This window comes from Deltaproteobacteria bacterium HGW-Deltaproteobacteria-2 (assembly GCA_002840505.1).
Lineage (GTDB): Bacteria > Desulfobacterota > Syntrophia > Syntrophales > Smithellaceae > Smithella.
Genome location: PHBC01000003.1, coordinates 1 through 57,671, shown reverse-complemented (window position 1 = coordinate 57,671; position 57,671 = coordinate 1). Strand labels below are relative to the sequence as shown.

The following is a 57,671-nucleotide window of genomic DNA, read 5'->3' as shown; positions in this document are numbered from 1 at the left end:
CGTGGGCAATAACATTTTTCATGCCTATCATTTTAATGAAGGTCTGATCATGATGAAGCGGATTGAAATCACCGGAAGCTCCGGCATAACGGACCAGATGTGTTCTGGTAATGGGCTCGGATGTGTAAACAGGCATTTTGTATCCCACGTCAATGTCATCATAATTTAGAGCCATATTTATATTCCTATCTTTCCATTAATCTTGAGCGGGATTTGATTACCAATTCGCCCCGTTGATTTATAAATTCTGTTTCCAAAACAGTAGCCTCCACAATCATGTTTCTGCTTCCCTTTTTAAACATATCGATAACTTTCATTTTTCGGGTGATGACGTCGCCGGCGTAAATGATGCCAAAATATTCATATTCTTCTTCTCTGTGCAAAAGCCGGCTCAAATCAATACCCAAAATTTTAGCCGTTCCCATTAAACCGCCACCAGTCCAAAAAAAAGAGCAGATGGGAAAGGTCGGAGGAATCGGTATCCCTTGATATCCTGCTTTTTTTGCAGCCTCTTCATCATAGTAAATGGGATTGATTTGTTCCTTACTATCTTTTTGAGAAACAGCAATGGCAAACTCGATAATTTTATCTTTTTCTATTGTAAAAGTGTAAGCAGGGAATTCCATACCCAGCTTTGACCTGTCTGCCATAATTGCCTCCTGTAAAAATGAGTTAAATTTATATCATATTTATATCAGAATAACACGATTTAATTACAAAATTCTAATCTCAATTCTAAATCAAAGCGCTATTTTTGTTGGCTCCGATTCATCAGGATTATCGGCTTTCTCAACGAATGTATAACGAGTGATCTTTATTTTATAAGCCTCGTTTTTTAAAGAGAAAAATACTACGCCTCATTCATTACGGATTGAAATGTTGTATGAATTGGGGAAATAAGAAAAATAACAACGCGGTAGGTTATATTGATAATTAATCACTCTTTGTATTCTTTAAAATGAAGTGGCATGAAATTATTTTTAAACCGGAAATAGTGAAACGCCAATGAGTATATGAAGAAATACTGCAAAACTGAAAGATAAAATTCAGGCACAAATCATTATGCCTTGTTGTTATGTGTCCAATGCCAAGTGATTTTATCACCAGCAAGTTGAGATTTAATATAGCCGGAATTAATAAGGCTTTTTAAAGTATTATTAACTATATGCGTTTCCATATCCGTAATCTTCTGAACTTTTCTGCAAAGTATGTCAACGCTTTCATCAGAAGAATTCTTTTGAAAACTTTCTGTCGGGAAGGAACCGTAACGTTCAATGATGTCTTGTGCTAAAAGTTTGTAAATCAGATCCGTCCTTAAGTGTCCTTCAACCATGAAATTTTCCTCTGGCGTGTTTTTGCCCGTCTTGTTTTTGTATTGCTGTAAAAAATCTTCCCACCCATCATTAACTTCTTTATCATATTCAGCTACAAATTCAGCAATTTGTTCCGATGAAATTTTTGAAGTTTTTACAATTGCTCTGTTTGCATCATACTGATCCCAATCATCAGTCAAAATTTCAAGATCATACTCGTCAATATTTTCCCTTACCGTTGTACCGGGAAAAGGTGCAAGCAAATGATATCCGAAAGGTACATCTAAACTTTCGGCAAATTCTTTTGTATCCTTCAAACTTTGAGGAGATTCTCCCGGGAGCCCCGCTATAAAATATGCATGGGCGGGTAGTCCCACTTCCTTGCATATCTTTATGGCCCGCCTTGTTTCATCCAAAGTAATTTTCTTTTTGATGCGATCAAGTATTTCCTGGTTTCCCGATTCAATTCCCAAACCTACACTATCACATCCAGTGTCACGCATGATTTCCAGAGTTTCTTTATCCATTGTATCCACGCGTGAAAATGCACTCCAGCCAAATTTTAAACTCCGACGCTGAATTTCCTCGCAGACTTTTCTTGCCCTTTTCTTGTTTGCAGTAAAAAGATCATCTGCCACATTGATTCTGGTTATTCCATAAGATAAAATGTTTTCGATTTCATCGACTACCAGAGAAGGACTTCTATGGCGGACTTTCTTTCCCACCATTCTGCGACCCTGGCAAAAGATGCATTGATAAGGACAACCTCGACTTGTGATTATGCTGACAGGAAAACCCAGAGCCTGATACCGGGATAAAGACAATAGATGCCTTGCCGGAAGGGGCAACGTATCGAGATTGGAGATTAATTCTCGTGGTTCGGTAAAAATGACTTCATTGTCCTGACGAAAGGCAATGCCTTTGACATTACTCCATTTGTTCATGATCATTTTGATTAACATCAATTCCTTGATGGTTTCTTCCCCTTCTCCTATTACGATCATGTCTATTTCCGGATAGGACTGAAGAACATTAATTGCGTCAAAGGAAACATGGGGACCTCCCATTATCGTGATCACGGAAGGATTATGCCTTTTTGCAGTTCTAACAATTTCTGCTGCCGATTTAAAATTCAATGTAACCGACGTTGCACCCACTATATCAGGCTTAAATCTGTCCAGCCTTTCTCTTAGTTTGTCCGGTGTATATTGAGAAACGATGTAATCAAAAATTTCCACCTCTGCGCCAGCCGCTTCGAAGGCAGCCGAAACATAAGAAATACCCAAAGGTGGTGCCGGTGCTTCTTCCAAAGGATACGGTGGGGCAATGATGGCTACTTTCATTGATCGGACCTCTTTTTATTGCAAAATGTGACGTCAATATTATTGAATGGTATTGTTGTTAAAAAAAATAGTGGCTTGCGTGTAGTACACACAAGCCACCGGAAAAAACAATGTATTTTTGTTTTACGCTAGCATGTCTCTTCCATAGTCAAGAATACGTCTTGCTATAACAATCATCTGAATCTGCTGTGTGCCTTCATAGATATCATTGACCTTATTGTCTCTCATCCATTTTTCCAGCAAATATCTCTGAGAATATCCGATAGGTCCAAGAAGTTCAACGCATTTCTGAACAACCAGATTGCCTGCCTTTCCTCCTTTGGCCTTTGCCATGGAAGCCTCTAAATTATTCGGCCGGCCATTATCGGCCATCCATGCAGCCTTTTGTATTATGACGCGCATCATTTCCAACTGGGCTTCCATCCAGAGCATGTCTTTTTCAATAGCGCTTTGCTTAATCAGGGGTTTGTCGTACCGTATTTCTATCCCTTCTTTAGCCAGGGTTTCTTTGGTGAATTCATAGGCAGCTCTTGCGCAACCCAGTCCCAGAGCTCCAACCAATGGTCGTGAGGCATCAAAAGTTGCCATAACGCCCTTGAAACCGCCTTCGGGTCTTATCTCGGGATCACCCAATATGTTAGTTTTTGGTATTCTGCAATCCTGAAGGATCAGTACCGCAGTATCTGAAGCCCGGATACCGCATTTATGTTCCAGTTTACCTACGGTCAGGCCCGGTGTTCCTTTTTCTACTACAAAAGATTTTATTGCATTTCTGCCCTTACTCTTGTCCAGAGTCGCCCAGACTACTACTACTTCACAGCGATCACCATCCGTTACAAATATCTTTTCACCATTTAATACATATTCATCACCATCAAGTACGGCTGTCGTGCTGACGGCGCTGGCATCCGATCCGCAACCAGGCTCGGTAATAGCCATGGCGGCATACTTCTGTCCAAAACGCTCATATTGTTCATCGGTAGCGACGGCACCGATGGCTGCGTTTCCCAGGCCGGATCCGGGCAGGGCCAGCATTAATCCGACATCACCCCAGGCCAGTTCTTCCGCCCCAGTAATAGACATTGCATTTGAGCCAATCTTATCATCAGTTACTTTAATTTCCTTCTTTTCACCGCTTTTCTTCTTTCTGCCTGCTCCCATTCCACCTGCCTGCATGATAACGCGAAAAGGCTCCAGTTCCGTTGGTCTTTGATGCTCATGTTCATCATAATATCGTGCAATCGGTCTCATGATATCTTTGGCCATACCATGGATCAGATCTTTTACCTGTTTTTCCATTTCAGATTCTTTAAAGCTTATCATTTTGCTCCTCCTTCATTATAAGGCTTACGCCATTATCAGACCTTCTAACATTGAAAATGCCCTTGCATTCCTGAACCACAGCTCGATGTTATGTTCACGGATAAGACCATGGCCTCCCAACATCGACACTCCGTAGTCAGCAATCTTAAATACCTGTTCAGCGGAATATGTCTTTGTGAGATAGGAAATTCTTAGAAGCTCGTCCTTCATTGCTTCTCCCTGATCTGCTGTCCAGGCCGCCTTCCAGGTTAAAGATCTTATTCCTTCTATTTCTATGGCTGCATCGGCAAGCATGAATGCGATTGACTGACGTGTAGCGATAGGTTGTCCGAAAGCGACGCGTTCCTTTGTATACTTTATGCTGTAATCCAAAACTGCCTGTGCTACACCCACCATTGTGGCAGAAAGTCCGATACGGGAGAGACACAAAAGTCTTGTGTAATCAATTCCCTTCTCCCCGCCAAGGCAATTTTCAGCAGGAACCTTGCAATCTTTAAAGGCAACTCTGTAAAGGGGAAGAGCGTTGAGACCCATATTCTTTTCTTTTTCTACCAAGGAGACGCCCGCCGCGTTTTTATCGACGATAAAAGCGCCGGTGCCTTTGTCTGTCGAAGCAATCACGATCATGTATTCTGCTTGATCCGCCATTGGAACCAGGCATTTTTCTCCGTTTATTACATAATTATCGTTGCTCAGGACAGCTTTTGTCTTTACGTCAAACGGATCAAAGGAAATGGAGTGTTCCATGATAGCCATGGTTCCAACCTTGTATTTGTCGCCGCAAAAAGTTGGAAGATATTTTTTCTTCTGAGCATCTGTTCCCATTTCCAGAATAGGCAACACAAAGAGATTCGGCGCCATTGCCGCGAGAGACAATGAGAGATCGCCATAAGCAAGTGCCTCTGCCATAATGACATTATTAAGGCAAGACCTGTTAAAACCATAGCCACCATACTCTTCAGGTATGATATTGGCTGTAAGTCCCAAGCCCCATGTTTTTTCAAGAAATTCTGGTGGAACACGAAATTCCTCATCGCAATCCCTTGAAAGTGGTCTTAATTCATCGGCCGCGAAACTTTCCATGGATTCTTTAATCTGTCGTTGATCTTCATCCAAACTAAACGTTGACATTCCGTCCTCCTTTTTAAGCTTTTTTAATAACCAACCTTTTTAAAAAATATCTATATCAAAACCAAAAACTTTTTGATGCTGCGACAACTTTGTAACGTGGTCATTTAAAAAAAACAATCAAAAATTAAAACAAACAAAAACAGCGTGCGCAGAATTTCGTCTGTTCAAAATTTGTCACAAAATTGTTTACCGATTGGTAAGTACTAGAAAAAATAATGCGTGTCAATCTCTTTTTTAAATATTTCTATCTTTATGTTTAATATTGTGTTATGTGTTATATATAACTATATAAACAATAACTTATACAATAATAAGTTATGACTGTAAAATGTGCTGAATTAGCAAAATAAGATCTGTAAAACATTAAATATTATATTTACCACATGGTTTTATATAGATAGTGTTTAATTATGGAAAAATTAAAGAAAACAATCAGAAAACATTCTACCGCCAATGAAAAAACTGCCAGGGAAAGAATTTTACTGGCAGCCAGAGAAGTGTTCTCATCGTATTCGTTTAAAACTGCCAGTACGCGCATGATTGCCAAACAGGCTGGTGTAGAACATCCGATGATTCATTATTATTTCGGTTCCAAAGAAAAGTTATTCTATGCAATGGCCGAAGCTATTTATAATGAGACAATTCCGGCGCAGGAATCCTGGTATGAAGGCCTCGATACAATGTCGTTTAAGGAAGGGTTTTCGCTTTTCATCGACCGAATGCTTGATTACACAATGGACAAACCCGACGCTTTGCGTATAGCCGCACTTAATGCGGTTAACATTGGTAATATCGAAGAAATACCCGGTTACCGTTTTATCATTATGAGCATGGCTGCTATGAGACGTGGCATGGAAGAAAAACTTACCCTGCAGGGATCGAGCCGCGAAATAGAGATGTTCATTTATTGTTTCTACAGCCTTATGATATCATTGGTCGGAGCCAGATCATGCCAGGCCCAGATACTGAACATGAATCCTTTGGAGGAACAATATCGAACCTGGGTGAAAGACGCCAGCATGACACTCTTTTTCCCGTGGTTTAAGAAGATTCTTGTCGGCCAGTGATGGAAATTTCAAGCGAAAAATAATTATGTCGAAAATTTTTAACCTCAGTAAGTTAATCTTTTTTATCGTTGTAATAAGTATTGCGGTTGCGTGGGCGGCAGATGACGGCTGGAAGAAAATCGGAGAATCAGATGGTATTACAGGCTATGCCAGGCCAACTAGCAGAAGCAGTGTTAATGAGATAAAGGCCACAGGTTTCGTGGATGCGCCGATCGCGGTCGTCGAAGCTGTTATGCGTGATATTTCCGTAATGCCTCAATATGTATTTTTGTGTAAAGAATCTTTCATAGTCAATACCCCTGAAATGAGAAGTGAGGGGGATGTTATCTATTTCTATAGTTTGATCGATTTGCATTTCCCTGTGAGCGATCGTGATGCTGTGGCAAAAGCTTTATGGTCAGTGGATAAATCAACAGGTGCTATCTATTGCCACGCAGAAGGGATAAAAACCTCATATAATCATAAAAAAAATGTCGTACGGATGCCGTCATCTATCACTGATTGTATACTGGTACCAAAAGGCGCAGACAAAACTGAGGTTACCTATCATGTTCTTGGTGATCAAGGCGGAAGATTGCCTCATTTTCTTGTCAATATGCTCACCAAAGATTATGGCATAAGGACCATCGCCGGCCTCAGACAAATGGTGAAGAAGGACAAATTCAAGAATGTCAAAAATGTTGTCACAACCACAGAGAAACTCAAACGCTAATCCATATCCTGGAAAAATAAATTATCGAAAAAATATACAAAGACTAAAAATAAATCCGTCTATTCCTTTGCTCCGGCTTGTTTCAATATGGTTATAATTTCTCGCCAGCCTTTCTTTTTTGCTATCTTCAAAGCAGTATATTCGACTCCATCAATATTCGTTTTTACATTCATGTTAGCACCTTTTTCCAGAAGAAGTTTGACAACCTCTGTATGGCCGCCAATAGATGCCATCATCAAAGGTGTTGCGTCATTAATGTTTTGTACATTTACATCAGCACCTTTTTCCAAAAGAAGTTTGACAACTTCCGTAAGACCATTCTGCGATGCTATGAAAAAGGCGGTTGCGTTATCGGAATTGCGTACTTCTATTTTTGCTCCTTTATCTAAAAGAAGTTTGACAATCGCCGTATAAGCAGCTGGTGATGCAAACATAGTTTGATTAATCGTTATAAGGCCAGTTTTTGCATGGCCGGCTGAGGATGCCACCATTAGGGCAGTAAACCCCTGGGTATCTTTTAGATTTACATTGGCACCTCTATCCAAGAGAAGTTTGACTATTTCCGTACGGCCAGAAAACGACGCTACTATTAGAGCAGTAATTTCGTAAACACCACTTGCATTCACGTCAACACCTTTATCCAAAAAGAGTTTGACGATTTCCTTATCGCCTTTCTCCGTTGCCCACATCAATGCATTGTATCCGTAAATATCCTTTACATTTATGTCCGCGCCCTTATTCAATAGAATTTTAACGATTTCCATATGACCGCCAGAAGATGCCATTTTCAAGGCGGTTGATCCGTTGGTGCTTTTGGCATTTACATCAGCGCCTTTGTCCAAAAGAAATTTTACTACCTCTGTATGGCCTTTACTTGCAGCAATCATTAAAGCTGTTGTCCCTTCAGAAGTAGATTTTGTATTTACAGCGGCACCTTTCTCTAAAAGAACTTTGACGACCTCAATATGCCCATTTCCTGATGCCCGCATTAAAGACGTTTCGCCGCGAGTCACATCTCTTGTATTAACATCAGCTTTCTTATCTAAAAGGATTCTGACAGTATCGGCATATCCGTTGTCTGCTGCGTACATCAATGCATTATAGCCGGTGGTCGTTTCTCTAGCATCAATACTTGCACCTTTATCCAGAAGAAGTTTGACGACTTCCGTATGACCATAATCTGCCGCCCATATCAGTGAGCTGAATCCGTTTTCATTTGTTATATTTATATCGGCACCTTTATCCAAAAGGAGCTTTACTACCTTTGCATGGCCACCGGAAGATGCCCACGCCAGAGCAGTTAAATTGTTTTTAGCATCCCTAAAATTTATATCAACGTTCTCGTTCAAAAGAAGCTTAACAATTTCTGCATGGCCTTTTTGTGATGCCAATATCAGAGCATTGGCGCCGCTGATTTTTTCTGTTTTGTTCAGGTCGGCACCTTTATTCAAAAGTAGTTTAACAACCTCTGTGTGACCGCTTTGTGATGCCAAGATCAAGGCGGTTGCCCCATCCTTATTAGCTGACATATTTACATCGGCACCTTTATCCAAAAGAATTTTAACAACTTCGGTATAACCTTTTTGTGACGCCATCATAAGGGCGGTATAGCCGTTAGCGGTCTCTTTTATGTTTACGTTAGCTCCTTTTTCCAGAAGGCGTTTAACGATTTCCGCATAGCCTTTATCCGATGCCCATATTAACGTAGGGTAGCCGGTTAGGATTTCTATTTCATCAGCGTTAGCGCCTTTATCCAAAAGGAGTTTTACTATATCGGTGTGACCATTTTGCGATGCCACTACCAGAGCCGTAAATCCATTAGGAATATCTTTTATTCTTACATTAGCGCCCCTATTCAAGAGAAGTTTGACGACTTCTTTATGACCTTTTTCTGATGCCGCTATTAAAGCTGTTGTACCTTTTTCCATACCGAACTCATATTTTTTTACCACCAGGGCATTGATATCTGCGCCTTCCGCAAGTGCGCTTTGCACACCTTGCAGATTGCCTGTTTCCGCTGCTTGAATCAATTTATCATTTTTGTCTGATATGCCTGCCTCGGCAAAAATCACTGACATCAGAAGAATGCAAAAAACAAAAGACAGTATTCGTTTCATGGGATATTCCTTAATAATTTATTTGTCCGGTGCTTTTGTATAAATGAAGATTGTTCAATAAAAATATTTTGTTTTGTAAATTATTCAAAATCAGATGTCAAATTAAATATTGTACCCGACCTGCGGATTAAGGTGAAGATATTGTCTTTAAAACTTCTCATGTACGTTCGAAGTGACAAAGAGACAGTTGTGTGACCGGGCAATAGTTAAAGTAAACTTACCCTCTGTTCTTCTTGCGCCGGTAGATTGTTCTCTTGCCTGTATTCGTCCAATCTGTTAAATATTCTTTCATGGCAAATGAGTCTACGAACTGGTACTTCATGGAACAGAATTGGCGTGGGATGAGTGTCATGCGCGGTCCCTTTACGACCAGTCAGATACAAGCGTTTCTAAAGACTGGTGAAATTACCGGGAGTACGCTAATTCGTTATGGCAGCACGACTTTATGGCGGCCACTGCGTGACCGACAGACATTTGCTGCGATGGTCGGGGAAGTCGAAGTGAAGCGCGCAAGATCAGAGTTCTGTACAAAGTATGGGACAGGAATTATCATAGTTGCTCTTATTGCGGGTGTGGTTATTTATACACAGATACAATCGCCCCGTTACTTGTTCAAGTCAGGTAATTTTGTTGGAAACCCTCTCTCCTCTCAGAAGGTTCTTACCGCCGACAATCCTGTCGGACGCCGTGCGTCGCGGGAAGTACTTACCCGGGAGGCAATTATCATCCTTACCAATAATGCCCGTGTTCTCAATAGACTACCGGCTTTGAGAACGAATCTACTCCTCAATACCATTGCGGAATCAAGAGCAAAGGATATGCTCGAGAAACAGTATTTCGCCCATGTTTCTCCCACGGGCCAGCAAGCCTCCGATATAGCTCAGAGTGTAGGCTACCAGTATAAGATCATAGCGGAGAATATTGGAAACGGTGATTTCTACACAAATAAAAAGATCGTCGATGGCTGGATGCAGAGCCCCGGTCACAGGAGAAATATCCTCTCTTCGGAAGTGGAAGAGATCGGTGCCGCAGTATTGAAAGGAAAAATGAACGGCATGGAAACGTATATCTCCGTGCAGATATTTGGCCTTCAATCGCCGCCTGTTTCGCAGCGTACATGCGTTGCGCCCTCAGAGAGTCTTCTCAATGATATCGAACTCAAGAAAGCAGAGATTAATAGCCTGAATGACCAGATTGACAGTATAAAACAAGAACTCGATGCGGAGAATGAGTCCATCGCGACAGACCAAAGATATACTTATGGCGACTCGCGGAAAATCCATAATCTTAATGTCAAGATCAGCGCATACAATGAAAAAAGTCGCTGGTATAATCGATTAGTGGCAGATACGCAGGGTAAAGCAGCCGTACTTGAGTCTATGGTTAATAGGTATAACAAAATGCTGCAAATGTATAACGATTGCCGCGCATCGAATTGATCTTTATTTGCCAAAGAGAATCGGCGGATATTTAAATTCAATTTTTTAAAAAATTAATTCATGGAAAATAATCAAAAAATATTCTGGGGATGGTACATCGTAGGCGGCGCGTTTCTGGTAATGGGCATGAATTACGGTGCCCGTTACTGCTTCGGCGTTTTTCTTAAACCGATGGCGACGGAATTCGGTATGTCGCGTTCGGTAATATCACTGGCGGCGGCCATCAACATGCTTGTCTATTCATTTTGCGCCATATTTGTCGGCAGAATGCTGGATCGTATCGCGCCACGTTGGATAATAACAACAGGAGCTTTAATTGCCGCCTGCGGTTATATGATGACCAGCTTTGTAGAAACTCCTTTCGGTTTGTACCTTAGTTATGGATTAATGGTTGGATTGGGAGCCGCCGGAATGGGTGTTGTCGCCTGCAGTTCTTCCGTCAGTAAATGGTTTATCAAAAAGAGAGGCCTGGCTGTCGGAATTGCTTCCATGGGCATAAGTCTGGGAACCGTTATGCTGACGCCGCTTACCGGTTACATTGTCGATGCTTTTAACTGGCGTTTCGGGTTGATGGCTTTAAGCTTCATTATATTAATAATGGGCATTGTTATATCCCAAACACTTATGAGGAAAACAAATCCTGAAGCGTATTGCCTTTTGCCTGATGGAGATACGACAACGATGTGTGCTCCATTGTCCGAAACACAGATTGTCCACAAAGTATCCACTCTGACTCTTTTTAAAGATTCGCGTTTCTGGACGCTGGCGGTCTGTCAGGGTCTGGCTGTTATGATCAGTATGTCCGTTTTTGTGCATCAGGTAGCATACGCGACAGACAATGGCATTGACAAAATGGCCGCCGCCTCATCTCTGGCGGCGATAAGCTTGACCGGTTTTATCGGACAATTCCTTTTCGGCTGGATGACGGACAAAATAAAAGATCCCAAATATGTTTCTTTTGCGGGCATAGCGTTTATGCTGGTGGGAACAATACTGATGTTGAATATGCAGAGCGTCTTTGATCTCTATATTTGCGCTCTCGTCTACGGATTCGGTTACGGTTCACTTGCGCCGGTAATACCGCTTCTTATAGCCCATCGTTTCGGCAGGCATGTTTTGGGATCAATCTATGGTCTTTTAACTTTTTTTATCGGTGTTGGTGGAGCAATCGGACCGGTTTTAGGCGGTTTTATCTACGATAAATTCGGATCGTATCACTATCTCTGGATGATAAATATTTTTGTGCTGAGCTGCATCGCCCTTGCCATTCTCACGTTGAAAAAAGGAAAGCAATACAGCTGATTTAACTGTTGGCAAAGAAAATATGGATTAAGTTATTTTATTTTTATTTGGGGCAGATTCTCAATTATTCTGACCGTAGCCCTTTCAGCGTAGTCAAGCAGTTCACTCATTACAAAAGCCGCAATGCGGTCATCACGCAACTCGACCGCGCTATAAAAACGTTCATAGTAAGGCAGGATTCCCGTTACATTTTTTGGAACTGCATAGAATATTTTGAGATAAAACTGATACACGGGCTTAAACGAGTTGAACAAGAGACGCAGTACGTTATTACCGGCAAGTTCCATTAATAGATAATGAATTTTGTAATCAAGCTCCACCAGTTGTTCAGGATTATTCTTGTTTGCAATCATGCCGTTGACCATATCTCTTAGCTCTTCTCGGCTTGATTCATCCATTTTTATTACAGCGCGACCGGCGCAGTAGCCTTCGAATACTCGCCTGATTTCCATAAGCTCAATGAGAATTGATTTATCCACTTCATCATCGCTGGAGATAATGTCAACCAGAAGTTCCATAGACGCGTTTTTCTTAAAGTCGGCGATAAAGGTTCCGCTTTGCGGCATTGTCTGCAAAAAGCCGAGATAAACCAATCTGGATATAGCGTTACGGATAGTTATCCTGCTCACTTTATATTTTTCAGCCAATTCGCGTTCCGCAGGCAGACGATCACCGGTGCGTAAAGCTCCGGAAAGAATTTTTTGTTTGATATCCCGGACTATTTTATTGGAAAGTTTTTTATCCATGACTTCTCATATCATATCTTACGGGAAGATTTAATTAAAATATAAAAGTATAAAAAGAGGGTAGGGGATTTTTAAAAAGAGATAAAAACCGTTTTTAGTAAGGAATCAAACTTTTATCATATTGAAGACTTGCTTAAATTTGGTAAGACCAATATCGTATAATTAGCTATATTTCAAAAAAATATATTGACAATATGCCATATTTAACGATATTGGTATTACCAAATAAGCCGAAAATATTATTTGAGGTTTGTATTGATGCAAACATCGCAGGTTAAAATAGAGGGCGTTGATGACCGCATAACTCGCCTGAAGCGACAAGTGCAGGAATACGAAAGAGGCATATGCACGGAACGGGCGCTTCTTTGGACGGAATATTTCAAAGATAGAAAAAATCGGAAAAAACCAATCATAATACAAATGGCGGAAGCTCTACGGCATGTATTAATTAATAAGAGCGTTATCATATATCCGAACGAGCTCATCGTCGGGAATTATACCTCGAAGCGTGTTGGCGGAATTATCTATCCTGAGTCGCATGGTCTGGTGGTGTTGCTAGACTTGCTGAAGTTTACCGGTCGCGCCGTCAATCCTCTGTTCATTTCGCGTAAAGAGCAATTAAAACTTGCGATGATTATGCCGTTTTGGCAAAATCGGTTTATTATTGCCAAAGCTTTTCCCAATGTGTTTGAACGAATTCGATATTCTTTGGAACAATTGCGGGCAAAAGATTACTTTATCAATGAGGTGGGAGGCATAGCCCACTTTACCCCCAATCATGCCAAGCTCATGGCACTCGGCACCGATACGATCAAAAAAGAAATTGAAGATCTCAGAAAACGCAATACCTATCCGGAAAAAGATGCCTTCTATCAGGCGGCCTTAACATCAGCGGAGGCTCTTGCTCTCTTCGGTGAGCGATATGCCGATTGCGCGGAATCACTTGCCGTCGCCGAGACCGATAAAACGCGTCGCGCCGAACTTCTTAACATTGCAACGATCTGCCGCAATGTTCCGCGGCATGGTGCAAAAACTTTTCGCGAAGCTCTTCAGAGTCTTTTCTTTCTTCACATCGCCATCTTTCAGGAAAGCATGGGTGAAACCGTTTGTCCCGGTCGCGTGGACCAATTACTATATCCCTACTATCAGCGCGACCTTGCAGCAGGACGCATCACTCCGGAACAAACCCGCGAGTTGCTTGCCGCTTTCAGTATCAAGCTTTGCGAGACAATACCGGTATTTTCGCAGGCCCTCACCATATTATTCGGCGGTATGCCGAGCTGGCAGGTTGTTACCATAGGAGGAATGGATAGAGAAGGAAAAGACGCGACCAATGAATTGAGTTATATGTTGATTGATATCGCCAATGATTTACGCATGCGGCAGCCGAATTTCCATGCCCGCCTCCACGCCGAATCGCCTGCCGGGTTTAAAAAAATCATATACACCGCGTTGGCTGGCGGAAGTAATACCCCGTCTTTATTCAATGATGATGTGATCATTCCCACCATGACCGGGGTCGGTTATGATATTCACGATGCCCGCGATTATGTGGCCATCGGGTGTGTGGAACCGACCGCTCCGGGCAAGACGCTCGGTTCGACCGACGCGGCAATGGTGAATGTGCCGCTGGCGATGGAACTTGCGCTGAACCAGGGGAGGTGTTTTGGTTCGTTTTTGCGGATTGGCGCAAAGACACTTCCTGTCGAACGAATGAAAAATATCGATGACGTAACCGCCGCCTTTGTGACTCAATTGAATCACATGGTCGGCAGAATGATCAAAGATTTGCAATGCATCGAACGGGCGCATGCCCGTTATCGTCCAGTTCCGCTCACCAGTGTCTTTATTGACGGTTGCCTGACCTCAGGCGCGTGCGCCACTCAGGGAGCCGCTCTGTACAACTTTTCCGGCATACAGGGCGTGGGAGTATCGACCGCCGGTGATTCCCTGTGCGCTATCGAGAAGATTGTCTTTCAGGATAAAAAAATATCTCTGGCTCGTCTACGGGAAGTACTGACCGCTCGTAATGCTGATCCGTACTGGTTTACTTTAATGCGAAAGGCTCCGAAGTTCGGTAATAATAATGATCGCGCCGATTTCTGGACAGATTTTGTCGTAAGCGAGTACGCGAAAGCCATGCGCAATGCCGGGCAAAACACGCGCGGCGGTCAATATATCGCGGGTCTTTATTCCAATACCGCGCATATACATTTCGGCAAGCTGACCGGGCCGTTCCCCTGCGGCAGACAGCGTGGCGAATCCTTTGCCTCGGGCATGGCGCCGCAGAACGGCATGGATAGAAGCGGACCGACTGCGTTGATAAATTCCATGAACAAAATTGATTACAAGCAAATCGCCAACGGGATTAATTTTAACCTTAAACTTGATGCCAGTACTCTGCGTGATGAACAAGGCCGCGGTCTGATGAATTCACTTCTTGATGTTTATTTTAAGCGCGGCGGCATGCAGGTTCAGTTAAACGTGCTGGATGCTTCAGTGCTTCGTGAAGCGAAAGAAAATCCTGAGAAATATCCATTTCTGCTGGTGCGCATTTCCGGATATTCGGTTTACTTTGGCGATTTGTCGACGGATCTGCAGGATGAATTAATCGCGCGGACCATGAACGCGGTACATTGAAAAGAAAATTAATTTTTAGAAGGAGACTGACTCATGGATAATCTAACGCAAAAAACTGTTAAAACTCTGCTTGATCTGGGCGCTGATCTGGTAGGTATCGCGCCAGTGGAAAGGTTTGCCCATGCGCCGGATGGACACCGGCCCACCGATTTTATGCCGCAATGCAAATCGGTTATTTCAATCGGACTGCACATTTTACAGGGTACAGCGGATGTGTGGGGAGTCTATGAAGACAGATGCAAATCAATCACACCTTATCTTTTTTACGGATACGGATTAACGAATATCGAAAGCTCGCGCATTGTCAACCGTGTCGCAAAATTGCTGGAGTATCAGGGACACAAGAGCCTTTGTTTCTTGCCTACGTGGTTAACCAGTATGACTAAATACATGGACGAAAGCCTGGTTGAGGGAAAGTTGCGAGCTGAGTTTTCGCACCGTCACGCGGCAGTTGCCGCGGGGATTGCTGACTTCGGGTGGAACGGACTTGCCCTGACGCCGGAATTTGGCGCCATGCAGCGATTCAATTCTATTTTGACGTCGGCGGAACTTGAGCCGACATATCTTTACAATGGACCACAATTGTGCCGGAAGGAGCAATGCGGCGCCATTTGCGTGAAAACCTGTCCCACGCAGGCTCTATCCGCTGACGAAAAACAGACAGTGCAGATTGGCGAACGAACATTCGAATATGCAGCACATGATAATGTTCGCTGTATATATGCCATCCACGGAATGGTCAAGGGCTCCGGCGGAAGGAGCGATATCAAAATTCCCGATGGTCCCGGATCATTCATCAATTATGCCATAGCGCAATCGAGCGGGGAGATGCATTATTACGATAAATCCATGCTGGAAAACTGCTTCGGGATTATCTGCGGCGATTTCTGTGGCTGCTGTTTGCATAAATGTCCTTCGCGAAAGCTGGCGCAAAAAGATTTGGAACATTATGATTTTAAATCACGATTCAGTGTAATGAATAACATCTAATGAAAATCTAACATACTGGAGATATACGTGAAACCACACCACATACTTACAGTCATAGGCATTATAGGCGCAGCGGCATGGTTCACCGTCTGCGACAAATATTTTCACATTGATAACAACATCCTCGTTTACTACTGGCAGCCACTGAATGTTTTGTTCCATGGTCAGTCTGTTTGGACATTTCCCATATTTGCCTGCGCAACGACCAGCTTTTTCTTTGCCACCAGCCCGTTTTCTTCTTCATGGAAGGAAACACCGAGCTATATTTCTATTGCCGCCAATGGTGCTGTGTGCACACTGGTATATTTTGGTTCGGGAATGGCGGGTAATTCACATCCCATGATCTACTTCTGGATAGTCCTGGCGATTTGGGTTGCTCGTATTCTATTCCTCAGCGAACATCGGTCCACGGCCATCAAGGCCTGCCTGATAATGGGGTTTGTCGGCTGCTTTTGGGAGGGAGCGACATCCAAGCTTGGATATTTTGATTACTACTACACAAATATATTTAATGTTCCCCTGTGGCTCTTTGCCTGCTATCTGCATGCCGGAATTTTGATGCTGGATCTGCAAAGCTTCATAGCATCACTCAAGCGTTCTGGCAGATAAAAATATGGCGCAGACGGATTTGGAGCATTACGATTTCACCTCGCGGTTCAGTGTAATTACAAACGTGACTAAATAAGTATCGAATAAATTTCTTCTGTAATATTTTGCACAATAGCATTACGAATTCTTGATTTGTAAAAAATTTTCTTTTATTTTCGTTTGTCATCTAAATTCCAGCGTTCAGCCCTCATGGCCTTGTGAGGTGTAAGCAAATTCATTACGCGTTCTCTCTTTGCGTTGCTGCGCGTTTCTATTTTCTGCTTTTCCTCGTATTCTTCAATCGCCTTAATTGTACCTCTGTAACCGGTTTCGATGCCTTCTTTTAAATTTGAATGGTTCCAGTGATAATTGACGGCCCCATAATTCATATTAATTTTTATTAATCTTGTATACTCACGCTCTGAGATCTGTGTTAGATGATGAGAGAATATTTCTATATCATCATCAGAAATAGTATCAAATGGAAGCATAACAGCAGTTAATGCGGCTTCGATTAAATTTTTTGGTGGTTTGACCTCTTGATAGTCTGCTATTTTTACTACCCAGATTTCATCTAATTCTCTTTTATGATCATGTTCAAGCAGGGTGTCCAGCTCAACGGTGTTGATAACAGCGCCTTCGCAATATTTGTCCGGGGCACTGCCAATTGTTCGATTCTCTGTATATTCGAGAACGCTTGAACCGGCCATTAAGGCATCTGCGCTTATCGGATCATATTCTTTATGTCCCTTACGGTTTATGAATCTTTCCAGTTTAGCTTTTGTCATATTATAAGCGTTAAGATAAACAAGTTTGTCGCTTTTGAAGAGATTCTCCATATTGATATTCGCTTCGACAAAATCAGTGCTGTTAACCAATCCTGCGATTCCGTTTTTTTTAACTTTATAAATAATTTCACTCATCAATCTAACCATTGGATTAAGGGCGAGACCTTCAGAAATATAATAGTTTATCTCATCTCCGGTTTTTGGCGGATTCGATTGCATTTGCTGAAAATATTGCATGATTCGATCAAATAGAAAAAGATTCTGGTATGTGTCCGGGTTAAAGAGCTTTTCGGCGTATTTTTTCATATCTTCAAAATAATCCACACGAAATACTTTATAACAAATGGGGAAACTTTCATAAATATCATCCGGAATGAAGATTTTATCAAAAAAGAAATCTTCGACCTTTTTCATCTTGTCAGGTCCGGGCGAAAGACTGTTGTATAGACAGCCGACCCAACTGCCCACACACGCGCAGGAAAAGATGTCAAAGTCTATTCCTTTTTCTTCAAATGCTTTCAAAGCGCCAATTTCGATCCCCACTGCCGGTCCACCTCCGGAAAGGGCTAAGGCTTTCTTGCGTATCACAGATTTTCGCATTTATTTCTCCTTCTTCAAAGAAATTCAATTATTATGCTTTTCTCGATGTGTGAAAATAATATAAAAGGCAGCAATTTTATTTTTTATGCCAAAAGCAGAATTTCCTGCACGGTATTCTGCTTGATAAATGAGAAAATAATAAATCCTTCTTATTGAAAATCATCGCAGTTCTAATATCCTGGGACAAAGTTCGCTTCGTTTGCAGATGCCGATTCTTTGAAAAATTTCTTTCAAGTGATCTTTTACAGTATATTCAGAAATGAAAAGTATTTTGGCAATTTCGTTGTTGGAATGTCCGATTGCGGCTAAAAGAGCTATTTCTTGTTGTCTGGTAGTCAGTTCATATTTTTTTAGTTTCTCTTTCATGAATATCAAATGAGACATCCGTTCCAGCAAAATGATTTTTAACGAAGAACAATGGCAGGATGAAATTGTTTTGACATGATAACATCCGGTTGCGGTGCTGAAATATGCCGATTCACGACCGCTTATCTCGTTGAATAGATCTTGCAAAGACCGCTTGTCCAGAGCTCTTCTTGCTTCATCATTGATAAAGAGTGAATTTATATTTTGTTGCGGCCCTCGTATTATGATAACACCTATTCCCTCAATGGCAGAAAATGACTTGAATAGAATGTCATCCTGCCGTGCATTCAAGGCCAGACTGCGATTGGAAATATCGGTTACAACCGTTAGCCATAAAGCATCATCTCCCATCTTGACCGGTGATGAATTAAATAATCCCAATCGGGTTTCATTATTTTTTATTTTGACTTCCAGCTCAACGTTTTGAGCATATCCGTTTTCTTTTATTTCATTAGAAAGGAACAATCTTTGGTCCGCAGTTATATATTCAAGTCCAATGGATGTTTGTCCTATTATCTCTTGTTTCTTGAGTCCCATAGAATTAACGAAAGCTTCATTTACTTCAATGTAGGTTCCATCCTGAGCTTTGGTAATAGCCATAGGATTAGGGGCGTTCCAGAAAAATTTGTTGATGTGTTTATTAGAAGGAGTGGCTGTTTTATGTTCGTTCATGAGCATACCATTTTATAAACAGAAGAGACGTCGTTTTATTAAAAGCAAAAATAAAAAAATATTGCTGCTCAAGTATAATATTTTATAATTTTCTATCATAAGTTATTAAAAATGCAAATATTTGTTAATATCCCTCGTTCGAGGGATTGATAAGTTCTTGGAATATAAGTACTGTTATATCGAATTTAGTTCAAATAAATAAAACAATATTGCGTATTTCTTGCTTCGTTTTGATAAATGGTCCTGCTGTTGCTCATTTGATCGCCAAATTGATTAGATACAAATTATCAGTACGGTATTATAAATAATTTTTTCTGTGAGCAATTCCATGGATGATAAATCACTACGGGTATTAATTGTTGAAGATTCGGAAGATGATACCAAGCTTTTAATTCGTGCACTGAAGAAGGGCGGATATAATCCTTTGTATGAACGGGTACAAACCGCTTCTACAATGAAAGAAGCCCTCAAAGAGAAGCAATGGGACATCATCCTCTGCGACTATAGAATGCCGAACTTTAGCGGCCCCTCTGCCATTACCGTATTAAAGGAAGCAAATATCGACATTCCCTTCATTATTGTATCCGGAGCCGTTGGTGAAGATATCGCCGTAGAATGTATGCGTTTGGGTGCCCATGATTACGTCTTAAAGAATAATTTCCCTGGCCTGTGTCCGGCCATAGCCAGAGAATTATCGGATGCGGAAATTAGAAAAAAGCAAAGACGAATAGAAGAGAAATTAAGCCAGGAACAACAGCGCTTTAAGGCTCTTGTAGAGCATTCCTCCGATATTATTGTTGTCGTAAATCGCGAAGGCGTTATTACATATATAAATCCGGCAATAGAAAAAGTTTTAGGTTTTAAAGTTGAGGAAAGAATTGGTGCCAGCGGATTTGAACTCATCCATCCGGACGACTTAAAATTTTTAAATGATAAATTCATTACATTAGTCAGAAGTACAACCCCGATTGTTTTACAATCTGAAATGCGTCTCCGTCATAAAGATGGCAGCTGGCGAATACTGGAAGCTGTCGGAAGCAATCTTATCAATAATAATATTGTTGACGCAGTAATTGTTAATTATCGCGATATCACCGAGCGCAAGAAGGCGGAAGAAGCTCTTAAAGAAACAGATTTAAAATTTAGAACGATATTTGAATCTGCATCAGATGGAATCATCATATTAAATATCGGCAACCGTATGTTCTCGGATGTTAATGCAAAAATATGCAGTATGCTTGGATATACAAAAGAAGAACTTCTGAAAATGAGCGTTTCAGATATTCATCCGCCGGAATTCTTGCCGCATGTCATTAATCAGATGGAAAAACAAATAAGAAAAGAAATATTGATAGCGAAAGATATACCTATGATGAAAAAAGATAAATCTATGTTTTTCGCTGATATTAGTGCTTCAACTATTGATTTTTGCGGAGAAGAATACTTGGTTAGCAGGCTCAGGGATATTACAGAGCGCAAGCTTGCGGAAGATGAGTTGCGTGCAAGCGAACAAAGATACCAAGACCTCAGCATAATTGATGATCTCACAAAGCTCTACAATTCGAGGCATTTTTACGATCAACTTAAAAAAGAAATAGAGCGGTCGAACCGACACGGGCAACCGTTAACCCTTTTGCTGCTGGATCTCGACAGATTCAAGGAGTTCAACGACAGATACGGTCATATTGAGGGAGATAATGCATTATCACAACTCAGTCAGGTTATAAAAAGATGTCTGCGCGAAACTGATTCCGCCTATCGTTACGGCGGAGAGGAATTTACAATCATACTGCCCATGACCAAAGAAGATGAGGGATTCGCAACGGCGAAAAGAATACATAATGAATTAAAGAAAGAGGTATTTTCCCCGATTCCTGGTCAACAAGTTTATATAACTGTCAGTATAGGTCTTGCGCAATACAATTTTAAAGAAGAGATGAAAGCTTTTGTTCATAGAGTTGATCAGCTTATGTACCAGGCGAAAAAGTACGGACGAGATGGTATTTGCGTAAATAGTAATGTTCATAATAGTAATCAACTCGAACTACCGCCCGCTATTGAAACTTTGAAAGAAGGAAAACAATATTCCGCTACTTGATTCGGGCTTTCGAGATGGTGTCGAAAGAGCAAGGAATATCCTTGGATATCAAATCTTCCAATCTTCCAATCCTCTAATCATCTGCCTTTGAAGAAAACCCGGCTGTCGACGATGGAAACTCCTTTGCCTACCTCATGAACGATAACGGGATTCAGGTCGATTTCGGCGAGATCCGTCACCGTTGCCAAAAGCTGTGACATTCGGCAAATTACATCGGCAAAGGCTTCTATATCCGCTTTCATCTTGCCTCTTGCGCCTTGCAGTATCGGATAGGTCTTTAGATTTTTCAACATATCCATGGCTTCGTTTTTCGTTACCGGAGCAAGACGGATAGCTGTGTCCTTGAAGATTTCGAGAAAAATACCACCCAGACCGGCAATGACAATCGGTCCGAAAACCGGATCCTGGCGGCCGCCGACAAAACATTCCACACCTTCTTCCGCCATTTTCTGGATCAGAAAACCGTCAATTTTGGGTTGAGGTGTAATTTTTTTGAAAGCTTTTTTCATGTCGGAGATAGCCTGGGCAAGTTCCTTATGATTTTTAATTTTTAGTTTTACACCGCCCACATCTGATTTATGGGAAGCATCCCGTGAAAGAAGCTTCACGGCAACAGGGAAATCAAATTTGATTTTGCCGGTTTCTTTTGCGGATTTGACGGTAACGCCGGAAATGCATCGGATGCCCGCGGCTTCGGCAATTTGCAGAGCTTCGTCCGTCAGGGGAATCCGCTTTTCTGTCCGGCATGTATTTTTTATTTTTTCGATTGCGGCCGGATCAACAGAGACCTGAACATTTTCGCCTCTGGCGTCCCGCGCTGTTTTTTCTTCGTAATAAGTGGCCGACATATTGAGCGCTTTGGCCGCCATCAGGGGCGTTGTAAAGAGGGGATATCCCTGCGTCCTCGATATATTCAGCAATTCAGCTGCATCGGTAATCACTGTTACGGCGACAGGTTTTTGATATTGTTTCACAAGCCTGCCGACATTGCTTAAGAACTCGCGTGACGTTTCACCTTCGTAGCTGGACACATAAAGGTGATTGAACAGAACGCCGTCAACCTCCGGCAACTTCAGAGCTTCTTCCAGAATTTTGGTAAAGATGGTGTAGTCGAAGATTTCTCCAAGATCGAGGGGGTTCTGATGAGCAATTATCCGCGTGTGATAGATGGTTTTTATCGTTTCGATGAAGGCCGGGGGAAAATCAACCAGCGAAAATCCGAATTTGGCGCAGGCATCAACGGTCATGACAGCGTGTCCGCCGGAACGGGACAGCACGGCAACCCGCCTGCTTTTCATGAGCGGAAGCCGGATAATCTTTACTGCGCTGATAAAATCAATGTCGCCCTCCGCACGGATGATTGCTGCCTGTCGAAAACAACCGTCGACAACGGCATCGTCGGCGGAAAGGGCTGTTGTATGGGACTGAGCGATACTGGCGGTGAGTGCACTGCGGTTTGATTTTTGGACTATTATCGGTTTGTCCGATTTAAGCGCCAGATCAAAGAACGCTCTCCCGCGCTTGAATCCTTCCATATACATTGTGATAACATCGGTCTTTTCATCTTTGAGCAAATAGTCGAAAACATCCACCTCGTCTATCTGCAATTTGTTGCCGATAGCGGCGAATTTGCCGGGGATGATGGCATTGTCGCCTAATTCTCTAAGGTAGGAACCGCCGACACCGCCACTCTGGACAATCATGGCCACGCGTCCTCCGGATGGTGTTCCCGGGAAGAAACCGAAGGGCATCATCATTTTGATATCGAAATTTACCGTGCCTACACAGTTGGGACCGATGAAGCGAATATTATAACGGTCGGCGATCTCCAGTAATTTTTTCTCCATGGTTCGCTCACCTTTTGAATATTCGCTAAATCCGCCGGATTCGATGACAACCCGCTTAATGCCCTTTTTCCCGCAGGCCTCCATAAAATCCGGAACAGTCTTTGCCGGGGAAATAATAATGGCGACATCAGGAACTTCCGGAAGCTTATCAACGCTGTCAAAAACAGGCGCGCCGGCAATATCTCCTTCTTTACTGCCCACGCCATAGATGTTTCCTTCGTAGCCGTTTCTTCGATTATTCAATACGATTATATGTCCCAGATTCATTCTCTTTACTGAAGCACCTATAACCACCATGCTGCGCGGATAGAAAAACTTCTCCATTTTGCTGTGTTACTCCTTTTTAAACAAACCATTATCAATATTGACAACGATGTTCAGATTTTCAGTTTAATATTGAATGCATATTCTCTAATTTATATCGGAAATCAAACATCAGATTGTTAAAATTGCAAGTAGAATTATCCTGAATGCAAAGCGTACAGGGGGATCCAACGTGTAAAGCTAAGGGGGACTATTGTAGTGAACTCCAGAACTTACTTGAGGGTTTTATGCCCGTGATTTGCCAATTTTAGATTTAATCCGTTTTTGATACTCCATAATTTCATTTCTCAAAATATTAAGATCGGCGATACGATCTTCAAGCCTGCGCAATTGATTGCCCATTAATTCCAGCAATCGCCCGAGAACCTTATCATTAGATTTCTCAATTGTCCACATTGCTTCCAATTCCTGCATCTCCGACAGGGTCATTCCCATAATTTTTAGCCGTTTGATCAGTTTCAGGCGACGCAGATCATCGTCTGTATAAACTCTGCGGCCGGCCTCGATGCGTTTAATGGAATTAAGCAGACCAATCTCTTCATAATAGCGAATGGTGCGTTGACTCATTTCCAGTTTCCTGGCCAGTTCACCAATACTGATTTCATCGGAAACGGTTTTCATTCTGATGTCCTTTCATTATTTTGTAGGGCGCGTTTGCCAAACGCGCCGCTTGCCTTATACCGGATTGTTCGGAGGAACAATCCCTCTATTCGTCATACCGGCGCAGGCCGATATCCAGTGGTTTTGTCATCCCCGCGTCGGCGGGGATCCAGTTCCTTTGTCATGCCGGACTTGATCCGGCATCCAGTATCTTCGTCATACCGGCGCAGGCCGGTATCCAGAACTTACTGAAAATACTGGATTCCGGCCTTCGCCGGAATGACAGCTTAAGAATGATATTTCTTTTCAAACATTTCCTTCATTTTAAATTTCTGAATCTTGCCGCTGGCTGTCATCGGGTAGCTGTCTACGAACTCCCAATACTTCGGAATCTTATGCCGCGCGATTTTGCCTTTGCAAAACTCGATGAACTCTTCAGCGGATGCCGTTTGTCCCGCCTTGAGCTGGATTGCCGCCAGAACCTGCTCGCCATATTTCTTATCAGGAATGCCGATTACCTGAACATTCATCACTTTGGGGTGTTTATAGAGAAATTCCTCCAGCTCGCGGGGATAGATATTTTCACCGCCGCGAATAATCATATCCTTGATTCGCCCGGTTACCTTGAAATAGCCTTGTTCATCAAGCGTTCCCAGATCTCCCGTATGGAGCCAGCCTTCCTTGTCGACGGCCTCGGCCGTTGCCTCCGGCATTTTATAATAGCCCTTCATCACACAGGCGCTTCTTGTAACAATCTCGCCCTGCACATTTACGGGCGCGTCATGGCCCGTTTCCGGATCAACGATTTTGCCTTCAATATCTGGTAAAAGCCTGCCGACACTGGCCACGCGCAGCTTCACCGGATCGTCACGCCGTGTCATTGTCATTACGGGAGAAGATTCTGTCTGACCGAAGGCAATGACGATTTCGGAACAGTGCATTTTCGTGCGCACCTGATTCATCGACTCTTCAGGGCAGGGCGCTCCGGCCATAATGCCCGTGCGCAGAGAACTCATATCGTACTTTTCAAAATCGGGATGATTCAACATCGTCACAAACATTGTCGGCACGCCGTTGACGGCGGTGCAATGCTCCGACGCGATAAACTGAAGCGCTTTGAGTGCGTCAAAAAATTCCAGAATGACCATTGTTGAGCCGTGGTAAACGCAATTAAGAGTGCTCATCACACAGCCGAAGCAATGAAAAAACGGCACCTGAATCAACAGACTGTCTTTATTCGTCATGCCCATGACATCTCCGACCATCCGGGCGTTGTTGACGATATTGTGATGAGTCAGCATGACACCTTTCGGAAAACCCGTGGTGCCCGAAGTGTATTGCATATTGATCACGTCATCATCGGTAAGAGAATTCATCCGGTCATCAAGTTCCTTATCGGTTATTTTCTCTCCCATTTTGATTAGATCGGAAAATTTAAACATGCCGGGCGTGTTGTCTTTTTTGCCGATATAGATCACGTTTTTTAAAAGCGGCAGTTTTTCCGAAACCAGCGAGCCCGCTTTACAGGAATCCAGCTCGGGGGTGATCTTACGGACAGTATCGTAAAAACTGGTGTCCCGGTAGGAATCAATAAGAAACAAAGTCGTGGAATCCGACTGCTTCAAGATGTATTCCAGTTCATGGGTCTGATAATTCGTGTTCACAGAAACCAGTACGCCGCCCGTCATTCCCAGAGAACACTGCAGATAAGTCCATTCGGGAATATTGGTCGTCCAGACGGCGACATGATCGCCACGCTTAATGCCAATTGCCATGAGCCCTTTGGCGACATCTCGGCATGTCTGGTAAAATTCGCGGTAAGTCTGCCTGATTCCGAACTCCGGAGAAATCAAAGCGATGTTTTTCGGATAGCGTGTAGATGTATCCTTGATTAGTTCGCCGATCGTTTTATGGACAAAAGCTGACATTTTACACCTCCCTAAACCCACCTTACGTTAACTGGCATACTATAGCCGAAAAATCCTTCTGTCAAGTGATTTTGTGGATATCCAAACCGCCAATAATCTAATCTTCTAATCCTCTGCTTTTCTTAGGGGTGGGTGGAGATTTTTGTCATATCGAACCATGACACTTGTTACATATAGGTGATGAAACAGGAATACAGAATTGTTAAGAAAAACTGTTATTTCAAGACCTGATGCTTAGGTTTTTAGAAGTGCTAACATGAGTAGTGTAGGGGGGACGCCCTTAAGTTATTAAGTTACTACCCCAATAGCGATAATCATATTTTTTCGTTATTAAAGTGCATCTACATCTAATCACGTTATCCTTTTGAAAAATAATTGTTTTGCGTTTACGCGTTGTCCTGAAAATATTAGCTATTCATTGCAACGGTCAGGACGTTGGCAGTCATCAGTCGTTTAAAGAGTCCTTCGATCTAAGATAATTCAACTAGCAAATATTACTGCATTTCGTTTATAATAGTTTAGTTTCATTAATTCGATCTGTAAGCTTCAGTGCGCTATGTTTCATTAAATCTTGGGTCTCATTAAAAAAGGGAGTATCTACATGGATAAAAAACTTACCGATAAAATTTTCAAAAGAGCAAAAGAATTGGGAGTGGATATGGTCTCTGCATGCACCACGGCTCAGATGGAAAAATATCCCGGCGCAAAAGAGGAGATAAGCAAGATCGACCCCCAAGCCAAATCTTTACTGATCGTGGGCGTGCGCATGGTCAGCTCCTCGGTTGCGGCATCCCAGAGCAACATCAGAATCGCGCAGTTTTCCACAAAACTACTCTACGAGGAATTGGCCCGCGTGGGTTTCGCTTTAATGCGAGATCTGGATGATGCCGGTTTTTCGGCCAGCCCGATCCCGACCTATCTTCCTTTGCCCATGCAGAGAGAAACCGGTGGACTTATCGCAGAACTGAGTCTGCGTCATATTGCCTATGAGGCCGGACTCGGGTCGATCGGGAAGAACGGCCTTTTGATTACCAAAGAATTCGGGCCGCGCGTCAGATTCCTGGCCATCCTCACCAGCGCGGACCTGGATCCGGGCAAACCCGTGAAGGAAAATTATTGTTCCGAGTGCGACCTGTGCGTGGAGGCCTGCCCCACGGGCGCGCTCAGGCTTAAGGGCGAAGAGGCGGTCATGCGTTGCGCAGTGCACCACATGAAATACGGTCTACCCGGCCTTATCCGGTTCGGGATAAAGCTGATCAAGGCGCCCGGCGACGAAGAAAAAATCAACTTGATCAAAAGCCCGGATTTCTGGGAGTTCTGGCAGAACATGAACACAGGGGTATTCTATTATTGCTTCGACTGCCTCAATTCCTGCCCGGTGGGGAAATAAAACCAGCTAGTGTAGTGTTTCAATGAAAACTTGTCATATCGACCAACGGGAGATATCTTGTATATTCTTATGATCATTAAGATTTCTCGCGGAGTATGATCCCGCGTATGCGGGACTTCGAAATGACATGCTGTAAAGATATTTATGACTCACAACACTAAAGGCACGGAGGGCTTACCGTGTTTTTAAATATTATTAATGGAGGAGGAACTACCATGGAAAAGTATGCTTTGATTATTGGCGGTTTAATGTTTATCGGGGAAGGGATTTTAAAATTCTTTGATTTTACATTTTTAGGCATGAATATGCCCTGTGGAGGTTCTCTTATCGTTGTTGGTTTCGGCTTGAGTTTGTTTGCATATAAAAATATAAAAAATTGAATAGGATAATTTCGGGAACAGAATACTTAATTATTAACCGCAAAGCATGATTATGTAATTAACCCCGTGCGTGAACCTCAATGTAAACTTTGGGGTTCATACCCTCCGCTTTGCGGGATAATTCGTCCGACAAATTTCAGTGCACTACGCTTCTGGTATATCAAAGGATGATCATTATCCCGCTCCGCTTCGCTTCGGGGATAATTCGACTAACATTTCAAACTTCACTCCGATTCGTCGGAATTCGTTTTCAATGAGTCTCATTAAAAAGAAGATGCTTGATTGAATGCGGCAAATAGTTTATAATTGAATAAAAATGAAGAGGTTTGGATTATGGGTAAAACAATAACATTGCGAATAGATGATGATACCTATGATATCTTCAGGACCGCTGCTCAGGCACAGAGGCGAACAATATCAAACTTTATCGAATATGCAACTCTTTCCCATGTGACTGAAGAAGCATTTGTTGATGATCATGAAATGGCCGCGATATTGAAGGACAAGGTTCTGGTCTCATCATTAAGAAAGGCTAAGGAAGATATTAAGAAGGGGAAATATCGAATTGTTAAATAGATTTGAAATTGCGGAGACGGAAACATTTCAGCGTGTCATTTCTAAAAAAGATATCAGTAAAATTTATAATAAAGTCAAAACATACGTTTATCCCCAATTAAGAATCAATCCTTTCTTTGGCAAAAATATCAAGAAACTAAAAGGTGAATTTAAAGATGTTTACCGGTATCGAATTGGAGAATATCGTTTGTTTTATCAGGTTGATGAAAAACAAATATTGATTTTCATCATGGATATAATGAAGAGGAAAGAAGCTTATTAATAATATAAAGATGGTTGTTTCCTTAAGAGAGGAGTTTCATAAAGATCAGTAGTTTATGGAAAATACGCTTTTAATTTTATTTTTAATTTTGTTTCTCGGCCGGATAATCTGGCGTTATATTTTACAGCAACTCAACATCAGACATTTGCGAAATCACGGCAAGGAGATTCCTCCTGTTTTTCAGGGTATGATTGATGAAGCAACTCTGGCGAAAATGGTGGATTATACTTATGACAATTCGCGTCTGGAAACTAAAGAAAATTTAGTCGAAGACATTCTGGAACTGGCCATATTGTTTCTTTTACTGCCGGTGCTTGTCGGGAAACTCTTTGGGTTGCAGTGGCACTTAATCTGGCAGGCGCTGATTTTTTTCGGGGTACTGTCGGTCATCGGTGGTGTCGCGGGAATTCCATTCGACATTTACCACACGTTTGTTCTGGAAAAGAAATATGGTTTTTCCACGATTACCTGGAAGCTGTGGCTTACGGACCTTGTGAAATCTGTGATCATTTCCGCCGTCTTAATGGGAGTACTGCTTTCCGCCTTCATGGCTTTTATTCTTTACCTGCCGAAAAGCTGGTGGTTCTGGGCCTGGGTGTTTTTTACAGCGTTTGAAATTTTACTGATGTGGCTTTATCCGGTGGTCATCGCTCCGCTCTTTAATAAATATGAACCGATTAAGGATGAAGAGCTGAAAGAAAAAATCACATCGCTGCTGGCCAAAGTCGGATTAAAGGCCAAGGGAATTTTTCAGGTTGATGAAGGCAAACGTTCCAAGCATACCAACGCCTATTTTACCGGCATTGGCAAAACCAAGCGCATCGTTCTGTATGACACTTTGCTTGCTTCTCATTCGCACGAAGAAATACTGGCGGTGCTCGCGCATGAAATCGGCCACTGGAAAAAGAAGCATATCCTGAAGCAATTAATATTTATGATTGTTTTATCCCTTGTCGGGCTCTATTTTGTTTATCTGGTTGTGAACTGGCCGTCGCTGTATGGCGCGTTCGGATTAAAAAACAAGCCTGTTTACGCCGGATTGCTTTTGGTTTCTATTTATTTGAGTTGCATAGGATTTTTCTTTAGTCCCCTGGGCGCTATTATTTCACGACGGTATGAACGTGAAGCTGACAAAATGGCTCATGAGTTAACCGGAACATCAGAGCCCATGATTAACGCACTCAAACGATTAGCCAAAGACAATCTATCTAATCTGCATCCTCACCCTTTATATGTCTGGTTTTATTATTCCCATCCTCCGCTGATTGAGAGAATCGAATATTTAAAATCAATCGATAAAGAAATCGGCAATACTTAAACCGACAGACGTCACAAGTCCATGTCCAGGCAAGCAGCATTGATCGCGCGCATAGCGGCCAGAGGATTGGGCGCGTCACTTACAGCCCGGATAACTGCCGCATTATGCGGGCGTGCATGCAGTTGCTTGATACGCTCCAGATTCAGCCCGCCTATGGCTACGACGGGATGTCGGCTGATGACCAGCGCGGCTTTCAATGCCCCGGGACCGGTTACCGGATCGGGTTGCGCCTTGGAATTGGTGGAGAACAAAGGCCCGAACCCGATGTAATCTACAGGCGCGGTGTTCGCGGTGGCAACCTGCTCTATGTCATGCGTGGAAAGGCCCAGCAACATGGCCGGGCCGATGATCCGCCGGACTTCCGCAACCGGAAGATCATTCTGACCCAGATGCACTCCGTCGGCTTGCGAGATGCGTGCGATATCGGGCCGGTCATTCACGATGAAGAGCGTGCCGGTGCCTTTGGTGATCAGTCGCAGAGCTTGCGCCAGAGCAAGATGTTCACGATCGTCACTGCCCTTGTAGCGCAATTGCACTGCCGGAAGACCTGCCTCCACCGCCCACCGGCAGACCGTTTCATACCCGTCTCGCGGTTCAGTCAATACAAGATAAAGCCCGCGCCGCAGGTCTGCTCTGAGTGTTTGATCTTTTGCTGTAATCATAGGTGCGCCAGAATCATTTCAGCCGCCTTGCGGCCCGAGAGCAGCATGCCGCCGAAGACCGGACCCATGCGATAGCCGCCATAAACCGCATTGGCGGCCATGCCGCTGACATAAAGCCCGGGATAGACCTCGCGGGTGTTTTCTACAGTTTGCATCTCGCCCTGTTCGGCCTCCATGGATTTTTCACCCACGATGCCGCCGGTGCTCGTATTCAGTCTGACGCCCATTTTCCGGACGAGTACTTCGGCGACATTGGCGGGATGCCCCGTGCCGTCGATGACATATTTGGCGTGAAGGGTTATCGGGTCCACATGCCACTTCAGGATATCAACAGCGCTCCAATTGATGACCAGACCGGCCACGCGCTCGTTCTTGATCACCACATCCTCCATGGTAATGAGGTTGAAGATCTGCAGACCGGCCCGCACGGCCTTGTGGATGAGTGTTGCAGTGACATCCACGGCATCGAGCACATAATAGCCGGGCGTATATTCCGAACCTTTGAGGTCGAATTCGTCAAGCAGTTGCCGGCCGGCCTCCTGCACCACGATGGAATTGAACATCATGCCGCCTCCCCAAACGCCACCCCCTATCGAGAGCTTGCGTTCGAAAAGTGACACTTTCCGTCCTGCCCTGGCCAGATAGTATCCGGCCACCAAACCTGATGGTCCGCCGCCGACTATGGCGACATCAAGATCCAAACAGCTATCAAGCTTTTTAAAATAGGAATCCAGAATTGCCCGACTGATAATTACTTCGTTTAACATGAATACCTCCCAAAGATTTTATTGGGTGGCTGACTGGTATGGATACCCATAAAAAAATCCGTTTCCTCATGAGGGGAAACGGATGGATACACCTTTTTCTCTCCCTACGCCGGCATTACCCGGATCAGGTTCAAAGGGTATAATCTCAGACCTTGTCGGCCACCCCTGTTCGTTACCTATAGCGTGGGAACGTTTCTGTCAAGCAGAAGATGTGAGTATTAATAAAACATCCTTTTTTCAGCACGACCAAATACTGGTGGTGCTTGCCCATGAAATCGGCCACTGGAAAAAGAAACATATTTTACAACAATTAATATTTATGATTGTTTTATCCCTTGTCGGGCTCTATTTTGTTTGTCTGGTTGTGAATTGGCCGCCGCTGATTGAGAGAATTGAATATTTACAGAAAATGGATTGATACCAAGTTGCCTTCTTCAAAAACTTCCCCGACCCTTGAGGGAGGGGATTGAGGGGAGGGGGCGATTAAAAAAATACTTCACCCTCCTTTTAATTTCCTCCCCTCAAGGGAGGAAAGAGAATGATGGATTTATTAATTGTCTCATAATAGTCTAGACATTGGTCATTCCGGCATGGGTCTAGCCGGAATCCAGAATTATTAAAACTGGACCCCGGCCTCCGCCGGGGTGACGACTGTAGTGGCTACGTGCCCAATGTCGTTATTATTGTTGGACTGTTAATAACCTAAGGGGTGCACCGCCGGCTGGAGTTTATCCCGTGTATGCGGGGTCGATATTTTCGAAGATATGTTATATGCTTCTTACAGTTACAGCAACAAACTTCATTTCTTGACGGCTTTGGGATAAAATAATATTTTAACACATACCTATTTTAAAAATGGTGCCTTTCGGAATTATCAGGCGCATCGTAACATGAAGTATGGTTCGGGATAATGAAAAAGAAAGTATTCGTCATTACCATAATCATTTTAATTCTTGCCGTGCCTGCGGCAGTGCTTATCGGACTGTTTCCCCTTTTGCAGTCCCCCCGCGCCGTAAACAGGCTGGCGGCATATGCGCAGCCCATGACCGGTATTTATCTGCATGTCGATGACATTTATCTTGATCGTCATCTCGGCGGCCATATCAGCGGCCTGCAGATCAAGGAAATGAAGGAAAAAGGTTTTACGATTTCTCTGCCCAGGGCGGATATCAAAGGCAGTGTCAGCCGCTGGTGGAAAATCAATATAGAGAAGATGGTTCTTACCGATCCGAAATTTATATTCTATCTGAAAAAAGAAAAATCGGAAACCAACCCGTTGGAAACCCTCAAAAAGCTGCCTCGGGTCCATCTTCTGGAAGTGAAAAACGGCCGGCTGGATTTGAAAGCGGATGCGACAATCTATTCTCTGTCCGGCATGAATATGAGCATAAATGATTTTAATCCTGATGGCGCCGGTCATCTTAACGGTAAGAGCGGTTTTATCATTACTTCCGGAAGCACTGCCGTCGAAGGCTCACTGGAAACGGCACTTGACCTTGCCCGATTTTCGCCAGCGCCTCATGCTTCCGGTTCGTTTCGGATTATTTTGGATAAGAGTTTATATAGTGACATAAAACTCGATAACGGAGCGTTCACATCCGGTCTCAAACTGGACGGTGATATGATCTCTCTGGACGGCGCCAGCGCAACAGTCAGTAATATTACTCAGGGAGTAGGCAAAGGGCGGCTTGCGATTAAAAATATCGAGGCTCACTTCAATGCATCATACGATCAGAAGACATCCGGTTTTTCTCTTACGTCGCTGGAAATATCAGGCGCGGACATCGGATTGCTGAAAGGCGGAATTTCGGTAACCGCCAATCCACTGGTTTGGAACGCTTCTTTGCATGCCTCGTCCCTGGACATCGCGCGGATTAGCGTCCTTATAAAACCACTGCTGCCCGATAATTATCGCGACTGGAAATTTAAGGGTAAAAGCGGATTTGAAATAGAAAGCTGGGGCAGACAGGAAGAGGATGCTCTGATATGGAAGGCAAAAGCAATTGTTGACCTTCGCCAAGGGGGTTTCGCTTCTGCCGATAGTTCCAAAGCCGCAGAAAAGATGAACAGCAGAACGGAACTTAAGTTTGATGCGCCGGGCGGAGGCCGCAAAGGCAGTTTCAATTTCAACACGGATTGCGCGGTCGGTGAGTTTCTCTGGGGAGCTTATTATCAGGACTTCAAGGGCAAAAAAGCTAAGATTTCCGCGCAGGGCGCATTTGCTCAAAAACCTTTTTCGCTTTCTTTGTCGGGGACAGGCGATCTCTTTCAGACCGGCAATTATAAATTTTCCGCTGATGTGTCGCCCGACAGAAATCTCATTTCTCTCAACGCAAAAAGCATTTTGCTCAAGCGTCTGTTTAGCGTTGCCGCGCAAAATTATATCAGTCAGAATTATTCCAATTTTAAGGATTTGAAGATCGAAGGCGACGCGGATTTAAAACTCACGGCTCTGATATCCGACCGGCAAAAAATGATTGAGGGTGATCTGGCCCTGCGCGGCGTCGATGTGCGTTCGCCCGCAAACTCGCTGACACTGACCGGGCTGAACGTTTCACTGCCCTACGATCTTGCTTTTACCGGTACTCCTGCCGCATCTTCTTCCGGCGGCAAGACCGGCGCCGTTGCTTTTGATCTGTTGGAAAAGGATAATATCCGGATCAGCAAATTTGCTATGCCGGTTGTATTCTCCGGCAACAGGTTTATCCTGCCTGATCCGATAAACGCCAAAATATTCGATGGTGAAATCAGCCTTGCGGGTTTCAGGGTGGAAAATCTTTTGCGACCGGAAATGCGCGCGGAAACGGGCATGGTCATCAGACATGTTAATATTGAGCAAATAATAGAACAGGAAGAGCCGGTGCTTTTATCCGGAATGATTGACGGGAAATTACCTTCCATAATTTTTCAGAATGGAAAGTGGACTGCCAGCGGTGCGCTTGTCGCGCAGTCCTTCGGCGGACAAATCAAAATAGAAAACATTTTTGCCGGCCGGTTATTTTCCGCGTCACAGTTTTTTGGAGCCGATGCCGGTTTTGATCATATCGATCTGGAAAAGCTCACGTCGAGCCTCAAGGTGGGACGGATGACAGGTCTTATCAAAGGATCGTTAAAGAATTTTTCGATGGAATATGATCAGCCGTCCAGTTTTGATCTTGTGATCGAAACGGATACAAGCAGAAGTGTGCCGAAACTGATCAGCGTTGATGCGATTAATGATCTTTCTATCGTCAGCACCGGTTCAGGAGCGATTTCCGCCATCTTAAACAGCGGCATCAACCAGTTTTTCAAAGATTATCCTTACAGCCAAATCGGCATGAGGTGCACTCTCAAGGATGATATTTTCAAACTGCGGGGACTTATTCACGACTCGGGTAAAGAATATCTTGTAAGAAAGGCGTTGTTCAGGGGAGTAGATATTGTCAATCAGAATCCCGATAGTTATATCAGTTTCAAGGATATGGCCGAAAGAATGAGCAGAATAACCAAATCACAAAAAGAAACAAAGAACGTGCCGTAAAAAATAAATTGTGTTAAAATAAAAAACACTTATTGAAACAGGAGGATTTATGAAAAAAACATTCAAAGCAATCAGTTATATTGCAGCTTTTGTAATTGTTGCCTGCGTTACCGTAAACATCTATTTCCCGGCGGCTGAAGTTCAGAAAGCAGCGGACAAGATCGTTGATGATATCCGTACCAATACCCCGGAATCGCCTGTGGAAAAGCCGGGCCCCACAAGTTCTCTGGATTTCATGTTCGGCGCGAGACCGGCATACGCCGAAGTGAATATTGATGTGTCAACCCCCGCTATCCGCGGCATCAAGGAATCGATTAAGAGCCGGTACGCGCAGTTGAAGACATTCTATGACAAGGGTGCGCTAGGCGAAAACAACAAGGGGTTGATCGAGGCCAAAGATACGGCAGGATTAAATCTACAGGAAAGAAGCCTGGTCAATAAACTAATCGATCAGGAAAACAAAGATCGCGCGGCGCTTTACAGCGAAATCGCCAGCGCGAACAAGCTCGGCTCGGACTCGGTGCCACAGATAAAGAAAATATTCGCCAACAGTTGGAGAGAAAAATCTCAGTCCGGCTGGTGGGTGCAAAACGACGGCGGCAATTGGGAGAAGAAAAAATAGCAAATGTCGGTATAATGAAGAAAAGGGCGCGGTGAATAACGCGCCCTTTTTTATTTAAATCGTAACTGGATTCCCGCCGGAGTAAAATCCCGCGTATGCGGGACGGGAATGACAAAAGAAATAGAAGAATTGCCACATTTTATGCGGCAATTCTCTTCCTGTCAGTATATGTATTTTATTTTGATGAAATTTATTGCGGACAAGGGGATTTGAATTCTGCCATTTTGAGTGTTTCTCCCAAAATGACAAAAACCAATTGCGCTTTAGGCAACCCAGAGTTCAGCCAGAGCATATTTTTATGAGCTTGCACCATCTGCTTTCTTGCCGGCGGCTTCCTTTTCAGCTATCTGGCGCAATAATTTCTTGTTCACTTTCTGGACTTCAGTAAGGGGTATTGATTCAACTATCTTCACAACTTTCGGTACTGCATATTTTGCCACTGAATTCTTCAGATAATTTATTATCTTTTCTTCGGTAATGTCCCTTTCGCATCCGTTCTGCGGCTCGACAAACACACATACACGCTCACTACCCTGTCTTTCGGGATCGGGAATGCCGATTGTCGCAGCCCTTCCTACGCCGGGACACCCCTGTAAGATGTCGTCAATCTCTCTGGAATATACCTTGAATCCTGAAACAATTATCATGTCCTTGGTTCTATCAACGATATAGAAATAACCGTTTTCATCAACCTTGACGACATCGCCTGTATGAACGTACCCCTCTTCATCGAGACCGCTTCCCGGCGTGGGCCAGTATCCCAGCATCCTCTGCGGACCGCGCAGATACATTTCACCTGTCTTGCCTTTAACAATTTCATCCCAGGACAGGATCGCTCCTGTATCGATATCGACAATCTTTATTTCCGTATCGGGCATCGGAACGCCTATGGTTCCTCTTTTTTCAACGACCTTTTTCGGTTTTGTTGCTTTATTCGCGGTCAGCCTCGATAAAAGGCCCATGCCTTTGCTCATCATGAAGCCGGTATTTCTACTGCCTAAAAGACGTAAAAAATTATTGATCATAGGGACAACACCCGGTATCTGAAGAAGCTTGCTGTTTATTTTTACAAGAGTTCTACCGCCCAAAATCCGCAGCAGAAATGATGTATTCAGATGGGTAACGGGCGACATTTCGGAAAGACCGTAACCTTCCATGATTCCGCCTCCGCCGCCCTTCTTTTCAAATTCTTCCTGAACTGTCTTGGGCAAGGGTGCCGAACCGGAAATGCCCAGAATGTTAACATCCTTTAATTCTCCCTGTGTTAATTTCAGGAATTGAGTCGGCACGCCTATCTGTAAAAACGGATGATACTCCTTGATCATTCTGACCATGCTTGCTGTATCACGCGCATCGGGAATCAATATCTGATTATAGCCCTCGTAGGTCATAGTATGCATGGTACAGTGACCATAGGAATGGAAGAAAGGTAGTCCCATTAAAACGGTCAGAGCACCTTTGACCAGCTTTTGCGCTCCGCCCATGGCATTGGCGTTTTGCATAGTGTTGGCGTACACGTTGCGATGCGTCAGCATGCATCCTTTGGGAAGACCTGTTGTCCCACCGGTGAAAAGGATCAATTCCAGATCTTTTGCCACATCAAAGGTGATTTCGGGAGGACTGGGGGGAGTCTTTGAAATCAATTCAGTCCACCACTGCGCGCCTTTTAATGTAAGCGGTTCATAGCTTTTGGGTTTATTAAGCGAATAATCGTCTAATTTTGAAACGATAATATTCTTTATCTCAACATGCTGTACTATATTTTTAACGACGTCCAGATATTCATCCAGACAAATCAGAGAATAGGGTGAACCTTCTTTGAATTTATGTTGCAAATGATCGGCCGGTTCCAGAGAGCTGCTGGGGATATGTACCAGACCGGCTCTGGAAATAGCATAATCCGCGATAACAAACTGGATTGAAGTCGGTAAAAGAGTTGCAACCCTGTCGCCTTTTTTCAGTCCCATGTTAAACAAGACCGTAGCCAGACGATCAACATGATTCTTCACTTCCGGATAACTCATAAAATAGTCTATCTGAACAAGACCCTGTTTCTTGAATCTCCTGGCTGTCTCATACAGAATATCGTATGCGGGTTTATCCGGATAAGGGTTTAACGTTTGTGGTATGCCGAAGATATTATATTCCTTTAGCCACGGTAAGGCAGCACTGACCATAAAAACTCACCTCTGAATTATTTTTGAGAACAAATCACTAAATATCAAACGATGGGAAAAAACTTTCCCGTAAACTATCGGGCGGTTTATAGTGAATAGCTTTTCACACGCTCCGCGATTAGATTTTCAAAATCCCTGGTGCTTCTAAACATGCCCAATTCGTTGGTCAGCCTCATCCTGAGCACCTTATCCGCCCACAACTTTTCCCGGATGGATGCATTCGTAAGAATGCTTTCAGCAAGCCGCTTGTCTTTGATGAATGAAGTCACCGCTGTTTTGGATGTAGTGACCTTTTCAAAAATCACCTTGGCAAGACTGCTTTCCATGTCGAAAAGTCCATGGACGAGTTTTTTATCTTTTATGATCTCATCCAAAAGCCATTTCTCGCCCATGAAGTTCTTCATAGAAAAAAAGCTGTCAAACTCCTTATCCGTTAGATAGGCGATTATAGTATCAACTTCCTGCTTCTGTTGTCCGGTATGTCCCTTTTCGGTAACGACATTTAACAGATCGACTATCCCCTGCCGAATGCTTGCAAAATCAGAACGGGTAGCATACACGTTGTCCACGATCTTTTTGGGTGTCGTCATTTCGAACAGCATATTCAGTAAAACCGGGTCAATAATGTATTCACCGATCCTGTTTTTCAATATGTTGGCCACATCTTTTTTACTGTCCAGCATCCGTTCAATCATGTCATGATCAGGCGAGGCCAGACCGGCATCTATATATTTTTTCTTTTGCACTATCTTGCGTAAGCCGGTAATAGTCTGAGCCGGATAATGCTTGATTTCTATCTCGTTAGCCAGATGAACAGGAATATTGCCGCCGGGATCGGACCGGTACTGATAAGTAATCCGTGTCTTATCTCTGCCGAAATATTCAAGATAATATTGGCCTTCCAGTTCGGTGATCCTGAAGTATCCCTCCTGTTTAGGATAGTTGAAGCTATTTGACGACCGGAAAGAGATCAGACAAGTGCCGTTGTTAAAGTTATACTTTGTCTGGTTTTCGATTACTATATCTCTATTTTGAAATGGTATTGGTGTTTTCAAAATGGCATGAAAAACATATGTGTTCCGGTCAATGGTTTTAAGTATGGTCGTTTTCTTGAACTTGGCCATCCACTCGGGGTATGCTTGAATATTACGCATTACCTCACCGACGACTTCTATTTTGGCATCAACAAAGCCCATTCCCTTGAACGTGCATATATCGGTTCCCGGATGGGTCATCTTGTATGTATCAATGCCGTTTTTTGACTCGATAAGCTCCCACTGGCCTTCAGCGCAGGCAATGGAACCCAGAAGTAACACTCCGCATACAACACAGAAAAACCTGATGATTAACTGCATAAACACCTCCATGTATGTTTTAACTGTTAAACCCCAGATACTTGGTGCAATCTTCATGTAATCCCGCGCCTGTAATCAGGCTTTTTTATCGTAACCTCCGCCTTTTGTCTTATTCTTTGTGAAAATTCGATTGAGATGATTCATGATTTCCATAAACAATGAAACATATTTTCCTTCGCCTTCCAGGGTGAGTACTCCTTTGATCACGGCATTGTAAAGTGCCTTGCGCTTGCCTAGAACAATATCTGTCATCACTCTGCCACCGGATTGATTGTCCCGCCAAATCAGTGCGAAATCTACCGGAATTCGGCTACGGCCTGAACGCAGATTTCCGCCGATAAACCGAAAGTATCGAGCAGTATCATCTTCTCTGGAACTCATGATAAATGAGTAGTCGTTCCGGGACAATCGCGCGTGGAAATCCCTATTGATGATTCCGACTAGTCGAATAAGCCACGCAAAGCCATACATTAATAACGAAAGCCGGGTTTTGTAAAAAATATTTTTTATACCCATGGCTATTTAAGACAATCCCAAGTCAAAATTCATAATGTTTAAGTAGAATCGAATAGCTACCATAAGCAACCGACTATAAAAATCTTAATAATGTATCAAAAATTTTATGCTGTAAACAGCGGTTGCAGTTTCATGGCAAAGGCTATATCGCCGTCTATCTTCATTTTCCCGGCCATGTAAAGATTGATGGGTGACTCCTTTCCGCTATTAATAAGATTGGCATTCTCCAAGGAGAGCCTTAGTAAAGCCTTAGGGGTCTGTGTATCATTAAATGTTGCTGTAATCTCGGAAATAGTACCGTCTGAATTTGTTATCTGGAACACACTGGTTCCCTTCAACCCGGAAAGTACCTCGAATTTTTGTCGTGTCAACTGTCTCTGCATGCCGATCAACATGTCTACGTTCTTCATATCCAGCATTTTAGACATGCTTTCCATGGAGAATGAGATCCGAACATTAGGATTTGCAATCTCGCCTTCCTTTACATCAAAATTGACACCGTCCTTGATGATATAACTGTATAAACTGCCCGATATGTCCAAGGTCAATGTCAGTTCCGTATCTTTTAGTTCTTCCTGCGCTCCCCGCATCTTAATATATTCCCTGGCTAGTTTTGGGACAAACTCAGTTAACAACTCTCTTACATTAACGGAAATAGTAAAAGTCTGATTTGCTGTACTTTTTGTAATGTCTTCACTCATTTTTTTATCCTCCAATCTATTGTAATTTTCGTTATGCCAATTTAATAACTGTTCTTGTATTTTAAAATAATTTAAGACAAATTGTATTTATTTTTTATTCTTGGCTCGATACTCCGCTAAAAGAGCTTTAACTTCGGCTAACTCGGCCCTGGAATAATATCCCTTCTCGGCTGATTCGTCCCAAACCGACACGAGTCTCTTCTTTAAAATATCAAGCTCCGCCGGGGTCATCTTGACTTCTTTCATACCATATTTAATCATAGACTTAATGCATTTTTCATTGCCGGCACGGACTTTTTGCCGAAAATCCTTTTCCACTGACATTACGAAATAATCGATAGCCACCTGAGCTTCTTTAGGCATTAGATTCCATGTCTGATTAGTTATAACACCACCTGCCGGTGAATATCTTATGTGAACAGGATTGATGTATTTCATTATGGTGTACATTTGGGTGCCGACCGCCCAGAGAGCCGGACTGATGAAGGCATCGCATACTCCTGTCCGGATGGAAGCCGCTACCTCGGGCACGCGAATCGGCAAAGGGCTTGCGCCCAAAGCTTTTAAAGTTCTCTCTTCCACAGGTCCGTACCATGTCAAGAAACGGCTCTTCTTAAAATCTTCGGGTGTTTTGATTGGATACTTCGTGGAGTAGATTTGATCAAAATCCTGTTCTGCCAACAGAACAAGATGGTATCCTCGCTTTTCGAACCACTGACTAATGCGAGGTCTCAGCTTGGAGTAAATATATTCCACTTCATCATAATTATTAAACAAGAACGGGAGTTCCATTATTGCCATCTCCGGACAAGCCAACACCAGTCCCCATCCGGTAAATCCACCTCCCTGCAGTTGCCCATTGCGCATTTTGGCCAGGATATCCTGATCATCGCCCATCGTGCCACCATAATACCAATCCAAAGTTATCAAGCCGCTTGTCATCTTTAATATTCCGGGATTGATTACTTCTTTAATTAAAGTAGCCCACCCGACACCATCGGGGGCAAGCGTAGCCATCTTGACAGCATAAGTGTAATCACTGTTTGATTTAATTTTTTTTAAGTGCTGTACGCCAGGAAGATTTGCGTAGTTTGCCTTTTCTTGAGGTGTAAGCATGAGTGCGAATTCCAGAAAAATATCAGAATATTTTTCTCTTTCTTGAGGCGTAAGTTCGCTAAAGGATCCCATTAAAAATTTTGCATATCTTGCCTTTTCCTGCGGTTTGAGACCGCTCGCGGATTCTAGAAAAGCCTTCGCATACTTTTCTTTTTCCTGCGATGTAAGTTCTATTTTAGAACCCATTGAAAAAAACTCATATTTTTCTCTTTCCTGTGGTGTAAGTTCTCCTGCAGATACCAATCCCAATAAACCCCTTGCATATCTAACCTTTTCTCCAGGCGTAAGAGCAAAAGCAGAAGTTGATCCAATAAAAAATACAACTAAGCCCAAACAGAGAAGCCTAACAAGTTTTCTACATTTCATAAAACCTCCTTTCAAAAAGATTTTGAATATAAAATGAGACTTTTAACGTAAGACTACTCGCATATTTGTTCTTTTCTCGCACCGTAGGCTCAAAGGCAGAAGTTGTCCTAATAAGAAAAACAAGTAAACCAAACAGAGGAGCCTAATAAGTTTTTCTACATGTCATAAAACCTCCTTTCAAAAAGATTTTGAATATAAAATGAGATTATTAATGTAATTCCGCTAGTGGACTCTAGAAAAGCCTTCGCATATTTCTCTCTTTCACGCGGTGTAAGTTCTATTTTAGATCCCATTAAAAACCTGATATATTTTACTTTTTCTCCAAGAGTAAGTGCAAAAGCAGGACTAATAAAAAACTCTGTTAATCCGAAAAAGATAAACCAGAAAAATTTTCTTAACTTCATAAAACCTCCTTTTAGAAAGAGTTTGACCATTAAATGAAATTTATTAAATTCACTGCCAGATATGAAGATTCAAAGGCAAAGTTAAAAAAATAATTTTTAATCCACATTCTTTTTGGTGGACTTTTCCGACAAAGGACTCGTTATCACAACACTATTCAACTTATTCCTTGTTAATAAGAAAGTGATATGGTACTTTAATACAAACGTTATGGTAAAACAATTTAGCTTAGTTAATAGTCCAATAATAGATATACATTATCCGGATGTCAAGATATTTTTTCATTTTATGAATGAATGCGTTTAAATACAAAGTCAAAACAAGCAGAATATTGATAAGGAGAAGTTATGGAGGACGTACAAGTCCACGAGAGAGTAGTGAATATATTAATTAAGCAGATTTTCAGCAGACAGCTTAAACCGGGTGATAAGTTACCCTCTGAAAGGCAGCTTGCCAAAGAAATGGATGTGGACAGAGTATCGCTTAGAATCGGATTAAAACATTTGGAGATGATGAATGTTCTTTTCATTCGCCAGGGTGATGGTATCTATGTGCGGGATTTTCTGAAAGGAGCAAGTATTGATTTTTTGAGAATCCTTTTCCTGCAGTTAGAACAGACTGATGAAGAATTGCTGATTGATCCGTACATAATTGACGAATTATGGGAGTTCTGGATAGCATTCTATCCGGAAATACTTAAAATGGCAGTAAAACATTACACACCTCGTGATTTTAAAACCGCGATGGAAATTTTAGATGAAGGCCTTGCCAACCTGCATGACAAAAATCGTTTAGTGGAACTTGAACTCAAATCGCAAGAATTAGTTGCGGATATCGCGCATAACATTATTGTTATATTGTTATCTAATACGTGTCGCCCATTGCGAAAAAAAATGACGGAAATCGTTCTTTTTTCAATGAAAGGCGAAGATATAGGGGATCACATAAATATGATGAAACAAATGATGCGGACATTCATGACATCAACAATAGAAGAAAGCCATACTTTCATTGAACAGTATCGCAATGTTCTTAAAAGTTATCATCTTATTCTACGCAAATCGCTGTTCCAAGACTCTGATAATACCGCGAAAAAGCATATATAGTTTTTTCGCAGGGCGATAGTTTCAATCGCAGAAAAGAGAAAAAAATAGCCCTGATTTAACAAAATTTAATTTCTAGTGATTATTGATCCCACATTTTCCATGTAATCTGTTTATTTCATCATTCTTGAGCATATCCAAATCTTCTACCATTTGTAACGTAGTATGAAAACAAGGACTTGAAAATTAAGGATTATAGGAAGAAATGTTCAGGAATTTGTTTGAGAAAAAAAGGATGGAAAATGCGCGTCCTGACTTGCAGGACGCGCAATCACAAACTAAGAAATATTATTTTTTCCCGTAGCCGATTGTTTTGGCTGCTTGAGCAATGACATCCAAAGCTGCAGGATCGTCAATAGTGGAAGGTACCACATAATCCTTGCCGTCAACTATTTTGCGCATGGTACTGCGCAGGGTTTTTCCTGAGCGGGTTTTCGGCAGAGCCCTGACCACAGCAGCTTCCTTGAAGCAGGCCAGTGCGCCAAGTTCATTGCGAACCATCTGGACAAGTTCTTTGATAATGTCTTTCGGATCGCGGTCGACGCCGGCTTTCAGCACGACGAATCCCACGGGAACCTGACCTTTAAGTTGATCTTCAGCGCCGAAAACAGCACATTCCGCAACATCCTTATGCTTGGAAACTATTTCTTCCATCGCGCCGGTAGACAAGCGATGTCCTGCAACGTTGATAACGTCGTCAATGCGTCCCATGATAAATATGTAGCCGTCTTCATCGAAGCGTCCGCCGTCGCCGGTCACATAATAACCTGGTCTTTCCGTTACATATTCCAGATAACGTTTGTCATCCTGCCACAGTGTGGGCAGGCATCCCGGGGGCAGGGGAAGCTTGATTACGACAGATCCTTCTTCGCCGTTGGGGAGTTGATTTCCATCGGCATCGAGTATCTGCACATTGTAACCGGGAACTGGTTTTGTCGGTGAACCAGCTTTAATGGGGAACTTTTCAGTGCCCATGCAGTTGGCGGCGATGGGCCAACCGGTTTCTGTCTGCCACCAGTGATCTACCACGGGAATTTTCAGCATGTCGCTTGCCCAATGATAGGTGTCGGGATCAAGACGTTCGCCCGCGAGGAATAGATATCTGAGGCATTTGATATCATATTTTTTCAGATAATCGCCATTGGGGTCTTCCTTTTTGATGGCGCGGAAAGCTGTTGGCGCTGTAAATAAAACGGAGACGCCGTGCTGAGAAATGACGCGCCAGAAAGCGCCCGGGTCCGGAGTGCCAATGGGTTTTCCTTCATAAACGATAGTGGTGCAGCCGTAAAGCAACGGAGCATAGACAATATAGGAATGGCCGACAACCCAGCCGACATCGGATGCAGCCCAGTAAACTTCTCCCGGCTTCATGTCGTAAATGTATTTCATCGACCATTTCAGCGCGACAGCATGGCCGCCGTTATCCCGCATGACTCCTTTGGGTTTACCGGTTGTTCCGGAAGTGTAGAGAATATAAAGAGGGTCTGTAGCGGCAACAGATACGCAGGGAACAGCTTTAGCGTCTTTCATCAGATCGTTCCAATCGAGATCGCGTGACGCATCCAATTCTGCTTTCACCTGCGGGCGCTGATAAATAATGCATTTCTGTGGTTTATGAGAGGCGATTTTTATAGCCTCATCCAGAAGCGGTTTGTAGGGAATAGTCTTTTTCCCTTCGATACCGCAGGATGCCGAGATCATAACTTTTGGCTTGGCGTCGTCGATGCGGATGGCCAATTCATTAGGTGCGAATCCACCGAAGACAACAGAATGAACAGCGCCGATGCGGGCGCAGGAAAGCATCGCGACCAGGGCTTGAGGTATCATGGGCATGTAAATGATAACCGTATCGCCTTTTTTCACACCTAGTGAACTGAGGACACCGGCGAACTTTGATACCATCTCCAGTAATTCTTTATAGGAAATTTTTTGAACGGTACTGGTTACGGGACTGTCATAGATAATTGCCGTTTGTTCTCCCCGTCCTGATTCTACCTGATAATCGAGAGCGTTGTAGCAGGTATTCAATTGTCCGCCTACAAACCAGCGGTAAAAAGGTTTTTTGCTGTCGTCGAGAACCTTGTCGCATTTTTTGTCCCAGATAACGTTTTCAGCTGCTTTACCCCAGAAAACTTCGGGCTCATTGATGGATTGAGAAAAGATATCCTTGTACTTTAATAAATCGGCCATATTCATTCCTTTCCTGTTTTAATTTTTTTGTATGATGGGCATAGCAGATTAAAATTGAATTTGTCAAAGGTTAAATAATCATTGATATTACACAGCTTTTGGCGGAATAATATCGAATGGTGTTTGATTAAGGGATATTTCGACTAACTCTTCAACCTTCGCTATGTTCGTTCTACCAATGGGGCGTTACATCCCCTCCAGTCTTTTGAGACAGAACTGCATGAAAGATCTATAGCTTTCTGTCTTTGCCTTTACGTGTTGTGATTTTATTGAAACTAAAGAAATCACACCAGTGCTAGGGCTACTATAATCGTCTTATTCCATCATTTGATGGTATCATTATATGGGCGAAATATAAAAGTCAAGTTTATTTTTCACCGTTTGATTTAATCAGATATTGCTTCTGATAGAAGAGAGTATGAGAAGTACCGTCTTGTATATCGGCGAGTGTCACTATCCCATTACGCTACGCTTCCGGGATAATTCGACTATCAAGTTTCAGTGTACTGCGTTTCTGAAACTGGGGTCTCATTATCCCACTTCACTCCGTTTCAGGGATAGTTCCACTTACGCTTCGATCTTCATTTCATTCGACCTCAGCGAGTGTCACTAAAAAGCACGGCCTCCGAAATCTCGAAGGCCGTGTTTTGTGAATTCTAAAATCTGGTCAGTTATCAAACGTTGATATTGTCAACCAGATTAAAAATAAGAAAAACTATTTCATCGCTTTAAAGGAACCGTCTACAATTTCGGGCTCAGGTTTGAAAATCTTAAGACCGAAACGTGCGTGCAACTTATTCAGAATATCCGCCATCTGCGTGTGGTCCATACCCGCGCCGAGGGCAAACGGTCCGGCAAACGCTCTCATGCAGTGAACCATACCCAGGTCGATATCTGCCGCGGAAGCCGCGATCTTCTCTTTTAAAACCCGCACTGCTTCGTTGATCTGAATGGACAGAAAATCCATGGGGCCGAATTCCTGAGACTGCGCGGAAGCATCGATCTTGGCCTTGCCGCCCTCCCAGGTATAAATTCCCTGGCCGGTCTTCATGCCTAGTTTTTTGCTGTCGAGCAGATTCTGCAGTACTTTGCCGGGTTTGTATTCCGGAGAAAGCGTCTCGGCATAATATTTGAGGGTATGATAGAAAACATCAATGCCGACGAAATCAGCGAGTTCAAATGGTCCCATGGGCATACCGGCGGCTACCTTCATGATGGTGTCAATGGTGTCCACTTTGATCTTGCCTTCATCCAAAATGGCGCTGATCAAGGCCTGGTTGGGAGCGCCTATACGGTTGACGATAAAGCCCGGGGCATCCTTGAGGACCTTAACCGGAACCTTACCGATCTTCTTGGTCATTTCACAGAGCAGGTCCACGTTGGCGTCAGTGGTTTTATTTGCATAAATTACTTCTACACCTTTCATAACCGGTGCGGGATTGAAGAAATGCATGCCGAGAATCCGCTCCGGATTTTTCACGACCGTGCCGATTTCGGAAATGCTCATGGTAGAGGTGTTGGACGCCAAGAGCGCGTCAGCCGGAGCCGCAGCTGATACTTCGGCAAACACCTTTTTCTTCAGATCCATAACTTCCGGAACAGCCTCAATAACTACCTGAACATCCTTGACCGCCTCGGTGTTGCTTAAAGACGTTGACAAGTTACCAAGCACCTCGGCCTTTTTTTCGGCAGTCATCTTACCTTTGCTGACCATTGTATCCAGACTTTTGTTGACCGTAGCCATACCTTTGTCGACAAATTCCTGCTTGATGTCTACCATGACAGCCTTCAGGCCGGCCTGCGCGCATATCTGGGCGATGCCGTTTCCCATGGCTCCTGAACCGATTACTGCAACTTTCTTAATATCATCCAATTTCATTGTGACTCTCCTTCCTAAGTTATTTTTTATTCGATAAGAATTATAGGCAGCAATTCTTTTTCTCGTTCGCGGAGTATAGGTAAAGGAAGGCTTAACTGTCAAGCGAAAAAGGATTAATATTGCATTTAGTTTTAACTTTTTTGTGACAGGGCAAAGGGTGCTCAGAAGCCCTTTACCCTTACTTTATTCCCTTCTCTACTTAAAGCTTATTATTTTTGAGTAGATAAGTGTTTTTTTAGCATTTTGATAGTTGCTCAAATACCGGCAAAAGGTTATATTAACAAAAAAATGACTCTTGCTCTCCGTTTAGATAGGTTTTTTATTTATAAAGACTTATGTAAAATTAAGGCGGCAGAGTTGTTTGATCTCTGATGCTGGCAATAACATAAACCAGGTACCTATTTGTTGAGTAAAACATTATTCACAGTGCGAAATATTTTACACATGACGGCAGTATTCCATTGATATTATTTCCTGATGATATTTTAAAAAACGCAATAAATACAAATTACTTTAATGTCATGATATAATACCTGCTAATGGCACATATTGTGCTTTAAATTTAAGTAATTTATAATTGTTATTATATGCATTTTAGAGTACATTCACCGAACACATAATAAGGAAGTTTTTTTTGCATGAAGGATAACAAAAATATAGCTGTTGTTTTCCCCGGACAGGGTTCGCAAAAACCCGGAATGGGCAAAGATTTTTATGAACAGAGTCCTGTAAGCCGTCAAACATACGAAGAAGCTGCCGATGCTCTGGGTTGGGATGTTTCTGCCATGTGCTTTGGCGAAGATGAAAGGCTGAATCTTACCGAATATACACAACCCTGTATTGTGACGACAGAAATAGCCATGCTTAGAGGCTTATCTAAAAATTATGACTTTGCGCCTGATTATTTCGGCGGTCATTCTTTAGGAGAATTTACGGCTCTTGTTGCGGCAGAGGTAATGCCTCTGGCTGATACTTTAAAAATAGTTCAGATGCGTGGCAAGTTGATGCAGGAGGCTGTGCCTGTTGGTGTTGGTGGCATGGCGGCGGTTATTTCCGAAGATATCGATATAGAAATGCTTAAGAAAATTATGGATGGTCTGAATGCCGGCATAGCCAACATTAATTCTGCTAACCAGGTCGTTATCAGCGGAGAATTGCCGGCTATTGACGAAGCGGAAAAAAGACTGGAACAAAATTTTCCACCCGGAAAATCATTCCGGTTTATTCGATTGAATGTAAGTGCTCCGTTTCATAGTTATTTGATGAAATCGATAGAAGATCGATTTGCCGATACTTTGGAAAAAATAGGCAAAGAATTGAATCCTCGCAACGCCACTAAAGTAACTTCTAATTTCACCGGAGGTTTCCATTCGGATGATATTCAAGCAATAAGAGAAAAACTTGTAAATCAACTCAGCAATACCGTACATTGGCGAAAAAATATGCAGAGTTTGGCGGCGAAGGCTGAATTCATCTATGAAATCGGTCCGGCACGTCCCTTGCGCGAATTTTTTAAAACGATAGGTATAACCTGTCAATCGATTACCGGACTAAACGCGGCAGAAAAAATTTTTAAGACGTGAATTAGTTTTTTGTATGCATAGCCTAAGCGATTGAATTTCGTGAAGGAGGGAACAATTTGGACAAAGCAGGAAATAAAATGAATCCTCTGAAGATTCAGGATAACACTTTCCGTGACGGGCATCAGTCGATTTACGCGACACGGATGCGTACGGAGGATATGATTCCTATCGCTGAGGAGATGGATAGCTGCGGCTTTCACGCTATGGAAGTGTGGGGTGGCGCGACTTTTGATACTATGCACAGGTTCTTGGCTGAAGATCCCTGGATGCGGCCGAAAATTTTGAAAAAATATATCACAAAAACTCCCTTTGCCATGCTCATACGCGGGCAAAATCTTGTTGGTTATCGTCATTATGCCGACGATGTTGTGCGTGCTTTTGTGGATAAGGCCTGCGAAATCGGCATTGATATTTTCCGTTGCTTTGATGCTTTAAACGATTTCCGCAATATGGAATCCTGCGCGGAAAGAATCAAGGCCAACGGCAAGCAGTTTCAGGGGGCCTTTTGTTATTCATTGACTGATGTTTCTATGGGTGGAGAAGTTTATAACCTGGAATATTTTGTGAGGAAAGCTAAAGAACTGGAGCAGATGGGTGCGGATGCCATTTGTATCAAAGACATGAGCGGCATTCTTTCCCCCTTTGATGCTTATGATCTGGTTTCCGCCATTAAAAAAGAAATAAAAGTTCCCTTGCATCTGCATTCACATTACACCAGTGGAATGGCTTCGATGACTTACTTAAAGGCAATAGAAGCCGGTATAGATGTTGTTGATACATGCCTTGCGCCATTCGCGCTGAGAACTTCGATGCCGGCCATTGAACCGATTGTTGCGGCCCTGCGCGGGACAGCACGCGAGACAGGAATTGATTTACACAAATTGCTGGAGCTGGGCGAGCATCTGGAAAGTATTGCTCCGAAGTACAACGCCCATCTGTCCACCCATAAACTTTCCATTATTGATAACGGAGTTCTGGCCCATCAGGTTCCCGGCGGCATGATTTCCAATCTGACCGGCCAGCTCAAAGAAATGAACGCGCTCGACAGGCTGGGAGAAATTTACAAGGAAGTGGCGGAGACTCGCAAAGATATGGGTTCTCCTCCTTTGGTTACTCCGGTATCGCAGATTATCGGAGCACAGGCCGTGCTGAATGTTCTTTTCGGCCGTTATGTGCGGGTTTCCAATCAGCTGAAGGATTTGGTTCTTGGTCTTTACGGCAAAACTCCGATGCCGATTAACGCGGAATTAACCAAAAAAATATTGAAAAACTACAAACGCGGACAGGAACCGGTATCCGGAAGGCCGGCAGATTATCTGGAGCCGGAAATCGAAGCGGCGAAAAAAAAGATTGGTGATCTTGCACGCACCGATGAAGATGTGCTGGCATATATTCTATATCCCGCAACTATGGAAAAATTTTTACGGTCGAAATATGGAATAGATTCACCGAAAAGTGCGGGAGTGGAAAATATTCCTAAAAAAAAAGTTGCCGCATAAAGCAACAGTAAGAAAATAAGACTCCTTTTTTGAAGAAATATCGTTCATTAAAGGAGTTGTTTTATAAGCTCGTCTATAAAAAAATAATGGAGGAGAAGGGGTTGATTTATGGATTTGAGTCTTAATGAAAGCCAATTAACGTACCTGGATACTGTAAGAAAGTTTGTAAAAAATGAAATAACACCGCATATTTTGGAACTGGAAAAAGGTCATGTTTTCCCCTGGGAGATCATTAACAAAGCCTGGGAAACGGGCATTCTCAATTTATGTATTCCGGAATCTGTCCAGGGTTATGAAATTGACGCAATTACTTCGGCCTTGATTATTAAAGAACTTTCCTATGGCGATACAGGTATCTCCACTTCGGCGATGTGCAATGATTTAGCTAATGTTGTAATTAGTCTGCATGGCACGGATGAACAAAAAGAATTATTTCTCAAGCCTTTTGTTAAGAAACCTATTTTAGCTTCTTTTTGTTTAACAGAGCCTAACGCCGGTTCCGATAATGCGATGATGACCAGTTTTATCAGCAAGAATGACGACGGTAATTATGTTTTAAACGGCTCCAAATGTTTTATTACCAATGCTTCCTATGCCTCTCAGTTTACTGTTCTTTGTAAAGTGGGGAAACCGACAGGTAATTTTATAGCTTGTGTTATTGTTCCGGTAGAGCAGGTTACGTCCGCCGATATTCCCAATATCGGAAATGCCACCAGGGAAATCAAAGTGCCTGCAGGCGGGAAGATAATAATTGGTAAACCGGAGGATAAGCTGGGACAAAGACTATCTAATACCGCCAGCGTAACTTTTGAAGATGTTATTATTCCTCCGAATCAGGTTATTGGAGACAGGCGGCTTGGTTTTAAATATGTCGTTGACGTTTTGGATTTTGCCCGACCGATGGTTGCGGCAATTGGATTGGGTTTAGCCAAAAGGGCATTTACAGTTACTTTGGAATATACAAGGGAACGCAAACAATTTGGTCACAGGCTTTGCGATCTTCCCGTGGCCAGAGAAATGCTGACAACCATGTGGAAAAAAGTGGAACTGGCGGAACTGGCTCTTCTTAAAGCAGTTTGTAAGATTAAGGAAAAAGCAAGTGATGCCGGAATCTACGCATCTCTCGCTAAAAACACGGCGGCAGAAGCCGCAATCTTTTGTTCAACTGAAGGTCTTCATCTGCACGGCGGCTATGGTTTTACGGCAGATTATGAAATATCCAAACTTGCGCGTGACGCTCATATTATCGACATTTACGAGGGTGTCCGGGAAGTGCAAAACATGATAATTGGACGGGAAATTGTTTAATATAAAGTGAATAGTGAATGGTGAAAAGTGAAGGGTGAATGATGATCGAAAAACCGGTTGTTTTAGTAACAGGTGGTGCAACAGGAATAGGAGCCGCGTGCTGTCGTGCTTTGGCTGCGGAAGGTTTTCATGTGGGCATTCATTACAATAAAAGCGCGGAAAAAGCGCAAAAACTGCTCGCCGAAATAAAGGATGGATTTTTAATTCAGGCTGATCTGTACGATATTCAACAGGTGGATGCACTAATCGGTACGCTTAAAGACACCGTAGGGCGCGTTGATGTTCTGGTTAACAACGCCGGACAATCAATTAATGCCGATATAATTTCGATGAAAGTGGAACAATTTGATGCGCAGCGTGCTCTGACTCGCGGCGTCTGGTATTTAACAAAAAGAATTTTACGCCAATTTATGATTCGGTCTTCGGCCGGACGCATAATCAACATTTCCAGTGTTGTCGGCCATACAGGAAACGCCGGCCAGATTCCCTACACGATGGAAAAAGCGGCGCTCGATGCCTTTACCAGATCTCTGGCTCAGGAACTCAAGGGAAGAAATATTCTGGTTAATTCCGTCGCTCCCGGTTTCATTGACACGGAGATGACCAAAGAACTGCCCCAAGAAGTTAAAAATAAAATCATGGATGAAATTATTCTGGGGCGTATCGGGAAGCCTGAAGAAGTCGCGGAAGTTGTCGCCTTTCTGGCCAAGAGAGGAAGCTACCTTACCGGTTCAGTAATTCATGTCAACGGGGGGCTTTATGGGGGCTGATGAAAGTTTGAAGCAGGAAGTTCTGCAGCTTGTTCCTCAGAAGGAACCTTTCCGTTTTATTGACGAAATTATCAGCCTTGATGATGAACAGATAGTCGGGGCTTACCGCTTTCGCGATGATGAATATTTTTATCGCGGGCATTTCCCCGGCAATCCCATTACACCGGGGGTGATTCTTATCGAGGCGATGGCTCAAACCGGTGTCGTTGCTTTTGGAATTTACCTTCTGTCGCGCCAGAAAAATATGCGGCCCGGACAGATGAAATTGCCCATTAGTTTGTTTTCACTGGCGGATGGTGTGGAGTTTAAAAAAATTGTGTCGCCGGGCGAAAGAGTTATAGTTAAAGCGAAAAAAATCTATTTTCGTAAAAATACTATAAAAGCAAATGTTTCCATGGAAAAGGAAAACGGCGAAATAATTTGTGTCGCGGAATTATCAGGAGTAGGAGTTGATAAATGAAGAAGAGAATTGTTGTTACGGGAATGGGAGTGGTAGCTCCCAACGCTCACGGTCTGGATGTTTATGAAAAGGCGCTGAGGGAAGGCGTTTCAGGTATTCGTTTTATTCCTCAATTGCAGGAATTGAATTTCGGTTGTCAAATTGCCGGTGTTCCGGAAAATTTCGATGAAATCCGTAAAAGTTACTTTGACCGTGAAAAACTTCTATCGATAAACGATAACATCGGCTATGCCTCTGTTTCGGCGGTGGATGCCTGGAAAGACGCCGGATTTAGCCTTAATAGCGACGATGATGATACTGTGGATTGGGATACCGGTGTCATGGCCGGTTCCGGAATCGGCGGCATGGACACGATAGCCCATACCATAGTCCCCACGATTAATGAAGGACGAGTAAGGCGTTTAGGCAGTCGTGTTGTCGAGCAGGTGATGCACAGTGGAACCAGCGCGCGCATTTCCGGTCTGCTGGGCTTGGGCAATCAAGTGACATCGAACTCGTCGGCCTGCTCTACAGGCAACGAAGCGATTATTAACGCTCTCTGGAGAATAAGAACAGGATTGGCCAAACGGATGATGGCCGGTGGTTCAGAAGGAGCTACACCATACATCTGGGGTGGTTTTGACGCCATGCGCGTGCTTTGCCGCAAATTCAACGATACCCCGGTGGCAGGTTCTCGCCCATTGAGCGCTACGGCTGGTGGTTTTGTACCCGGTTCGGGCAGCGGCATGCTTGTTTTGGAAGATCTGGAAACAGCCCTGGCCAGAGGCGCCAGAATCTATGCGGAAATAATAGGCGGTTATGTTAACTGTGGAGGGCAGCGAATGGGTGGCTCCATGACCGCACCCAATCCTGAAGGAGTAAAGAGATGCATACGCGGAGCCGTGGCCGACGCAGGCATTGATCCTGCGGAAGTGGACGCCATCAACGGCCACTTGACGGCTACTTACGCCGATCCTTATGAAGTAAAAAACTGGGCGGAGGCCCTCGAGCGAACGCCCGATAACTTTCCTTACATTCAATCCACAAAATCAATGATCGGTCATTGCCTGGGTGCTGCGGGCGCCATAGAATGCGTGGGTGTTATTTTACAGCTTTACAAGGGATTTCTGCATCCGTCAATTAACAGTGAGGATGTGCATCCCGATATAGAAAAATTCGCACCGAAGATTCTGCAAAAATGTCTGGAATTTCCTGAACTGAAAATTATCGCTAAAGCGGGTTTTGGTTTTGGCGATGTCAATAGCTGCATTATTTTTAAAAAGTGGGACGAAAATTAATATATTATAAGGAGAGTTTTTTTATGGATGAAAAGAAAATATTTGAAGAAATGGTTAACATTTTAAAAGACTATGCCAAGAATCAGGATGTATTGGCCACGGCCACGATGGAGACACACATTTTAAATGATTTAAAAGTAAATTCTGCTCGCTTGGTTGATGTAATCATCAGGTGTGAAGATGTTTATGGTATCAGCATTGATGATGAGGAAGCTGATGTAATTAGAACAATCGGCGATGCTGTAAAAGTTATCAAACAAAAACTTGGATAAAATAATGGATAGAAAATCCAAAATATTTCTGAATCTGCAAAATTTTATAGGGCGAATTACAGTATTAGTTGTTGCGCCTTTATATTTTCTTGCCTCCAGAATTTTCTTTTACCGGGTTAGGGATTTGAAAGAAATCCGCCGCCGGTGTGCCGCTGAATTTGCCAGGCACAAAGGGGGTTGGATTATCTGCTCCAATCATTTAACGATGATTGATTCTTTTATTTTAAGCTACGCCATTTTTAGTTTAGGCAAGCATATAATCAATTATAAAAAAGTGCCCTGGAATCTGCCGGAAAGAAACAACTATAAAGACAATATTTTTCTGACGATACTTTGTTATCTGTCCAAGTGCATTCCCGTTAATCGCGGCGGGTCCCGCGAGAAGATGAAAGAATCTATGGAAAAATGCATCTATCTTCTGAACAATGGCGGGACCATCATGATTTTTCCCGAAGGCAAGCGTTCCCGCACCGGACGTGTGGATAAGGAAGGCTATTCTTACGGCGTGGGACGTTTTATAAAAAAAATAGAAAATTGCAAAATAATGTGTATGTACTTGCGGGGAGATAAACAGGATAATTACAGCGCCATTCCTGCCTGGGGCGATAAATTTTCAGTGCAGATGGAAGTTTTTACGCCAAAGCTTGTAGAGGGAAGTGAACTAAGAGCGCAGCGGGAATACGCCACGCAGATAATTGATAAACTTGCGCAAATGGAGGAAAATTATTTTGCCCTGTGTCGGGAACGATGTGGTGGATTTGAAGGATCCGGCGAACAAATGGAAAAGCAGAGATTCGCGCTTTCTAAAAAAAATCCTCACAGATGCTGAAATGGAATTTGTTAAAAACTCGGAAAATTCCGATGAGGCGCTCTGGTCGTTCTGGGCGTGTAAGGAAACCGCGTATAAAGTGATAAAAAAAACTTTTCCTGATGCTGCTTTCCTGCCGAAGCGGTGGCCGGTGACTTTTGGAAAGACTAAATCAAAAAAATCGGATGGCCTGGTTCAAGTTCCGGATAAGGGCGATGTTTACATTCGTCTTTTCTCCAATTCCGAGTATATTCATTGTGTAGGTGCTGATAAATTATCGGTTCTGGATAAAATAATCTGTGGCGTTGAAAACCTGCCGGGGGAAAAAACTGATCCGTCACTTTTTTCGCGTCTTTGCCTTGCGCAGAGTTTAGCCAAACATTTCTCACTGAATTTACATCAAATAAAAATCAAGAGAACAAGAATAAAAGGCGAGCTTCAGCCGCCGTGCGTATACATTGACGGTAGAAAAACGGATATTGATATCAGCCTAAGCCATGACGGTCGCTTTGTTGCCTATGCATTTACCTTTCTTAACGAAAAAAAAGTATCCTTTAATTCTTGTTTTAAAGGGAATGAATCGTCATGAAAGAAGAGAGACGGGAAAAACGGCTTAAAGAGGAAAGCGAGATTATCATAACCATTATTGCCGGAGGGAAAAAGCATTCGAAGGAAAGAGTTATCTATAATATCAGCAAGGATCTCTCTGCTTCCGGCGCTAAAATTCAGTCCAATATTTTTCTGCCTGTTGACACTCTGTTGAAAATAGATTTCAAATTAAAAAATCTTCAGCAGATGATAACTGCCATGGGCAAAGTTAAATGGATAAAGATAATCTATGAAGATGAATGTTATGATGCTGGTGTAGCGTTCGTTAATACACCAAAAGAAGCGATCCGGAAATTATCGGATTACATCTCATGGAAACAGAATAGTAAGGGTAATATGCCGTAAATATTCTTTCTCTTCCCAGTATTGTTATGTCACGCTGCTACTACATATGCGGGATGATGCGCAGTAAAAAATCTTAATAAATATTTATAAAAAATATGCCAACGGCCTCTGGCCAATTTGATATGACAAAATCAAGAGATTGTTTCTTGTTGGGATGATTTTCTTGTGATAGAAAAACCATCAAATTAAATATAAAACAACATGTGATTATTGTAAAAAAAAGCTGTTTGGAACGGTTTGCGGAAAATCGGTGCGGATATGTTTTGATAATTCTAAGGAGGGAATATGAATCATAAGGATGTTGTGGCTTTAGTTACAGGCGGCGCGTCGGGATTGGGCGAAGCCAGTATTTTGGAGTTGGTTAAAAAGGGAGCAAAAGTAGTTGTCATTGATGTTGACGCGGATAAGGGAGAAAAACTAGCGGCGAATATCGGGGCAGACGCGATATTTGTAAAAACAGATGTGACCAGCGAGACTGATGTCCGGCAGACCATACAAAAGGCTGTGGATACTTTTGGAAAAATAAATGTGGTGATTAATTGCGCCGGTGTTGTAAACCCGGGGAAGCTAATAGGCAGGAAAGGACCGTTGCCGCTGGATGCGTTCAATAAGGTGCTCCAAATTAATCTTGTGGGAACGCTAAACGTTATCAGGCTGGCGGTTGAGCAGATGATGAATAACAAACCTGATGAAGATGGGGAAAAAGGTGTGATAATTAATACCGCTTCAATTGCCGCGTTTGAAGGACAAATAGGGCAGGTGGCCTACAGCGCTTCCAAGGCAGGTATTGTGGGTATGACTCTGCCTATCGCGCGCGAAATTTCCGATTATGGAATAAGAATTGTAACCATCGCTCCGGGAATTTTCGAGACACCAATGATGGCCGGTCTGCCTTCCGCAGTTAAGGAAGATATGGCCAAGACCGTTCCGTTTCCGCGGCGTCTGGGCAAGCCTCTAGAATTTGCCAAAATGGTTTTGCATATCATCGACAACGTTATGATGAACGGTTGTTGTGTCAGGCTGGATGGGGCTTTACGGATGCCGCCTAAATAATTACACCACTTCTAAAGGAAGTTTTCGCCATTCTGGCGAAAATTCTCGGTAAAGTAAAAATCTATTTACGATGCACTTCCCTAACGGGAATGCGCTTCCGATCGTTGGGTAAATTTGCGGGCAACACAGCCGCGGCATAGCGGTAGGAATGCCTGAGTCCAACTATTCCTTATATTTTATATAAAAGTCTTTACGTAATTATCAAAGAGTTTTTTTACCTCGGGATTTTTTTCGAAGTCGTATAATCTTTCGAACGTTCCTTTTATCCATTTAGTTGAATAGGCAAGCTCTTTGTATAGTTCAAAATAAGCGCTGCAGCCCAGCTGAAATCCAATACCGGCGAAAGAGCCTATTGCCCGTTCTTTACGGTTCCGAAGACCGTTTGCTGTGGGCATATTCCATGCTTTTCGGGCCATAAAATAACCAAGACTCAAAGCGTTGTGATACGACC

The 57,671-nt window shown here is 43.1% G+C and carries 51 protein-coding genes and 1 riboswitch (1 of these 52 running past the window's edge); of the genes, 28 read left to right on the top strand and 23 right to left on the bottom strand.

Annotated features, from left to right (window positions below; translation table 11 throughout):
• The 5 genes from CVU62_07195 to CVU62_07175 all read right to left on the bottom strand — a co-directional run.
• Positions 1–175: the 5' portion of a hypothetical protein gene (locus tag CVU62_07195; GenBank protein PKN37511.1), read on the bottom strand. Its footprint begins 275 nt before the window's first position; only the first 175 of its 450 coding nucleotides appear in the window; its start codon is at positions 173–175; its stop codon lies off the left edge, out of view.
• A 10-nt stretch (positions 176–185) separates the two neighbouring features.
• The gene (locus CVU62_07190; protein ID PKN37510.1) at positions 186–650 is read right to left on the bottom strand and encodes a MaoC family dehydratase; all 465 of its coding nucleotides are present in this window, start codon (positions 648–650) and stop codon (positions 186–188) included.
• Positions 651–1,060: 410 nt separating this feature from the next.
• Complete coding sequence (locus CVU62_07185; protein PKN37509.1) at positions 1,061–2,656, bottom strand: B12-binding domain-containing radical SAM protein; 1,596 nt, start codon at positions 2,654–2,656, stop codon at positions 1,061–1,063.
• 123 nt (positions 2,657–2,779) lie between these two features.
• Positions 2,780–3,979, bottom strand: a complete 1,200-nt coding sequence (locus tag CVU62_07180) for an acyl-CoA dehydrogenase (protein PKN37508.1) — start codon at positions 3,977–3,979, stop codon at positions 2,780–2,782.
• Between the two features lie 24 nt (positions 3,980–4,003).
• A complete protein-coding gene (locus tag CVU62_07175; protein ID PKN37507.1) occupies positions 4,004–5,110 on the bottom strand; it encodes an acyl-CoA dehydrogenase in 1,107 nt (368 codons plus the stop codon).
• Between the two features lie 410 nt (positions 5,111–5,520).
• Here CVU62_07175 and CVU62_07170 point away from each other — a divergent pair, with 410 nt between their 5' ends.
• A complete protein-coding gene (locus CVU62_07170) occupies positions 5,521–6,177 on the top strand; it encodes a hypothetical protein (GenBank protein ID PKN37506.1) in 657 nt (218 codons plus the stop codon).
• Positions 6,164–6,889 (top strand): hypothetical protein, encoded by a 726-nt coding sequence (locus CVU62_07165; GenBank protein ID PKN37505.1) that lies wholly within the window; start codon positions 6,164–6,166, stop codon positions 6,887–6,889. Before CVU62_07170 ends, CVU62_07165 begins: the two co-directional genes overlap by 14 nt.
• Before the next feature lie 59 nt (positions 6,890–6,948).
• Here CVU62_07165 and CVU62_07160 read toward each other — a convergent pair whose 3' ends face one another.
• Positions 6,949–9,006: a hypothetical protein gene (locus CVU62_07160; GenBank protein ID PKN37504.1), complete on the bottom strand. Its 2,058-nt coding sequence runs from the start codon at positions 9,004–9,006 to the stop codon at positions 6,949–6,951.
• 254 nt (positions 9,007–9,260) lie between these two features.
• On the opposite strand from CVU62_07160, the gene CVU62_07155 reads away from it, so the two are divergent.
• Together CVU62_07155 and CVU62_07150 are read left to right on the top strand one after the other, a co-directional pair.
• Positions 9,261–10,445, top strand: a complete 1,185-nt coding sequence (locus CVU62_07155; protein PKN37503.1) for a hypothetical protein — start codon at positions 9,261–9,263, stop codon at positions 10,443–10,445.
• Positions 10,446–10,505: 60 nt separating this feature from the next.
• Positions 10,506–11,747 (top strand): hypothetical protein, encoded by a 1,242-nt coding sequence (locus CVU62_07150; protein PKN37502.1) that lies wholly within the window; start codon positions 10,506–10,508, stop codon positions 11,745–11,747.
• Between the two features lie 32 nt (positions 11,748–11,779).
• On the opposite strand, the gene CVU62_07145 is transcribed toward CVU62_07150, so the two are convergent.
• Positions 11,780–12,493 carry a hypothetical protein gene (locus CVU62_07145; protein PKN37501.1) on the bottom strand — a complete coding sequence of 238 codons (714 nt, stop codon included), beginning with the start codon at positions 12,491–12,493 and terminating at the stop codon, positions 11,780–11,782.
• Positions 12,494–12,751: 258 nt separating this feature from the next.
• On the opposite strand from CVU62_07145, the gene CVU62_07140 reads away from it, so the two are divergent.
• From CVU62_07140 to CVU62_07130, 3 genes are read left to right on the top strand one after another with little or no spacing between them, the layout of a single operon-like run.
• Positions 12,752–15,133 (top strand): formate acetyltransferase, encoded by a 2,382-nt coding sequence (locus tag CVU62_07140; GenBank protein ID PKN37500.1) that lies wholly within the window; start codon positions 12,752–12,754, stop codon positions 15,131–15,133.
• Positions 15,134–15,166: 33 nt separating this feature from the next.
• Positions 15,167–16,123, top strand: a complete 957-nt coding sequence (locus CVU62_07135) for a hypothetical protein (GenBank protein PKN37499.1) — start codon at positions 15,167–15,169, stop codon at positions 16,121–16,123.
• Between the two features lie 27 nt (positions 16,124–16,150).
• On the top strand, positions 16,151–16,732 hold the full coding sequence (locus CVU62_07130) for a hypothetical protein (GenBank protein PKN37498.1): 582 nt from the start codon (positions 16,151–16,153) through the stop codon (positions 16,730–16,732).
• Between the two features lie 149 nt (positions 16,733–16,881).
• On the opposite strand, the gene CVU62_07125 is transcribed toward CVU62_07130, so the two are convergent.
• On the bottom strand, positions 16,882–18,099 hold the full coding sequence (locus tag CVU62_07125) for a hypothetical protein (GenBank protein PKN37497.1): 1,218 nt from the start codon (positions 18,097–18,099) through the stop codon (positions 16,882–16,884).
• A gap of 159 nt (positions 18,100–18,258) precedes the next feature.
• Positions 18,259–19,143 carry a hypothetical protein gene (locus CVU62_07120; GenBank protein ID PKN37496.1) on the bottom strand — a complete coding sequence of 295 codons (885 nt, stop codon included), beginning with the start codon at positions 19,141–19,143 and terminating at the stop codon, positions 18,259–18,261.
• Between the two features lie 322 nt (positions 19,144–19,465).
• Between CVU62_07120 and CVU62_07115 the strand changes: the two genes are divergently transcribed.
• Positions 19,466–21,235 carry a hypothetical protein gene (locus tag CVU62_07115; GenBank protein ID PKN37495.1) on the top strand — a complete coding sequence of 590 codons (1,770 nt, stop codon included), beginning with the start codon at positions 19,466–19,468 and terminating at the stop codon, positions 21,233–21,235.
• Between the two features lie 77 nt (positions 21,236–21,312).
• On the opposite strand, the gene CVU62_07110 is transcribed toward CVU62_07115, so the two are convergent.
• From CVU62_07110 to CVU62_07100, 3 genes are all read right to left on the bottom strand, one after another.
• Positions 21,313–23,406 carry a hypothetical protein gene (locus CVU62_07110; GenBank protein PKN37494.1) on the bottom strand — a complete coding sequence of 698 codons (2,094 nt, stop codon included), beginning with the start codon at positions 23,404–23,406 and terminating at the stop codon, positions 21,313–21,315.
• A gap of 225 nt (positions 23,407–23,631) precedes the next feature.
• Positions 23,632–24,027, bottom strand: a complete 396-nt coding sequence (locus CVU62_07105) for a MerR family transcriptional regulator (GenBank protein ID PKN37493.1) — start codon at positions 24,025–24,027, stop codon at positions 23,632–23,634.
• 266 nt (positions 24,028–24,293) lie between these two features.
• Entirely contained in the window at positions 24,294–25,934 is a 1,641-nt protein-coding gene (locus CVU62_07100) for an AMP-binding protein (protein PKN37492.1), read from the bottom strand.
• 601 nt (positions 25,935–26,535) lie between these two features.
• On the opposite strand from CVU62_07100, the gene CVU62_07095 reads away from it, so the two are divergent.
• From CVU62_07095 to CVU62_07080, 4 genes are all read left to right on the top strand, one after another.
• Entirely contained in the window at positions 26,536–27,324 is a 789-nt protein-coding gene (locus tag CVU62_07095) for a hypothetical protein (protein ID PKN37491.1), read from the top strand.
• 713 nt (positions 27,325–28,037) lie between these two features.
• The gene (locus CVU62_07090; GenBank protein PKN37490.1) at positions 28,038–28,280 is read left to right on the top strand and encodes a CopG family transcriptional regulator; all 243 of its coding nucleotides are present in this window, start codon (positions 28,038–28,040) and stop codon (positions 28,278–28,280) included.
• Complete coding sequence (locus CVU62_07085) at positions 28,270–28,542, top strand: type II toxin-antitoxin system mRNA interferase toxin, RelE/StbE family (GenBank protein PKN37489.1); 273 nt, start codon at positions 28,270–28,272, stop codon at positions 28,540–28,542. The genes CVU62_07090 and CVU62_07085 overlap by 11 nt, the downstream gene beginning before the upstream one ends.
• Positions 28,543–28,597: 55 nt before the next feature.
• A complete protein-coding gene (locus CVU62_07080; protein PKN37488.1) occupies positions 28,598–29,860 on the top strand; it encodes a peptidase M48 in 1,263 nt (420 codons plus the stop codon).
• An 11-nt stretch (positions 29,861–29,871) separates the two neighbouring features.
• On the opposite strand, the gene thiE is transcribed toward CVU62_07080, so the two are convergent.
• The gene (gene thiE, locus CVU62_07075) at positions 29,872–30,522 is read right to left on the bottom strand and encodes a thiamine phosphate synthase (GenBank protein ID PKN37487.1); all 651 of its coding nucleotides are present in this window, start codon (positions 30,520–30,522) and stop codon (positions 29,872–29,874) included.
• Positions 30,519–31,289 carry a ribose 1,5-bisphosphate isomerase gene (locus CVU62_07070; GenBank protein PKN37486.1) on the bottom strand — a complete coding sequence of 257 codons (771 nt, stop codon included), beginning with the start codon at positions 31,287–31,289 and terminating at the stop codon, positions 30,519–30,521. Before CVU62_07070 ends, thiE begins: the two co-directional genes overlap by 4 nt.
• 84 nt (positions 31,290–31,373) lie before the next feature.
• Positions 31,374–31,466: riboswitch (TPP riboswitch) on the bottom strand.
• 1 nt (position 31,467) lies between these two features.
• Between CVU62_07070 and CVU62_07065 the strand changes: the two genes are divergently transcribed.
• From CVU62_07065 to CVU62_07050, 4 genes are all read left to right on the top strand, one after another.
• The gene (locus tag CVU62_07065; GenBank protein PKN38044.1) at positions 31,468–31,707 is read left to right on the top strand and encodes a hypothetical protein; all 240 of its coding nucleotides are present in this window, start codon (positions 31,468–31,470) and stop codon (positions 31,705–31,707) included.
• 492 nt (positions 31,708–32,199) lie between these two features.
• Positions 32,200–34,809 carry a hypothetical protein gene (locus CVU62_07060; GenBank protein ID PKN37485.1) on the top strand — a complete coding sequence of 870 codons (2,610 nt, stop codon included), beginning with the start codon at positions 32,200–32,202 and terminating at the stop codon, positions 34,807–34,809.
• A 49-nt stretch (positions 34,810–34,858) separates the two neighbouring features.
• A complete protein-coding gene (locus CVU62_07055; protein PKN37484.1) occupies positions 34,859–35,431 on the top strand; it encodes a DUF1318 domain-containing protein in 573 nt (190 codons plus the stop codon).
• 95 nt (positions 35,432–35,526) lie between these two features.
• Positions 35,527–35,733, top strand: a complete 207-nt coding sequence (locus tag CVU62_07050) for a hypothetical protein (GenBank protein PKN37483.1) — start codon at positions 35,527–35,529, stop codon at positions 35,731–35,733.
• On the opposite strand, the gene CVU62_07045 is transcribed toward CVU62_07050, so the two are convergent.
• From CVU62_07045 to CVU62_07020, 6 genes are all read right to left on the bottom strand, one after another.
• Complete coding sequence (locus CVU62_07045) at positions 35,728–37,608, bottom strand: AMP-dependent synthetase (GenBank protein PKN37482.1); 1,881 nt, start codon at positions 37,606–37,608, stop codon at positions 35,728–35,730. The genes CVU62_07050 and CVU62_07045 overlap by 6 nt on opposite strands.
• An 86-nt stretch (positions 37,609–37,694) precedes the next feature.
• Positions 37,695–39,020 carry a hypothetical protein gene (locus tag CVU62_07040; GenBank protein ID PKN37481.1) on the bottom strand — a complete coding sequence of 442 codons (1,326 nt, stop codon included), beginning with the start codon at positions 39,018–39,020 and terminating at the stop codon, positions 37,695–37,697.
• 18 nt (positions 39,021–39,038) lie between these two features.
• A complete protein-coding gene (locus CVU62_07035) occupies positions 39,039–39,344 on the bottom strand; it encodes a hypothetical protein (protein PKN37480.1) in 306 nt (101 codons plus the stop codon).
• 239 nt (positions 39,345–39,583) lie between these two features.
• Positions 39,584–40,180: a sterol-binding protein gene (locus CVU62_07030; protein PKN37479.1), complete on the bottom strand. Its 597-nt coding sequence runs from the start codon at positions 40,178–40,180 to the stop codon at positions 39,584–39,586.
• An 87-nt stretch (positions 40,181–40,267) separates the two neighbouring features.
• Positions 40,268–41,662 carry a hypothetical protein gene (locus CVU62_07025; GenBank protein PKN37478.1) on the bottom strand — a complete coding sequence of 465 codons (1,395 nt, stop codon included), beginning with the start codon at positions 41,660–41,662 and terminating at the stop codon, positions 40,268–40,270.
• A gap of 155 nt (positions 41,663–41,817) precedes the next feature.
• Positions 41,818–42,066, bottom strand: a complete 249-nt coding sequence (locus CVU62_07020; GenBank protein ID PKN37477.1) for a hypothetical protein — start codon at positions 42,064–42,066, stop codon at positions 41,818–41,820.
• Positions 42,067–42,411: 345 nt separating this feature from the next.
• On the opposite strand from CVU62_07020, the gene CVU62_07015 reads away from it, so the two are divergent.
• Positions 42,412–43,170: a hypothetical protein gene (locus CVU62_07015; protein PKN37476.1), complete on the top strand. Its 759-nt coding sequence runs from the start codon at positions 42,412–42,414 to the stop codon at positions 43,168–43,170.
• A gap of 285 nt (positions 43,171–43,455) precedes the next feature.
• Here CVU62_07015 and prpE read toward each other — a convergent pair whose 3' ends face one another.
• Complete coding sequence (prpE, locus tag CVU62_07010; GenBank protein PKN37475.1) at positions 43,456–45,357, bottom strand: propionyl-CoA synthetase; 1,902 nt, start codon at positions 45,355–45,357, stop codon at positions 43,456–43,458.
• Positions 45,358–46,072: 715 nt separating this feature from the next.
• Positions 46,073–47,236, bottom strand: coding sequence for a 3-hydroxybutyryl-CoA dehydrogenase (locus CVU62_07005; protein ID PKN37474.1), 1,164 nt, complete (start codon positions 47,234–47,236; stop codon positions 46,073–46,075).
• A 638-nt stretch (positions 47,237–47,874) separates the two neighbouring features.
• Between CVU62_07005 and CVU62_07000 the strand changes: the two genes are divergently transcribed.
• The 11 genes from CVU62_07000 (at position 47,875) to CVU62_06950 (ending at position 57,220) form a co-directional block, all read left to right on the top strand.
• Complete coding sequence (locus CVU62_07000) at positions 47,875–48,819, top strand: ACP S-malonyltransferase (GenBank protein ID PKN37473.1); 945 nt, start codon at positions 47,875–47,877, stop codon at positions 48,817–48,819.
• Between the two features lie 77 nt (positions 48,820–48,896).
• Positions 48,897–50,318: a pyruvate carboxylase gene (locus CVU62_06995; GenBank protein PKN38043.1), complete on the top strand. Its 1,422-nt coding sequence runs from the start codon at positions 48,897–48,899 to the stop codon at positions 50,316–50,318.
• A 108-nt stretch (positions 50,319–50,426) separates the two neighbouring features.
• Positions 50,427–51,626, top strand: coding sequence for a hypothetical protein (locus CVU62_06990; protein ID PKN37472.1), 1,200 nt, complete (start codon positions 50,427–50,429; stop codon positions 51,624–51,626).
• Between the two features lie 38 nt (positions 51,627–51,664).
• Entirely contained in the window at positions 51,665–52,396 is a 732-nt protein-coding gene (locus CVU62_06985) for a beta-ketoacyl-ACP reductase (GenBank protein ID PKN37471.1), read from the top strand.
• Positions 52,386–52,856, top strand: coding sequence for a beta-hydroxyacyl-ACP dehydratase (locus CVU62_06980; protein ID PKN37470.1), 471 nt, complete (start codon positions 52,386–52,388; stop codon positions 52,854–52,856). The genes CVU62_06985 and CVU62_06980 overlap by 11 nt, the downstream gene beginning before the upstream one ends.
• Complete coding sequence (locus CVU62_06975; GenBank protein PKN37469.1) at positions 52,853–54,133, top strand: beta-ketoacyl-ACP synthase; 1,281 nt, start codon at positions 52,853–52,855, stop codon at positions 54,131–54,133. The genes CVU62_06980 and CVU62_06975 overlap by 4 nt, the downstream gene beginning before the upstream one ends.
• A 23-nt stretch (positions 54,134–54,156) precedes the next feature.
• Complete coding sequence (locus CVU62_06970) at positions 54,157–54,405, top strand: acyl carrier protein (protein ID PKN37468.1); 249 nt, start codon at positions 54,157–54,159, stop codon at positions 54,403–54,405.
• A 4-nt stretch (positions 54,406–54,409) separates the two neighbouring features.
• Positions 54,410–55,234 (top strand): hypothetical protein, encoded by an 825-nt coding sequence (locus CVU62_06965; protein PKN37467.1) that lies wholly within the window; start codon positions 54,410–54,412, stop codon positions 55,232–55,234.
• Positions 55,101–55,802, top strand: coding sequence for a hypothetical protein (locus tag CVU62_06960; protein PKN37466.1), 702 nt, complete (start codon positions 55,101–55,103; stop codon positions 55,800–55,802). The genes CVU62_06965 and CVU62_06960 overlap by 134 nt, the downstream gene beginning before the upstream one ends.
• A complete protein-coding gene (locus tag CVU62_06955; GenBank protein ID PKN37465.1) occupies positions 55,799–56,167 on the top strand; it encodes a hypothetical protein in 369 nt (122 codons plus the stop codon). Before CVU62_06960 ends, CVU62_06955 begins: the two co-directional genes overlap by 4 nt.
• A gap of 285 nt (positions 56,168–56,452) precedes the next feature.
• Positions 56,453–57,220 carry a 3-hydroxyacyl-CoA dehydrogenase gene (locus CVU62_06950; protein ID PKN37464.1) on the top strand — a complete coding sequence of 256 codons (768 nt, stop codon included), beginning with the start codon at positions 56,453–56,455 and terminating at the stop codon, positions 57,218–57,220.
• 176 nt (positions 57,221–57,396) lie between these two features.
• Here CVU62_06950 and CVU62_06945 read toward each other — a convergent pair.
• Positions 57,397–57,671: hypothetical protein (locus CVU62_06945; protein PKN37463.1), on the bottom strand; the 275-nt coding region annotated here is incomplete at its 5' end.

What these genes read in the sequence shown, in the direction of transcription:
- CVU62_07190 (PKN37510.1), bottom strand. Translation starts at nt 650, where the DNA reads ATGGCAGACAGGTCAAAGCTGGGTATGGAATTCCCTGCTTACACTTTT.
- CVU62_07185 (PKN37509.1), bottom strand. Translation starts at nt 2,656, where the DNA reads ATGAAAGTAGCCATCATTGCCCCACCGTATCCTTTGGAAGAAGCACCG.
- CVU62_07180 (PKN37508.1), bottom strand. Translation starts at nt 3,979, where the DNA reads ATGATAAGCTTTAAAGAATCTGAAATGGAAAAACAGGTAAAAGATCTG.
- CVU62_07175 (PKN37507.1), bottom strand. Translation starts at nt 5,110, where the DNA reads ATGTCAACGTTTAGTTTGGATGAAGATCAACGACAGATTAAAGAATCC.
- CVU62_07170 (PKN37506.1), top strand. Translation starts at nt 5,521, where the DNA reads ATGGAAAAATTAAAGAAAACAATCAGAAAACATTCTACCGCCAATGAA.
- CVU62_07160 (PKN37504.1), bottom strand. Translation starts at nt 9,006, where the DNA reads ATGAAACGAATACTGTCTTTTGTTTTTTGCATTCTTCTGATGTCAGTG.
- CVU62_07150 (PKN37502.1), top strand. Translation starts at nt 10,506, where the DNA reads ATGGAAAATAATCAAAAAATATTCTGGGGATGGTACATCGTAGGCGGC.
- CVU62_07145 (PKN37501.1), bottom strand. Translation starts at nt 12,493, where the DNA reads ATGGATAAAAAACTTTCCAATAAAATAGTCCGGGATATCAAACAAAAA.
- CVU62_07140 (PKN37500.1), top strand. Translation starts at nt 12,752, where the DNA reads ATGCAAACATCGCAGGTTAAAATAGAGGGCGTTGATGACCGCATAACT.
- CVU62_07135 (PKN37499.1), top strand. Translation starts at nt 15,167, where the DNA reads ATGGATAATCTAACGCAAAAAACTGTTAAAACTCTGCTTGATCTGGGC.
- CVU62_07125 (PKN37497.1), bottom strand. Translation starts at nt 18,099, where the DNA reads ATGCGAAAATCTGTGATACGCAAGAAAGCCTTAGCCCTTTCCGGAGGT.
- CVU62_07120 (PKN37496.1), bottom strand. Translation starts at nt 19,143, where the DNA reads ATGCTCATGAACGAACATAAAACAGCCACTCCTTCTAATAAACACATC.
- CVU62_07115 (PKN37495.1), top strand. Translation starts at nt 19,466, where the DNA reads ATGGATGATAAATCACTACGGGTATTAATTGTTGAAGATTCGGAAGAT.
- CVU62_07110 (PKN37494.1), bottom strand. Translation starts at nt 23,406, where the DNA reads ATGGAGAAGTTTTTCTATCCGCGCAGCATGGTGGTTATAGGTGCTTCA.
- CVU62_07105 (PKN37493.1), bottom strand. Translation starts at nt 24,027, where the DNA reads ATGAAAACCGTTTCCGATGAAATCAGTATTGGTGAACTGGCCAGGAAA.
- CVU62_07100 (PKN37492.1), bottom strand. Translation starts at nt 25,934, where the DNA reads ATGTCAGCTTTTGTCCATAAAACGATCGGCGAACTAATCAAGGATACA.
- CVU62_07095 (PKN37491.1), top strand. Translation starts at nt 26,536, where the DNA reads ATGGATAAAAAACTTACCGATAAAATTTTCAAAAGAGCAAAAGAATTG.
- CVU62_07090 (PKN37490.1), top strand. Translation starts at nt 28,038, where the DNA reads ATGGGTAAAACAATAACATTGCGAATAGATGATGATACCTATGATATC.
- CVU62_07080 (PKN37488.1), top strand. Translation starts at nt 28,598, where the DNA reads ATGGAAAATACGCTTTTAATTTTATTTTTAATTTTGTTTCTCGGCCGG.
- thiE (PKN37487.1), bottom strand. Translation starts at nt 30,522, where the DNA reads ATGATTACAGCAAAAGATCAAACACTCAGAGCAGACCTGCGGCGCGGG.
- CVU62_07070 (PKN37486.1), bottom strand. Translation starts at nt 31,289, where the DNA reads ATGTTAAACGAAGTAATTATCAGTCGGGCAATTCTGGATTCCTATTTT.
- CVU62_07060 (PKN37485.1), top strand. Translation starts at nt 32,200, where the DNA reads ATGAAAAAGAAAGTATTCGTCATTACCATAATCATTTTAATTCTTGCC.
- CVU62_07055 (PKN37484.1), top strand. Translation starts at nt 34,859, where the DNA reads ATGAAAAAAACATTCAAAGCAATCAGTTATATTGCAGCTTTTGTAATT.
- CVU62_07050 (PKN37483.1), top strand. Translation starts at nt 35,527, where the DNA reads ATGCGGGACGGGAATGACAAAAGAAATAGAAGAATTGCCACATTTTAT.
- CVU62_07045 (PKN37482.1), bottom strand. Translation starts at nt 37,608, where the DNA reads ATGGTCAGTGCTGCCTTACCGTGGCTAAAGGAATATAATATCTTCGGC.
- CVU62_07040 (PKN37481.1), bottom strand. Translation starts at nt 39,020, where the DNA reads ATGAAGATTGCACCAAGTATCTGGGGTTTAACAGTTAAAACATACATG.
- CVU62_07035 (PKN37480.1), bottom strand. Translation starts at nt 39,344, where the DNA reads ATGAGTTCCAGAGAAGATGATACTGCTCGATACTTTCGGTTTATCGGC.
- CVU62_07030 (PKN37479.1), bottom strand. Translation starts at nt 40,180, where the DNA reads ATGAGTGAAGACATTACAAAAAGTACAGCAAATCAGACTTTTACTATT.
- CVU62_07025 (PKN37478.1), bottom strand. Translation starts at nt 41,662, where the DNA reads ATGAAATGTAGAAAACTTGTTAGGCTTCTCTGTTTGGGCTTAGTTGTA.
- CVU62_07020 (PKN37477.1), bottom strand. Translation starts at nt 42,066, where the DNA reads ATGAAGTTAAGAAAATTTTTCTGGTTTATCTTTTTCGGATTAACAGAG.
- CVU62_07015 (PKN37476.1), top strand. Translation starts at nt 42,412, where the DNA reads ATGGAGGACGTACAAGTCCACGAGAGAGTAGTGAATATATTAATTAAG.
- prpE (PKN37475.1), bottom strand. Translation starts at nt 45,357, where the DNA reads ATGGCCGATTTATTAAAGTACAAGGATATCTTTTCTCAATCCATCAAT.
- CVU62_07005 (PKN37474.1), bottom strand. Translation starts at nt 47,236, where the DNA reads ATGAAATTGGATGATATTAAGAAAGTTGCAGTAATCGGTTCAGGAGCC.
- CVU62_07000 (PKN37473.1), top strand. Translation starts at nt 47,875, where the DNA reads ATGAAGGATAACAAAAATATAGCTGTTGTTTTCCCCGGACAGGGTTCG.
- CVU62_06995 (PKN38043.1), top strand. Translation starts at nt 48,897, where the DNA reads ATGAATCCTCTGAAGATTCAGGATAACACTTTCCGTGACGGGCATCAG.
- CVU62_06990 (PKN37472.1), top strand. Translation starts at nt 50,427, where the DNA reads ATGGATTTGAGTCTTAATGAAAGCCAATTAACGTACCTGGATACTGTA.
- CVU62_06985 (PKN37471.1), top strand. Translation starts at nt 51,665, where the DNA reads ATGATGATCGAAAAACCGGTTGTTTTAGTAACAGGTGGTGCAACAGGA.
- CVU62_06980 (PKN37470.1), top strand. Translation starts at nt 52,386, where the DNA reads ATGGGGGCTGATGAAAGTTTGAAGCAGGAAGTTCTGCAGCTTGTTCCT.
- CVU62_06975 (PKN37469.1), top strand. Translation starts at nt 52,853, where the DNA reads ATGAAGAAGAGAATTGTTGTTACGGGAATGGGAGTGGTAGCTCCCAAC.
- CVU62_06970 (PKN37468.1), top strand. Translation starts at nt 54,157, where the DNA reads ATGGATGAAAAGAAAATATTTGAAGAAATGGTTAACATTTTAAAAGAC.
- CVU62_06965 (PKN37467.1), top strand. Translation starts at nt 54,410, where the DNA reads ATGGATAGAAAATCCAAAATATTTCTGAATCTGCAAAATTTTATAGGG.
- CVU62_06955 (PKN37465.1), top strand. Translation starts at nt 55,799, where the DNA reads ATGAAAGAAGAGAGACGGGAAAAACGGCTTAAAGAGGAAAGCGAGATT.
- CVU62_06950 (PKN37464.1), top strand. Translation starts at nt 56,453, where the DNA reads ATGAATCATAAGGATGTTGTGGCTTTAGTTACAGGCGGCGCGTCGGGA.